The 47,818-nt window shown below is 61.4% G+C and carries 39 protein-coding genes; 31 read left to right on the top strand and 8 right to left on the bottom strand.

Features of this window, described 5'->3' with window-relative positions:
* Positions 1 to 121: 121 nt before the first annotated feature.
* Positions 122 to 1,969, bottom strand: a complete 1,848-nt coding sequence (locus tag O7B34_RS30330) for a PAS domain-containing sensor histidine kinase (RefSeq protein WP_337149441.1) — start codon at positions 1,967 to 1,969, stop codon at positions 122 to 124.
* Between the two features lie 115 nt (positions 1,970 to 2,084).
* Entirely contained in the window at positions 2,085 to 2,753 is a 669-nt protein-coding gene (locus O7B34_RS30325) for a response regulator transcription factor (RefSeq protein ID WP_337149439.1), read from the bottom strand.
* Between the two features lie 680 nt (positions 2,754 to 3,433).
* Between O7B34_RS30325 and O7B34_RS30320 the strand changes: the two genes are divergently transcribed.
* Positions 3,434 to 4,600 carry a patatin-like phospholipase family protein gene (locus O7B34_RS30320; RefSeq protein ID WP_442921020.1) on the top strand — a complete coding sequence of 389 codons (1,167 nt, stop codon included), beginning with the start codon at positions 3,434 to 3,436 and terminating at the stop codon, positions 4,598 to 4,600.
* Between the two features lie 71 nt (positions 4,601 to 4,671).
* Here O7B34_RS30320 and O7B34_RS30315 read toward each other — a convergent pair whose 3' ends face one another.
* Complete coding sequence (locus O7B34_RS30315) at positions 4,672 to 5,289, bottom strand: TetR/AcrR family transcriptional regulator (protein WP_337149437.1); 618 nt, start codon at positions 5,287 to 5,289, stop codon at positions 4,672 to 4,674.
* Positions 5,290 to 5,678: 389 nt separating this feature from the next.
* Here O7B34_RS30315 and O7B34_RS30310 point away from each other — a divergent pair, with 389 nt between their 5' ends.
* From O7B34_RS30310 to O7B34_RS30290, 5 genes are all read left to right on the top strand, one after another.
* The gene (locus O7B34_RS30310) at positions 5,679 to 6,020 is read left to right on the top strand and encodes an SPW repeat protein (protein WP_140813313.1); all 342 of its coding nucleotides are present in this window, start codon (positions 5,679 to 5,681) and stop codon (positions 6,018 to 6,020) included.
* Positions 6,021 to 6,085: 65 nt separating this feature from the next.
* Positions 6,086 to 7,120 (top strand): HlyD family secretion protein, encoded by a 1,035-nt coding sequence (locus tag O7B34_RS30305; protein WP_337149436.1) that lies wholly within the window; start codon positions 6,086 to 6,088, stop codon positions 7,118 to 7,120.
* Positions 7,117 to 8,850: a DHA2 family efflux MFS transporter permease subunit gene (locus O7B34_RS30300; protein WP_337149434.1), complete on the top strand. Its 1,734-nt coding sequence runs from the start codon at positions 7,117 to 7,119 to the stop codon at positions 8,848 to 8,850. Before O7B34_RS30305 ends, O7B34_RS30300 begins: the two co-directional genes overlap by 4 nt.
* 204 nt (positions 8,851 to 9,054) lie before the next feature.
* Positions 9,055 to 9,807, top strand: coding sequence for a sensor histidine kinase (locus tag O7B34_RS30295; RefSeq protein ID WP_337149433.1), 753 nt, complete (start codon positions 9,055 to 9,057; stop codon positions 9,805 to 9,807).
* A gap of 142 nt (positions 9,808 to 9,949) precedes the next feature.
* Positions 9,950 to 10,384, top strand: a complete 435-nt coding sequence (locus O7B34_RS30290; protein ID WP_337149432.1) for a DUF1810 domain-containing protein — start codon at positions 9,950 to 9,952, stop codon at positions 10,382 to 10,384.
* Between the two features lie 126 nt (positions 10,385 to 10,510).
* On the opposite strand, the gene O7B34_RS30285 is transcribed toward O7B34_RS30290, so the two are convergent.
* On the bottom strand, positions 10,511 to 11,764 hold the full coding sequence (locus O7B34_RS30285) for a cytochrome b (RefSeq protein ID WP_337149431.1): 1,254 nt from the start codon (positions 11,762 to 11,764) through the stop codon (positions 10,511 to 10,513).
* A gap of 648 nt (positions 11,765 to 12,412) precedes the next feature.
* Here O7B34_RS30285 and O7B34_RS30280 point away from each other — a divergent pair.
* The 7 genes from O7B34_RS30280 (at position 12,413) to O7B34_RS30250 (ending at position 23,320) form a co-directional block, all read left to right on the top strand.
* A complete protein-coding gene (locus O7B34_RS30280; RefSeq protein ID WP_337149430.1) occupies positions 12,413 to 16,441 on the top strand; it encodes a PAS domain-containing protein in 4,029 nt (1,342 codons plus the stop codon).
* A 166-nt stretch (positions 16,442 to 16,607) separates the two neighbouring features.
* On the top strand, positions 16,608 to 19,415 hold the full coding sequence (locus O7B34_RS30275) for a PAS domain-containing protein (protein ID WP_337149429.1): 2,808 nt from the start codon (positions 16,608 to 16,610) through the stop codon (positions 19,413 to 19,415).
* Positions 19,412 to 20,053 (top strand): response regulator transcription factor, encoded by a 642-nt coding sequence (locus O7B34_RS30270; RefSeq protein ID WP_337149427.1) that lies wholly within the window; start codon positions 19,412 to 19,414, stop codon positions 20,051 to 20,053. Before O7B34_RS30275 ends, O7B34_RS30270 begins: the two co-directional genes overlap by 4 nt.
* 3 nt (positions 20,054 to 20,056) lie before the next feature.
* Positions 20,057 to 20,446 carry a response regulator gene (locus tag O7B34_RS30265; protein ID WP_140813301.1) on the top strand — a complete coding sequence of 130 codons (390 nt, stop codon included), beginning with the start codon at positions 20,057 to 20,059 and terminating at the stop codon, positions 20,444 to 20,446.
* Positions 20,436 to 21,128 (top strand): response regulator transcription factor, encoded by a 693-nt coding sequence (locus O7B34_RS30260; protein ID WP_337149425.1) that lies wholly within the window; start codon positions 20,436 to 20,438, stop codon positions 21,126 to 21,128. Before O7B34_RS30265 ends, O7B34_RS30260 begins: the two co-directional genes overlap by 11 nt.
* Before the next feature lie 357 nt (positions 21,129 to 21,485).
* Entirely contained in the window at positions 21,486 to 22,001 is a 516-nt protein-coding gene (locus O7B34_RS30255) for a Dps family protein (RefSeq protein ID WP_337149443.1), read from the top strand.
* A 338-nt stretch (positions 22,002 to 22,339) separates the two neighbouring features.
* The gene (locus O7B34_RS30250) at positions 22,340 to 23,320 is read left to right on the top strand and encodes an alpha/beta fold hydrolase (protein ID WP_337149442.1); all 981 of its coding nucleotides are present in this window, start codon (positions 22,340 to 22,342) and stop codon (positions 23,318 to 23,320) included.
* A 349-nt stretch (positions 23,321 to 23,669) separates the two neighbouring features.
* Here O7B34_RS30250 and O7B34_RS30245 read toward each other — a convergent pair whose 3' ends face one another.
* Both O7B34_RS30245 and O7B34_RS30240 read right to left on the bottom strand, forming a co-directional pair.
* On the bottom strand, positions 23,670 to 23,942 hold the full coding sequence (locus O7B34_RS30245; RefSeq protein WP_337149424.1) for a hypothetical protein: 273 nt from the start codon (positions 23,940 to 23,942) through the stop codon (positions 23,670 to 23,672).
* Positions 23,943 to 24,144: 202 nt separating this feature from the next.
* Positions 24,145 to 24,372, bottom strand: a complete 228-nt coding sequence (locus O7B34_RS30240) for a hypothetical protein (protein WP_337149423.1) — start codon at positions 24,370 to 24,372, stop codon at positions 24,145 to 24,147.
* A gap of 465 nt (positions 24,373 to 24,837) precedes the next feature.
* Here O7B34_RS30240 and O7B34_RS30235 point away from each other — a divergent pair, with 465 nt between their 5' ends.
* From O7B34_RS30235 to O7B34_RS30200, 8 genes are all read left to right on the top strand, one after another.
* On the top strand, positions 24,838 to 25,755 hold the full coding sequence (locus O7B34_RS30235) for an MBL fold metallo-hydrolase (protein ID WP_337143198.1): 918 nt from the start codon (positions 24,838 to 24,840) through the stop codon (positions 25,753 to 25,755).
* A 456-nt stretch (positions 25,756 to 26,211) separates the two neighbouring features.
* Positions 26,212 to 26,997 (top strand): alpha/beta fold hydrolase, encoded by a 786-nt coding sequence (locus tag O7B34_RS30230; RefSeq protein ID WP_337149421.1) that lies wholly within the window; start codon positions 26,212 to 26,214, stop codon positions 26,995 to 26,997.
* A 70-nt stretch (positions 26,998 to 27,067) separates the two neighbouring features.
* Entirely contained in the window at positions 27,068 to 27,826 is a 759-nt protein-coding gene (locus tag O7B34_RS30225; protein ID WP_337143200.1) for an SDR family oxidoreductase, read from the top strand.
* Positions 27,827 to 27,909: 83 nt separating this feature from the next.
* Positions 27,910 to 28,314, top strand: coding sequence for a cupin domain-containing protein (locus tag O7B34_RS30220; RefSeq protein ID WP_442921019.1), 405 nt, complete (start codon positions 27,910 to 27,912; stop codon positions 28,312 to 28,314).
* A 102-nt stretch (positions 28,315 to 28,416) separates the two neighbouring features.
* On the top strand, positions 28,417 to 28,854 hold the full coding sequence (locus O7B34_RS30215; protein WP_337149420.1) for a CBS domain-containing protein: 438 nt from the start codon (positions 28,417 to 28,419) through the stop codon (positions 28,852 to 28,854).
* Between the two features lie 92 nt (positions 28,855 to 28,946).
* A complete protein-coding gene (locus O7B34_RS30210; RefSeq protein WP_337149419.1) occupies positions 28,947 to 30,011 on the top strand; it encodes an alpha/beta fold hydrolase in 1,065 nt (354 codons plus the stop codon).
* 272 nt (positions 30,012 to 30,283) lie between these two features.
* Positions 30,284 to 31,048, top strand: a complete 765-nt coding sequence (locus tag O7B34_RS30205; protein WP_337149418.1) for a DeoR/GlpR family DNA-binding transcription regulator — start codon at positions 30,284 to 30,286, stop codon at positions 31,046 to 31,048.
* Between the two features lie 82 nt (positions 31,049 to 31,130).
* On the top strand, positions 31,131 to 33,608 hold the full coding sequence (locus O7B34_RS30200) for a GcvT family protein (RefSeq protein WP_337149417.1): 2,478 nt from the start codon (positions 31,131 to 31,133) through the stop codon (positions 33,606 to 33,608).
* Here O7B34_RS30200 and O7B34_RS30195 read toward each other — a convergent pair.
* Complete coding sequence (locus O7B34_RS30195) at positions 33,605 to 34,474, bottom strand: LysR substrate-binding domain-containing protein (RefSeq protein ID WP_337149416.1); 870 nt, start codon at positions 34,472 to 34,474, stop codon at positions 33,605 to 33,607. The two genes, O7B34_RS30200 and O7B34_RS30195, sit on opposite strands and share 4 nt — an antisense overlap.
* Before the next feature lie 151 nt (positions 34,475 to 34,625).
* On the opposite strand from O7B34_RS30195, the gene O7B34_RS30190 reads away from it, so the two are divergent.
* The 10 genes from O7B34_RS30190 (at position 34,626) to O7B34_RS30145 (ending at position 47,102) form a co-directional block, all read left to right on the top strand.
* The gene (locus O7B34_RS30190; RefSeq protein ID WP_337149415.1) at positions 34,626 to 36,326 is read left to right on the top strand and encodes a Na/Pi cotransporter family protein; all 1,701 of its coding nucleotides are present in this window, start codon (positions 34,626 to 34,628) and stop codon (positions 36,324 to 36,326) included.
* A 140-nt stretch (positions 36,327 to 36,466) separates the two neighbouring features.
* Complete coding sequence (locus tag O7B34_RS30185) at positions 36,467 to 37,666, top strand: 2-aminoethylphosphonate--pyruvate transaminase (protein WP_337149413.1); 1,200 nt, start codon at positions 36,467 to 36,469, stop codon at positions 37,664 to 37,666.
* Between the two features lie 23 nt (positions 37,667 to 37,689).
* On the top strand, positions 37,690 to 38,949 hold the full coding sequence (gene phnA, locus O7B34_RS30180) for a phosphonoacetate hydrolase (protein WP_337149412.1): 1,260 nt from the start codon (positions 37,690 to 37,692) through the stop codon (positions 38,947 to 38,949).
* Positions 38,950 to 39,085: 136 nt separating this feature from the next.
* On the top strand, positions 39,086 to 40,543 hold the full coding sequence (phnY, locus tag O7B34_RS30175; protein WP_337149411.1) for a phosphonoacetaldehyde dehydrogenase: 1,458 nt from the start codon (positions 39,086 to 39,088) through the stop codon (positions 40,541 to 40,543).
* Between the two features lie 73 nt (positions 40,544 to 40,616).
* Positions 40,617 to 41,975, top strand: a complete 1,359-nt coding sequence (gene pbfA, locus O7B34_RS30170) for a (R)-1-hydroxy-2-aminoethylphosphonate ammonia-lyase (protein WP_337149410.1) — start codon at positions 40,617 to 40,619, stop codon at positions 41,973 to 41,975.
* A gap of 2 nt (positions 41,976 to 41,977) precedes the next feature.
* Entirely contained in the window at positions 41,978 to 42,988 is a 1,011-nt protein-coding gene (locus O7B34_RS30165) for an NAD(P)-dependent oxidoreductase (RefSeq protein ID WP_337149409.1), read from the top strand.
* Positions 42,989 to 43,242: 254 nt separating this feature from the next.
* Positions 43,243 to 44,274, top strand: coding sequence for a 2-aminoethylphosphonate ABC transporter substrate-binding protein (locus tag O7B34_RS30160; protein WP_337149408.1), 1,032 nt, complete (start codon positions 43,243 to 43,245; stop codon positions 44,272 to 44,274).
* Positions 44,275 to 44,306: 32 nt separating this feature from the next.
* Positions 44,307 to 45,452 (top strand): ABC transporter ATP-binding protein, encoded by a 1,146-nt coding sequence (locus O7B34_RS30155; RefSeq protein ID WP_337149407.1) that lies wholly within the window; start codon positions 44,307 to 44,309, stop codon positions 45,450 to 45,452.
* Positions 45,445 to 46,302 (top strand): 2-aminoethylphosphonate ABC transporter permease subunit, encoded by an 858-nt coding sequence (locus O7B34_RS30150; protein WP_337149406.1) that lies wholly within the window; start codon positions 45,445 to 45,447, stop codon positions 46,300 to 46,302. The genes O7B34_RS30155 and O7B34_RS30150 overlap by 8 nt, the downstream gene beginning before the upstream one ends.
* A gap of 2 nt (positions 46,303 to 46,304) precedes the next feature.
* On the top strand, positions 46,305 to 47,102 hold the full coding sequence (locus O7B34_RS30145; RefSeq protein ID WP_337149405.1) for an ABC transporter permease subunit: 798 nt from the start codon (positions 46,305 to 46,307) through the stop codon (positions 47,100 to 47,102).
* 427 nt (positions 47,103 to 47,529) lie between these two features.
* Here O7B34_RS30145 and O7B34_RS30140 read toward each other — a convergent pair.
* Positions 47,530 to 47,818 (bottom strand): hypothetical protein (locus O7B34_RS30140; RefSeq protein WP_337149404.1); only part of this gene is annotated, 289 nt, incomplete at its 5' end.

Below are 47,818 nucleotides of genomic sequence, written 5' to 3'. Positions count from 1 at the left end.
TCGCGAAGATCATTGGAAAGAGGTCGAGTCATCAGATGCTGGCCTCCATTCCAGCCAGCATCTTGAATCACAAAACCGACTGATCCGGAATCCCTTCGATTCCATCAACTCGTGAACCGCTCTAGCCGGGTCCCGGTTCGGCAGTCGAGATCTTGGTTGCCTTGGCGGAGCCCTTTGGCAGGGCGAAGGTTATCGACGCACCGCCAGTTGCGATGTTGTCGGCCCAAAGCCGGCCGCCATGAGACTCGATGATCGAGCGGCAGATCGCCAGGCCCATTCCCAATCCCTCTTGCTTGGTGGTGTAAAACGCCTCAAAAATCCTTTCCGGATCGCTCAGTCCGCGCCCTTGGTCGCACACCTCTACCTCGACCATCTCGTCGCCACGGCACCGCGAGACGATTCGCAGCCTTCTCGAGTGGGCGTTGATGTCGTGCATAGCTTCGATGCCGTTGCGTACAAGGTTCAGCACGACCTGCTCCATTTGCACATGATCGGCGGTAACTGCTGGCAGGCGAGGGTCAAGTTCAATATCAAGTTTGACACTACTCGACTGAAGCTTGTCGGCAAGCAGGTCACACACTTCAATGACCACCGCATTCAGGTCTATCGGCTCGGGCTCAGCTGTCGTCCTCGCGAACAATGCCCGGATACGGCTGATCACCTGAGCGGCAGCATCGGCATTTCGGATGATCTTTTGAGCGACCCGAATGGCATTATCGAAGCTTGGCGGGTCCGCACCGAGCCATCTCTGGAAGGCGCCGGCGTTCGCCACCACAGCCTGCAGCGGCTGGTTGAGCTCATGTGCGATGGAAACCGATAGTTCGGACAAACTGGCTGCCCGCAGCGCACGCGAAAGTCTCTCGTCCGCCAGGCGCAGCGCCTCCTGCGCGCGGATTTCGTCATCGATGTCCAAGTTTACGCCGTACCAACGCACGATAGTGCCATCGTCATCGCGCAGCGGTTCGAAGCGCGAATCTATCCAGCGATACTCGCCATCTTTGCGGCAAATCCGACCTTTGTGCTGGAGCGGCTCACCGCGCGCAAAGGACGTCTTGAACGCAGCCTTCATGGCTGCCCGGTCGTCCGGATGGAACAACTCTACGTGTTTAGCGAATTGAGGCTTGCCGCTTGGTTCCTTCTCCGTTGGGTCTACTCCGGCCCAGTCGACGAAACGCTTGTTGAAATAATATGGCAGACCCGCCGGCGTCAGAAGCCAGATCATGGTCGGGACTGTATCGACAAGAAGTCGAAGTTCTCTCTCGCTCTGGCGCAATGCGGCTTCGGCTTTCCTCTGATCGTCGATATCCTCGATTTGACCGTTCCAGCCAATTATCCTTCCACGATCATCTCGCGAAGCGACGCCAATATCGCGAAACCACCGGTATGTGCCGTCGAACCGCCGGACGCGCCGTTCGTCGTTCAGCGGTTCACCGGTCGACATGCTGTGGCGCCACCTGGCTATGCTCGCCTCGAAGTCGTCCGGATGGATAAACTGTGCCCACGAATAGTCATCTGCATCCATCATCCTTCGCATTTCGTCGGCCGTAACACCCACGTATGCGAGGGCAGCAGGATTGAAGAACCGAAGGCGGCCGTTTGGATGGGCTGCCCATCCGAGACCCGGGATGTTGGCAATATCGGGCTTAGTGCCCTGGTAGCTTTGATCGTAGAAGCTCATGGTCCTGAAAATCTTGATCACGAGCCACAGCGCGAACGCCGCCACGACAAACACCACCCACCGGGCCACCCCGCCTGTGGCCCTGGATTCCGGCAAAAACAGGATCGCGGATGAAAGCAGACCAGCCGCGGCAACGGCCACCAGTCCCGCCTTCCAGCCGATGCAGATGCATATGATCGCAACCGCAACCAGCAGACCGGAGGGCTCATCGATAGATATTGCCAGCAATACGCTCGTAGCGCCGATCACCAATGCCACGGCGCGGCGTTGTTTTGACGACGTCAGCTCCATTCTTGAGACCCTCTCGAGACCGCCTCTGCGTCCGTCTCCCGGTCGCGGCCGTTATCCAAGCAGCTAAAGGAGCCCTGCACTTGATTGCCCAACTGTCCTCTCCGGCAGCCGGGGCTCAGCGGATATCAGTTGGAAGCGACTGCCAAACGTTGAAGAGATGAGAGACGGACCTTGCGTTCATCTTCTTCATCATGTTGCTCCGATGGAGCTTTACAGTGATTTCGCTGATACCAAGGTGCGATGCGATCTGCTTGTTCATCGCGCCGGAGACCACGAATCTCAGCACTTCCCGCTCGCGGGGCGTAAGTGTCTGATAGAGGGCCGCGTTCTTGCGTGATATGGCCGACGCCGCTCTTCGCGCGACGTCGGTGGCTATGGCTGTAGACACCGCGTCCAGGAACGTCTGGTCCCGCACCGGCTTGGTCAGGAAATCCACTGCCCCTGCCTTTATCGCCTTGACGCTCATGGCGATGTCGCCATGACCCGTCAAGAAGACGATCGGTGTCCTTATGCCTTTGCTTGCGAGCAGATGCTGGAGGTCGAGGCCGCTCAGACCCGGCATTCGCACATCGAGAACAAGGCAGCCCGGGCGATCCGGCAGCGTCGCGTCCAGCACTTCCTGGCCTGAGGAAAACGATATCGTGTCGATGCCAACCGAATTCAGCAACTCCTCCAACGCGTCGCGGACCGTTGCGTCATCGTCGATCAGAACTACTACGGGACTGTCTGCGATACCTGAAGTTGCCACGCCATTACTCTCGCCTCGGGGAGATCTGCTGGACACGAATTGGCGTCACGTGATCAGTGTCAACTGCGTTTCCGTCACACGTCAATTAGGACCTCCGCCTCACGCGCTGCCGCCGGAATTCGTTCGGCGACCGATAGCCAACGATGCCCCGCCAATCGTAGTCTCTAGGTCTGGCGTAGCTGTATAGCGGCAGGCAACGCAACACGACAAAGGGTGATCGGATCTGGCGATTTGAATGGCTGACCTAGACCTCGGTATAGGTATGTGGACCGCTGGTTCCGGCCCTTGTGTCGTTCGCCTTCGGCGCAGGGCATCACCATGGGTGATCGGCTGCTTCGCCAGACGCCGCTGTGCCCCACCCGCGCCAGTGCTGCGGAGCCATTATCACGAGGGGAAAAACTGCGGTGGTCTGCCGATATCCAACAGGCGACCTATACTAGGGTATTGCCTGCCTTCATCCTTGAACCAATCGACTACAACCACGCCTTCACATAGCCTGCTTCAGCGGCTCCTCATCGACGTCGTGTCGGTCAAAATGAGGAGCATGCAATCCGCATGATGGGTCGGGCTGACGGGTAATACCGCGCTGCCAGCATTACGCATGCCTATGGAGATCAAGGCTCATCGCCGGAAGCGACCCGTTCGACCGGTGCCCGAGACCATCGGATTAACCGAAGTTGCGGTGTTCACGATGCCAAGCACGTTGGAGATCCGCTTTGCGGCCTTTGAAAATATTGGTGCTCATTGGGCTGGCAGCACTGGTTGCGACCTTCGCCCGGTTCCAGGGTTGCGCGCCTGGGATCACCGCGACGGACAGATCCAATGACGCCGCGGAAGCAGACAAGGCTTCGATCACCGGCTATGGCGAGATCCGAATGTATCGCGACGCTCTGATCGGGTCAGGAGATGTTCGCGACTGGACGCCGGAGACCGAGCCGAATGGCCTCGACGTCCTTATGATCTCCGGCGGCGGTGCGGGAGGCGCCTTCAGTGTCGGCGTACTTTCGGCATGGAGCGCGGCCGGTACCCGCCCGCAATTCGATGTGGTCACCGGCGTAAGCACGGGTGCCTTGATCGCACCGTTCGCGTTCCTCGGATCTGCTTATGACGAAACTCTGGTGCATCTCACTACGAGCGGTGTCGCGGAGGACCTTATCGCAACCAAATTTCCCGTTGGCTTGATTGGATCGAGCTTGCTGAGATCAGCGCCGTTGAGGTGGATGGTCGAGCGCTTCATCACTCCGGCGGTCCTGCAACAGATTGCAGCACAACATCGCGAGGGCCGTCGCCTTTTTGTCCTCACAACCAACCTCGACACCCAGCGTGCCGTCTTGTGGAACATAGGCGCCATCGCCAACAGCGGCCGCGCGGCCGCGCTCAAGCTTGTCCAGGATGTTCTGATAGCATCAGCGAGCATTCCGGGTGTTTATCCGGCGGTCATGATCGAGACCGAGTCGGGAGGTCGCCGCTTCCAGGAAATGCATTCTGATGGGGGATCGTCCTCGCAATTCTTGATACTTCCACAGGCAATCCTGAGAAGCACAAACCATCTCGTGCCGAACAAGCAGCAGGACGTCGATTTCTACGTGATCGTCAACAACGCGCTCATACCGGAATTCGCAACCACGCCGAACAGAACGCTGTCTGTCATGGCAAGAGCATACTCCATCCTCCTCAAGTCCCAGACGCAGAGCGAACTGACGATCCTTTATGACTACACCAGACAGACAGGGGCACGTTTCCACCTGGCGACGATTGACGTTCAGGTTCCCTATTCGATGCTCAATCCTTTCAACACCAGTTATATGCAGACTGTCTATGACCTTGGATATACCGGAACAGTCGCCGGAAATCTGTGGAAAGATCGCCCTGTCTTTCGCTGAAGGCGAATGCTTCGGCGGGTTGCGATCAGCACCCCTGCGCGAGCCCGGCCGCTCAGCAAGTCCACTTTGTCTTAACCCGGTCGAATACCGTTCAAAAAGACCTCAACGGCGGAACTGACCGCTGCCTTCGCTTCTTCGCGCGACGGCGGCGGGCGTAGGCCGAGAATGACCTGCAGATGGAGGTTGCCCCGCATCATGGCTACAAAATGGCCTGCCAAGCCCAGGCAATCGCCGCCCTGAATTTCTCCGCGCTCCTTTGCGACTTCGAGGACCTCGGCGAGCCGGGACGTGGCCCGGCCGGGTCCCTGTTCGTAGAACGACTTCACGAGATCAGGAAAGCGATTGGCCTCGGCCCCGGCAATTCTGTATATGCCGAGCAAGGTGGGCGACATGTAAGCGTCCAGAAGCTGTTGGCCAAATGCCGTCAGCGTCTCCCGCAAGTCATGGCCTGCAATCTCTTCAATTGCCAAGGTCGAAAGCACCTTGTCTGCGCTTTCCACTATGATGGCCGAGAACAGCCCTTCCTTATTGCCGAACTCATTGTAGATGTTGCGTTTCGATCCGCCCACGCGTTCGATGATCGCGTCGATGCTTGTCGCCGCGTAGCCTTGTTCGAAAAAGACCTCGGCAGCCGCCTGAAGAAGGGCCTCTCGACGGGTTTTGGTTCCCCCCGACTTCGCTGCAACCACAGGCCTTTCCCCCAATCACAATGCGCTTCCTGATTGGTAACGAGTGTTACCACAGACGTCAACGGTAGTATGCCAGGGGCCGTGGTGCTGGTGTGCCTGGCGTCGCGCATACCGCGGGCCTGGCCGGCGAATCCTGTCCGCACTGTCTCGCAACGGCAAGGTGGCTGACACATGCGACGTAAGAAGGGCTGATCTCCTAAGCCGAAGCTCGCTGCGACCTGAGCGCTTCGCTACCTTTCACCATCATCACGCCCAGCCGCCTGACACCTTAGCATCGCCCGACATACGCCTGCGTAGAATAGGCGAGCGCACCGGACTGTCTCATCCTCCCGTTTCCGTTCACCGCAGCCTTGGTGGAAAGGTGGTACGGACCGAAAAAGGAGATGAAGATGAAAAGTGAAGTACCAAGCAAGGGGTTGGAGTGGACCAACCTCATTCTGGGCGCTGGCTTGGCCTGCGCTGCGTTCCTGTTTGCCGGGCTGCCTGCCGCGGCGTGGAACGCCGGGATCGTTGGCACGCTGATCGTATGCTGCTCCGCTGTCGCGCTCTACCGCTACGGGGCTTGGGCCGAATGGTCCAATCTCACCCTGGGTTCATGGGCGGTGATTGCGCCATTCCTGCTCGGCTTCGGATCGGCACAGGCAGCAATGTGGACCCACGTCCTGATTGGACTCTGCGTCGCGACGGTCGCCATCATCCAGCTCCGGAACAGCCGCACGGCATCGGCATAGCCTCTTGACTTGGTAACAGTCATTACCGTAAATGCGGATGGTAACGTGCATTACCGGAGGACGCCGTGGCACAGCGCAACAAAAGAAAGATCGTCGGTTTGCTGCTGTGCCTCGGCGCCTTTGTGGTCGTGGCTGCGGGGTGGGCTTGGGCCAGTTCGGACGGCAGCGTGTCGACCGACAACGCCTATGTCCGCGGAGACGTGACCTCCATCGCTCCAAAAGTTGCGGGCTACGTCACTGCGGTGGAGATTAAGGACAACCAGACCGTCCAGGCCGGAGACGTCCTGTTCCGGATTGACGATCGGGACTACCGCGCACGCCTCGCGCAAGCTGCGGCCAATGTCGAAGCTGCCCAGGCTCGTCTCAGCAATGTTGCAGCAGAGGTCCAGCTTCAGCATGCCCTCATCCGACAGGCCGAAGCCCAGATGCGTTCGGCCGAGGCCGAGTTGAACCTCGCGATAAAGGCGTCCGACCGCCGCCGCGAACTTATTCGCAGCAACGCCGTGAGCCGGGCCCAGGTCGATGAAACTGATGCCGCGCGCTTGAGAGCCGAAGCTGGCCATGCAGCGGCATCGGCAACGGTAGAGGCACAGCAGCAACGTGTCGCCGTTCTTGCCACTCAGCGCGAAGCGGCCGTTGCCGCCGTCGCACAGGCACGGGCCGCATGCGATCTCGCCCAAATCGATCTCGACAGCACCGTGGTGCGCGCTCCAGTCAGCGGCGTCATCGGCAACCGTCAGGTGCGCATTGGCCGGCTTGTCGCGCCTGGCGTCTCCTTGCTGGATCTCGTACCGGTCAACGACGTGTGGGTCGTGGCGAATTTCAAAGAAACCCAGGTCGAATACATCCGGCCCGGCCAGCACGTCCGCATTGCCATCGACGGCTATCCAAAAGAGAGGTTTGAAGGGGTGGTGGACAGCTTTTCGCCGGGCAGTGGATCTGCGTTCAGCTTGCTTCCCGCGGACAATGCGACCGGGAACTTCGTTCGCGTCGTCCAGCGCATTCCGGTCAAGATCCGGTTTGTCGGCAATCCATCGCCCGGCCGCCTCGTCCCGGGCCTGTCGGCGCGGGTCGAGATCAATGGAGCGAGCGGCTCGTGACCACGGCGCTCGTCGCCACGCAGGGCCGTGATCGATCTGCGGCGGGAGGCTTTCTCGTCGCGGGCATAGTGCTCGCCTCCCTGACGGAGGCGATTGCCAGCACGGTCCTGTCGCTCGGGCGCGGCGATATCATCGGCGACACCTATGCAACTCCCGATGAGTTCGCTTGGCTGGACATCGGATACACCGCTCCGAAGCTAGTCGGGTTCATGGCCGCTGCCTGCCTGATGAACCGTGTCAACCCGCGCAGTCTGGTCATCGGCTCAACCCTGGTCATGGGCGTAGCCTGCGCCATTGCCGCCACCACAGACCGATTGGATCTGCTTGTCTTGCTCCGCGTGATGCAAGGCTTCTCCGGAGGCATCCTGCTTGTTGGGGGCCAGGCGGTCATTTTTCTCGCCTATCCGCGATCCCACCAACCAATCCTTCAAGCCCTGTTCGCAATGGGGTCGGTCGTTGCCCCCGCCACCATCGCTCCAGCCCTTCAAGGGTGGTTGCTCGATAGCCAGTCCTGGACATCGATATTCTTCAGCATCGTTCCGGTGGCGTTGGCGGCGGCCGGGCTTCTGCTGATCGCGGACAGCCCGATGCACGCTAAGACCACGCACCATCGGTTTGATTGGTTCGGCTTCGCCCTGATCTCCGTCACACTTTTCTGCTTCACCTATGTCTTCAGCCAAGGCAGCCGATGGGACTGGTTCGAGGAGCCTCGGATCCTGTGGGTGACACTGATCGGCACGGCCACCTTGCTGGCATTTCTCGGCCAACAGGTGATGGCCGAAGGCCAAGGCCTGCTGGATTTCAGCTTGTTCAAATCGGAGGATTTTTCGTTCGCCTTCATCGTCAGTTTCGTCGCCGGCGCCGCTTTGTTCGGGAGCGCCTTCCTGATCCCTTCGTTTGCCGTGTCCGTCCTTGCGTTCACGCCAACCGATGCCGGCCTGCTGCTGTTGCCGAGCGGCGTGCTTTTCATCAGCGCGCTCCTCATCGCTGCTTTCCTCATGCAGGCCCACCGGGTTCCTCCGATCGCCACGGTACCCTTCGGAATCCTGATGATCATGGTTGCGATGTGGATGCTGTCCGGTTCGACCATCGAGAGCGGAGCGGACGACATGATGCCAGCCATCCTGTTGCGCGGTCTGGGCCTCGGCTTCCTGTTCCTGTCGATCACCCTCATCGCTTTCGGCAGACTCGACGACCAAAACCTGGCATCCGGCATAGGCCTCTTCAACACGGGTCGTCAGCTCGGCGGTCTTATGGGAGTCGCCGGGCTTCAGACATTGATCGACCACAACGTCGCGGCCAATGTCGCGGTACTTGGCGCCAATGTCACCGCGGGCATCCCTGCAGTCAGCGAGCGTCTGTCGACGACGACCGCCTTGTTGGCGGCAAGAGGGATGGATCCCGTGGCGGCTGGCCGGGCAGCGACGAGCCTGCTGGGGAGAGCCGTCGCCGGTCAGTCCACCGTGATCGCCTTCGACACCGCGTTCAATGCCGTAGCGCTGCTGTTTGTGATCGCCGCGCCCGTTCTGGTCGCGATCAAGATCGGCCTCACCCGATTCACAAGACTGCGCGCGGCGCAATTATCCTTGAAGCCAACCAGCTTCCCGAGGCTGGACGCGCCTGCGTCCGACATGATTCCGAGCCAGCCGTCCTTGGTCGCCTCGAAAGTCCGCATCGATGAGAATCAGCGGCAGGCGTCTGCGACGGAAGACGCGCGGTTGCCAGTCTGACACACGTCCGGGATTGTCCCGGCTTGGCCGCTCCATCGCGCGCCGTCGGTGCTGGGAGGGCAACCCAGCGAAACCGCAGCAAGACATATACTGCGGTATGGATCGCCCTCATCCCCAACCCAATCGACCCGCGAACGCTCCTCAATATAGGCTCCCCTTGCGAGCCTGCACCGCCAAGTGTCGGCCAAAAAAGGAGTGCATGAAATGTCGCGCGCGGAAACAGAAGCAAGCACTGCCGGCGACTATGTCTTTGACCGGATTGCCGATGTTTCGCAGGCCGACCCGCCCATAGAGCAGCCGACAGCCGGCATTGTTCATGATCTAGGCAACCTTATCCAGGTCGCTTCATCCGCGTTGAATAGGGTTGCTCGCGACCCGAGCGTCTCGACGGCTCCCGCTCTCAAGCCCGTAATCGCCAGCGCCATGACCGCTCTGCAGCGGGCTGGTGCGCTCGTCCGGGAGACGGTAGGCGGTGCCGCGGCGAATTACCGCTCGCTCGAGCATGCAAGCGTAAGCGCCTGCCTGACCGAGGTCGAAAACCTTCTTCGAAGCGCATGGGATACCAGCTTTCGTCTCGATGTTCGCGCCGGAACCGATCTCGCCACAGCGAAATGCGATCCCCTCGGTTTGCAGAACGCGGTTTTGAATCTCGTATTCAACGCGCGCGACGCGATGCCGAGCGGCGGTCTAATTTCGATAAGCGCCGCTACGATCGTCCACGGCTGCGCCACCATCGTCGAGTTCCGGGTCGAAGACTGCGGTATCGGAATGACGCGGGAGACCGTGCTCCGGGCGTTCGATCCCTTTTTCACGACCAAGGGCAAGGGCCTGGGCGGAATCGGCTTGCCGATGGTGAAGCATTTTGCCGAGCGGTACGGCGGAAGCGTCGACATCGAGAGCGTCTTCGGGGCGGGTACGGCGGTGATATTGCGGCTGCCCGCGATGCAGGCTCGGTAGGACTTGCGGCAAACCAAGAGGAGAGTTCGATGACCCGCATCCTCGCACCATGGGTATGTCTCTCGTCTGGGCAGGGAGGTCCAGCCATTCTCGCCAGGGCACAGTCGAAATTGTTCCGCGTGGAAAATTGGCGTAAACTGAAATGAGCGACGAATATAATTTGCAGAGGTTCATCCGTGCACAGAACCGGGTGTACGGCGATGCGATCCGTATTCTACGTCGGGGAATGATGTGCACTCCCTTCATGGAGTTCATATTTCCGAGGCTGGCATCCTATCGAAGCGACGCGGCGCCCGAGCCTTACGCCATCACGTCCCTCGAGGAAGCCAGCGCCTACCTCTCATCTCCGCTGCTGGAAAGTCGTTATCGGGAATGCGCTGGCACATTGCAGCGGCTCTCGAACAAAAGCGCTTACGCCGTCTTCGGCGATGTCGACGCGCGGAAACTGCACGCTTCGCTGACGCTGTTTTCCGAAGCAAGCAACGACGAGTCCCTGCTCGATACGATGTTCGACGTCTGGTTCGATGGTTTACTCGACGAGAAGACCGTGAATGAACTTAACGCCATGTCGCGATAGTTCAACTTGCGCAACCACCTGCCTATCGAAGAGGAATGGCGGCAGGCGATTGTGACCGCAAGCCGACGGGCGTGCTGAGTTCGCGCCGATCTGCCTTTGCCCGCTCGATCCGCTCGGCCGAGGAGGCTATTTGGCGCTTTTCTCCAGGACGGCTTCGGTTATCGAGTTCGGCAGCGGGCGCGGCGTCTCGATCAAGCCAAGCACCGGCATGACGACGAGAAAGAATGCGAAATAGTACACGGCGGAGACCTGCATCAGCGGGATGTAGATGCCCTCGGCGGGCTTCGAGCCCAGCCAGCCAAGAAAGATCGCGTTGGCCGCGAACAGCCAGAAGAACCGCCTATACCAGGGACGGTAGACCGCCGAGCGAACCTTCGATGTGTCGAGCCAGGGCACAAGGAACAGCACGGCGATAGCGCCGAACATGGCGAGCACGCCACCCAGCTTCGAGTCTATCGGCCCGATGTTGAAGGTTACGGCGCGCAGGATCGCGTAGAACGGCAGGAAGTACCATTCGGGCACGATATGAGCCGGCGTCTTCAGCGGGTCGGCCATGGTGTAGTTGTCGGGGTGCCCGAGATAGTTCGGCATGTAGAAGACGAAATACGTAAAGAGGATCAGGAACACCACGGCCCCGAGCGCGTCTTTCATCGTGGCGTGGGGCGTGAAGTCCACGACATCAGTTTCCGACTTCACGTCGATGCCTGCCGGATTGTTTTGGCCGACGACGTGAAGCGCCCAGATGTGCAAAATCACGACGCCCGCCAGCATGAACGGCAGCAGGTAGTGCAGCGCAAAGAAGCGGTTGAGCGTTGGATTGTCGACGGCAAAACCGCCGAGCAGCAATTGCTGGACCCAGTCGCCGATCAGCGGGATGGCGCTGAAGAAGCCGGTGATGACGGTGGCGCCCCAGAACGACATCTGGCCCCAGGGCAGCACATAGCCGATGAAGGCGGTTGCCATCATCAACAGAAGGTTGGTGCAGCCGAGTATCCAGAGCAGCTCGCGAGGCGCCTTGTAGGAGCCGTAGTAGAGGCCGCGGGAGATATGGATGTAGACCGCGATAAAGAAGAACGAGGCGCCGTTTGAATGCAGGTAGCGCAACAGCCAGCCGGAATTCACGTCGCGCATGATCTTCTCGACCGAATTGAAGGCCAGTGTCGTGTCGGCCGCATAGTGCATCGCCAGCACGACACCGGTCACGATCTGCGCCGCCAGCATCATCGAGAGGATGCCGCCAAAGGAATAGGCGTAGTTCAGGTTGCGCGGGACGGGATAGACGATGAACTGATCATGCACCATGCGCGGCAGCGGCAGGCGGGCGTCGAGCCAGCGTCCGATCCTAGTCTTGGGTACATAGGTTGAATGTCCGCCACTCATCAAATCGCCCTGGTTATCGAATTCTCGGTACCGAAATCGGCGCGCTCCTTAGCCGGCTGCCTTCATTGCAGATGAGCGGGTTCACTCGCCCTGGCGGCACTCCGATCCGGTTGCGCGCGCAGGTTCGCCGAGCCGTCGCGCGAGTAAACCCGTCAGCGCCGCTGCCGCGACTTGCCGGCGGCGGCGCCGTGTCGTCACACCACAATCCCGGGAGAATCCGCAGCGCGTTCGACAGGTCGCATCCCGGCGTCATTCGGGTTACGGCAGCGCCGACCATGCCAGCCTTCCGCAGCGCGGGCCATTGTGCCGAGGACGCGTGCGTCCGATACGTTGGTCTATGGTTTCCTGCGTGAAGGAGTTAGGCGGGCTGCCGCGGACATCATGTATCCTGGCCGACGGCAAGTGGCGCCGTAATTCGTTGATGCGCCATGCGCGGAGCGGCTGTCTTCCGGCTTTTCCGCAGAGGCGCGTGGCGCCCCCTTGCCCCGCGCAATGCATGGATTTCCATGAGGTGCGCTGGCGCATGGCGGAATCTAGAATGGGAGGGGACTGTGTTCGCCAGCCCAAATCTCGGGTGGGATTTTAGCCGGCCAGATGTTCAGAAGTAGTGCTATACCGAGCGCCGACGGTCCCGAGCTGGAGCAGCCGATGATGTACGTCTGGTCGCACCGCCCACAATTCTTCCACCTGGGGTTTTTTATTGCCGCCTACGTCTTGGGCTGCGGATTTGCCCAGTCGCTCGCAATCGTACCTGGAACAGGCATTTCCATCTGGCCGCCGAGCGGGCTTTTCATCGCTACTCTTGTCTTCACCTCCAGGCATAGCTGGCCATGGTGGGTGCTGGCTGGCTGTTTGTCTGAGCTGTCCAGCAATCTCTTGTGGTTCCACAGTCCGGTGCCTGCGGCTTTCCTGATTTATGCCGGCAACGCTCTTGAAGCCGTGGCCGGCGCGTGGCTCGTGAACCGGACCTTAAGGCGACCGGTTCGGCTGGAAACCTTGCAGGAAGTTCTCGCATTCGTCGCGCTAGGCGCCGGAGTTGCGCCAGTCATAAGCGCGACGGTTGGGAGCGCGACGCTTGCGTGGTTTGGTATGCAGTCGCAAACCTTCGTGGCGGCCTGGCCTCTCTGGTGGATCGGAGACGCCACCGGGGTCCTAATCGTGGCGCCACTGGCGCTGGTCGTGTTCCAGAACTGGCGCGGCAAGGCCCAGCTATCGGCCGCGCGGTGGATCGAAGCTTGCGTCCTGGGAGTGATCTTTCTAGGTGTCGCCGCCCTTTCCTTGAGCGGTTACCTGCCCTTCGCCTACATCATCATGCCGCCTCTTCTGTGGGCGGCGGTGCGCTTTGAGTTTAAAGGGGCCGCCGTCACCTTGACCCTCCTCGCACTGATTACGGCGGTGTTCACAATATCCGGTACCAGCCAATTTGCCGGTGATGTCGAGTCCCTGAAGCATAATCAGATCATGCTGCAGCTTTTTCTGGCCGTCTCGGCATTTTCGGCGCTCATCGTGGCCGCCATATCCCGGCAGCATCAGCTAGCGTTGCTCACATTGCGTCAAAGCGTGGAGGCATTACGCGGCCGCGAACGGGAGCTCTCGCAACTCGTCGACATGGTCCCGAGCCATGTCTGGCGTCTGACGCCGGACGGCGAGCCGACTTTCTTCAACAAGCGCATGATGGATTATCTCGGTTTCGACGTGGCGGGCACAGACAGGCAAGGCATGAGCCGACTGGAGGCGGTCATGGAGACCGTCCATCCGGACGACGTAGCGGAGTTTAGGAACGCCCTATACCGCTGCCTCGTCACCGGTGAGCGGTTTTCCATGAGGCATCGCCTGCGCCGCGCCGACGGCGTCTATCGCTGGATGTCGAGCCGGGCGGAGCCGATGCGCGATGAGGGCGGACGCATCGTCCAGTGGTACGGCCTCTGCCACGACATCGACGATCAGATGCACGCCGAAGAGGCGCTGCGGCGGAGCGAGCGTCAGCTTCAGGAAATGATCGACGCTGTGCCGGTCCGCGTCTGGAGTGCAACCCCTGCGGGTGGGCCAGTCTACTTCAACAAGCGATACCAGGACCATTTTCGCTCCGTCATCCCGAACTTCGAAGAGCTCGAGGAGCCGAGCATCGAAGAATTGCTGCACGAGCTGATTCATCCCGAAGATGCTCTCGAGGTGCAGCGAACGTTGCGGAATTCTTTCGAAACCGGCGGCGGCTCCGCGATGCGGTTTCGTTGGCTTGAGAAAGATCGCGCTTATCGCTGGGCGGAGTGCAGGGTGGAGCCCCGGCGGGATCAAGATGGATCGATTGTGCAATGGTACGGGGTCTCTCTCGATATCGACGATGAGGTGCGCGCGCAGCAGGCATTGCGCGACCGGGAGCGGGAACTCTCGCAGCTCGTGGACATGGTCCCGGTCCAGATCAGGCGTCTGACGCCCGAAGGCGAGCCGACCTTCTTCAATAAGCGCTTGCTCGACTTTTTTGGTCTGGACGACGTAGCGGGTTTGGACAGGCCGGGCATGAGCCGGCTGGCTGCTGTCATAGGGAGCCTCGTCCATCCCGATGATGCAGCCAACCTGCTGGAGACCGCCCGCCACTCCTTCGCCAGCGGCGAGCCCTTCTCCTTGAGGTATCGTATGCGTCGTGCGGACGGCGCGTATCGCTGGGTTGATAGCCGCGGCGAACCGCTGCGAGATCAAGGCGAAGCGATTGTGCAATGGTACGTAATTTCCATCGACATCGACGATGAGATGCGTGCGCAGGAAACGTTGCGCGATCGGGAGCGGGAACTCTCGCAACTCGTGGATATGGTTCCGAGCCTGCTCTGGCGGTTGAGCCCGGAGGGCGAGCCGGCGTTCTTCAACAAGCGCCTGATAAAATTTCTCGGCCGGGACATAGCCGATGCAGACAAGCCGGGCATAAGCCGGCTGTCGGCCTTCATGGAGACCGCCATCCATCCCGATGATGCGGACGGCCTCAGGGAAGCGCTAAACCATTCCTTAGCCACTGGCGAGCGCTTCTCCAGGAAATATCGCCTGCGGCGTGGTGATGGCGTCTACCGCTGGGTGGAAGGCAGCGCGGAGCCACTGCGGGATGAGAGCGCACGCATCGTCCAGTGGTACGGCCTCTCGCACGACGTCGACGATCAGCTGCACGTCGAACAGGCGCTGCGACGCAGCGAGCGGCAGCTTCAGCAGCTCATAGACACAGTGCCAATGCAGATCTGGTGTGTAACGCCAGGCGGCGAGCCAGCATACATCAACAAAACCATGGCGGACTATATCGGTTTGAAACTGGAAGATTTCGATGCTCAGGCAGGATTGCCGAGCGCCATTGAAACCATCGTCCATCCGGATGACAGGGCCCTTTTGCTGGGAGCCCTAACTCATTCCTTCAGCACGGGTGAACCATTCGAGCTGAAGTTTCGTAACCGTCGATGGGATGGTTCATATCGCTGGACAGAGGGACGCGCGGATCCGCTTCACGATGAGAATGGTCGCATAATCCGATGGTACGGCGCCAACGTGGACATCCACGATTTTGTGACTTCGCAGGAAGCGCTGCGAGAAAGGGAACGCTCGCTCTGGCAGCTTGTCGAAACGCTGCCGGTGATGATCGATTGCGCCGGGCCGGATGGCGAGCCGATGTATCGTAGCCAGCAGCTCCGCGAATTCCTTGGGTACAACCTTGAAGAATTGGACAGTGCGGGAAAGTCCCGGTTGGCCGGCACACTCGACGCCGGGGTTCATCCCGACGACCTCGCGGGGGTCAAGGAGCAGTACGCCCGTTCGTTGTCCACCGGCGAGCCGTATGCGCGGAAGCACCGTCTGCGGCGCTTCGATGGCGTATATCTCTGGGTCGACACGCGCGCCGCGCCGATGCGCAACGCCGAGGGCGCCATTGTGCAGTGGAATGTCATCTGCCTGGACATTGACGGCGAGGTTCGGACGCAGGAAGAGCTGCGTCTGGCGCAAGAGCGTCTTGCACGGGCGAGCCAGGCGGCAAGCCTTGCGGAGCTCTCGGCATCCATCGCGCATGAGGTGAACCAGCCACTGGCGGCGATCGTGGCCAACTCACACGCCTGCTACCGTTGGCTGGCCGCCGAGCCTCCTAACCTCGTTCGCGCGAAGACCACGGCCGAGCGCATTATCCGTGACGCAAACTCCGCGGCAGATGTTGTCAGCCGCATCCGCGCTCTGTTCAGACCAGCCCTCGAAATGAGAACCAGCACGCCGATCGCCAGCGTCATTGCCGAAGCGCGTGACCTGATGGCCGAGGAAGCTATGCGGCGCCGTGTCCGTATGGACATCGATGTCGAGAGCGAGCTTCCACTTGTCGCGCTCGATCGTGTCCAGATCCAACAGGTTTTGGTCAATCTCATCCGCAACGGCATGGAGGCGATGGACTCTACCGCGGGCGACAGGATTCTTGGGGTACGCGTGCGCCGAATGGGAGAGGTGGTCCAGACGGAGATCAGCGATCGCGGCCTGGGCGTCGAATTTCCAGACAGAATATTCGAGCCATTCCTCACGACAAAAGAGCAGGGCATGGGCATGGGGTTGGCGATCTGCCGGTCGATCATAGAGTCTCACGGCGGGCGATTGTGGATGGAGAGGAACGAGCCGCATGGAGCGACGTTCATCTTCACATTGCCCGTCGAAGCGAAAGCGGCGCCATGACGATGGTGCATTCCGGTTCCCCATAGCTGCAACATCTCCGATGCATGGATTTCCATAAGGTGCGGCTCTGGCGTGATGGCACTAGGGTAGGTGCGAGTTCGCCGGCCAGGTTCAGATGTTGAGAACAAGTCCCCAGGCTTTCTTTGTCCGGCAGGAGAAGCCGATCGTGACGGCAGTGCTTCCCCAACAACGCCTGGCCCTTGCGATCGGAGTATCCGTCATCGGCATGGGCGCTTCCTGGCTAGCCGCGACGCCATTTGGCCTATTGGCCCCGGTTGCCGTACTCAACCTCTATGCACGTGGTCGCAAGGTTCAGCTCCTTTATGCGACATTGGGGATCGCGCTCGCCGGCTTGGTCTGGGCCGCCTGGTTCGACGTTGGCGGTATGCGCGATCTCGCATTGCCATGGGCAGCGTTCTTTGGCGTAGCGCTCTGCGTCGCGGCGGTCGTTGCCACAAGTGTCTCGGCGTCACTCGATGCCGACGCAGGTTGGGCAGCGCAGGTTGTCGAGAGGGTAGTCGGCAATGCATGGGCGACCGATGCCGCCGGCAGGTGGAAGCGCGTTATTCATCCAGACGATTATGACGACGCCGTCGCCGCATGGCGCCGCTGCCTGCAAACAGGTGAGCATTACAATGTCGAACACCGCATGTTACGCGCGAGCGGTGCTTACGGTTGGGGTCGAATCTCGGGGCAACCACTGCGTGACAGCCAGGGTCATGTGCTTGCATGGTACGGTACAATCATTGACGGCGATGTACCGCTCGTCAGCGATCGATTTGCGGACGTCGGCAGTGCCGCGCTCAAGGAAAAAACCGCGCCCGACGCACCGCATTCGCTGAGCCTTATTCATCCGAATGACCGGACTGCGACGGCTCATGCGGCCGCTCGCGCCTTCTGGACGGGCGTCCCCCAGGTCACGAAACATCGGCAACGTCAGGCCGACGGCTACTATCGTTGGATCGAGACCCGATCAGAGCCGGGGTACAGTGTAAGTGTCGACATCGACGATCTGGTGACGGACAGGGAGCCGCTGACTACGACAGGATCAGACCCGTTAGGTGAAAACGAAGCCGAGCCAATCCGGTCGGCGAAGGTCATCGAGAGCATATTCGGCAACGGATGGGCATTCGATGCGGCTGGCCGATGGATCTATCTACATCCGTTTGCCCAGAATTCCCTCGGGGTGACGCCGGAGGATTTGAATGCTTCCTTGAAGGAGGGTCATACCGCCTGGAAACGGCTGCTTCATCCGGACGACTATGACCAGGTCGCAGCCGCATGGCGTCACTGTCTGAAGACCGGCGATCACTTCAATGTCGAGTTTCGCTTTAGGCGCGCGACGGGCGTCTATGTCTGGGCTCGAACCGCCGCACGCCCAACGCGCGACAGCCAGGGTCAAATCACAGGATGGTTTGGCATCGCGCTTGACAACGACGTTTATAAGAAAACCGTGGCGGCGTTGCGCGGTCGGGAGCGTGAGCTCTCGCAGTTCGTGGACATGGTCCCGGTCCAGATAAGGCGTCTGACGCCCGAAGGCGAGCCAACCTTCTTCAACAAGCGCTTGCTTGACTTCTTCGGGTTGAACGACCTGGCGCAACTGGATAAGCCGGATATGAGCCGGCTGGCGGCAGTCGTACAGTCTCTCATTCATCCCGAAGATGCAGCCCGCCTGCTGGAGGCAGTCCGCCACTCCCTCGTTACCGGCGAGCCCTACTCCTTGAAGTATCGTATGCGTCGCGCGGACGGCGCGTATCGCTGGGTTGATGGCCGCGCCGAGCCGGTGCGGGACCAAGGCGGAGCGATTGTACAATGGTTCGTAATTTCCATCGACATCGACGATGAGATGCGTGCCCAGGAAGCGCTGCGCGAGAGGGAGCGTTTTCTCTGGCAGCTCGTTGAAACGCTGCCGGTGATGATCGATTGCGCCGCGCCGGATGGCGAGCCGATGTATCGCAGCCAGCAGCTCCGCGAATTCCTCGGATACAACCTTGAAGAATTGTATGGTGCGGGAAAGTCCCGGTTGGCCGGCACACTCGACGCCGGCGTTCATCCTGACGACCTCGCGGCAGTCAAGGAGCAGTACGCCCATTCGTTGTCCACCGGCGAGCCATACTCGGGGAGGCACCGTCTGCGGCGCTTCGATGGGGAATATCTCTGGGTCGACATGCGCGCGGCGCCGATGCGGAATGCCGAGGGCGCCATTGTGAGGTGGAATGTCATCTGCCTGGACATTGACGGCGAGGTTCGGGCGCAGGAGGAACTGCGTCTGGCGCGAGAAAGACTTGCACGCGCGAGCCAGGCGGCAAGCCTTGCGGAGCTCTCGGCATCCATCGCGCATGAGGTGAACCAGCCACTGGCGGCGATCGTGGCCAACTCACACGCCTGCTATCGCTGGCTGGCCGCCGAGCCTCCGAACCTCGAGCGTGCCGAGATCACGGCCGAGCGTATCATTCGTGACGCAAACTCCGCCGCCGATGTCGTGAGCCGCATCCGCGCTCTGTTCAAGCAATCCATGGACAGCAGGATCTCTACGGCGCTCAGCGGCCTCATTGCGGAGGCGCACAATCTCATGGCCGAGGAAGCGGCGCGGCGGCGTGTCCGCATCGACATCAATGTCGACACCGAGCTTCCACTTGTCGCGCTGGATCGTGTCCAGATCCAGCAAGTTCTGGTCAATCTCATTGGCAACGGCATGGATGCAATGGACTCTGCTGCAGGTGACAGGATTCTTGGGGTGCGTGTGCGCCGAATAGGTGATGTGGTCCAGACGGAGATCAGCGATCGCGGCCTGGGCGTCGAATTTCCGGACAGGATATTCGAGCCGTTCTTCACGACGAAAGAGCAGGGCATGAGGATGGGGTTGGCGATCTGCCGGTCGATCATAGAGTCTCACGGGGGGCGATTGTGGATGGAGAGGAACGAGCCGCATGGAGCGACGTTCATCTTCACGTTGCCTATAAAGGCGCCATGACGATGGAAGATCATATTGTCTTCATCGTGGATGACGATGAACGTATCCGGGAGGCGCTCGGCGAACTGCTGGCCTCGCACGGTTTGCGCGCCATCGCGTTTGGATCGGCGGGCGACTATGTCGGCGCGAACAAGCCGGACGCCCCGTCGTGCCTCATCCTCGATGTCGAATTGCCGGATATTAACGGCCTCGATCTGCAGAGGCAGATCGCGGAGGGCGATCATCCGCCGATCGTTTTCATAACCGGACATGGCGACATTCCATCCTCGGTGCGTGCGATCAAGCACGGCGCCGTGGATTTTCTTACCAAGCCTTTCAGTGATGCGGATCTTATGGCCGCAATCCACGCGGCGATCGCCCAGGATCGGGAAAAGCGAGCAGACCGCGCGGAACTTGGTGTGTTGCGGCAACGCTATCTTGACCTGACGCCGCGCGAGCGTGAGGTGCTGCCACTGGTGGTGAGCGGTCTTCTCAACAAGCAGGCCGCCGCCGAACTCGGGATCAGCGAGGTCACATTACAAATCCATAGAAGGAATGTGATGCAGAAGATGGCGGCGGCATCGCTCGCCGACCTCGTGCGTATCGCGGAGCGACTGGAGATACCGATCACTCACTCGCGCCGAGCGGGAGGGAGTTGAGCCGTGACAAAGCGAAGACCTGTCGTGGCGGTTGTAGATGACGATCCAAGGCTGCTTGAGTCGCTCGAGGACCTTCTGGAGTCGGCGGGCTATGTGGCCCGCAGCTTCCCGTCGGCGGGATCGCTGCTCATCGACGGGCTGTTGGGCGTGGACGTGCTCATCACCGACATTGGGATGCCTGGCACGGACGGCTTTGAGCTTCGTGATCTGGTGAAGAAGGCGCGTCCGGGACTGCCGGTGTTCCTGATCACCGGCCGTCACGAGATAGCGGATCAGTACCGCGCCAAGGGCATTAGCGGGTTTTTCCGCAAGCCTTTTGACGGCCAGGTTCTGCTTGCTGCCGTCACCGAAGCTTTACGCAACCAAGAAACCGAGGACAAACATGAGAGTTGACCAGCCGCTCTTGCGGAAATCGGCGCCGTTGTCAAAGCAACGAAAGAGTGAAGCGGAGCAGCCGCTCGTCATCATTGTCGATGACGATGCGTCTGTTCGAGAGGCGCTGTTCGAATTGATCCTGTCGGCGGGTTTCCTGCCGGTCTGCTTCACCTCGACCCGCGAACTGCTCGACGCCGGGATACTGGACAGCCCCGGCTGCCTGATCCTCGACGTGCGCATGCCAGGGACGAGCGGCCTCGATCTGCAGCATCACCTTGCGAAAAACGGAAACCCAAAGCCCATCATCTTCCTGACCGGGCATGGCGACATTCCGATGACTGTCCAGGCGATGAAGGCTGGCGCCGTGGACTTTCTCACCAAGCCGGTGCGGGATCAAACGCTGCTTGACGCTGTGATAACGGGCATTGCGATGGATGCCGAGCGGCGGGCGCAGGCGGTCGTCGTCAAGCGCAACATCGAGCGCGTCGAGACGCTGACGCCACGCGAGCGCGAGGTTCTGTGCGAAGTGGCGCGCGGACGCCTCAACAAGCAGATTGCCTTCGACCTCGGCATCAGTGAAGTGACGGTCAAGCTGCACCGCGGCAATGTCATGCGCAAGATGGAGGCCGCTTCCATCGGCGAGCTGATCCGGGCATGGGAGACACTGCCCGCGCCGATGCGCGAGGCCGGCGCGACCTAGACGCTAGCATAGGCCGCTCCATGCCTCCCGTCCAATAGGATTGCCCAGCGCCGCAGACCATTCTTCGTCAAGAGTTTCTAGCCGTCGCCGTATTTTCAGCGGAGCCTGCAATGCGCCGGTTCGCGACCTTCGCCGGGTCCAGCACAAATCTCAGGGGGTAGGTTAGCCGGCAAGGTGAACCGAGCGTGAGATAACGACCCTGCCGACCCAAGATCTGCCTCGCCGAGAAATTTGAACGAGGTGGTCTCGCAATACCCATTGCCGCCAACGCCCCAGCCGACTCTAGCTGACAGGCCGAGCTCAATGTCAATTCGCGAAGCCCTCTTTCGGCTTCGTCTCAACAAAGGAGTAAGGACCATGGAAGACAATGCCAAATCCCGCATGAGTGCCGACCTGCACACCCGGTCAGGCCTTTCCAACGAAGCGGTGCGCGACATTTCGGCTGCAGCGACGGTTCTGCTGGCCGATTTATTCGCCCTCTATCTGAAAACCAAGAATTTCCACTGGCACATGTCGGGACCGCATTTTCGCGACTACCACTTATTGCTCGACGATCAGGCAGACGAGATTCTGGCCGTGACCGATCCACTGGCTGAACGGGTACGCAAACTCGGCGGCACCACCATTCGCTCGATCGGCGACATTTCCCGCCGCCAACGACTGGCGGACAACGATGCCGATTTCGTCCAATCGCACGAGGCGCTGGCGGAATTGCGCGAGGACAATGGCACGCTGGCCGCCCGAATGCGCGTCCTGCATGGCCTTTGCGACGAACACGGCGACGTGGCCACAGCGAGCCTCCTGGAAAATTGGATCGACGAGTCCGAGCAGCGGATTTGGTTCCTGTTTGAGACGCTTCGCAGATCGAACTAATATTCGTCGGTTGTGACGGGTCGGGGGCCTGTGTCTCTGGTGCCCGCCCCGGAACGTGCACATGTCTGCCCGACGAGTCGAAGCACTCTAATCGCCAGGCCTTCTCCTCAGCCACGACCCATGCCTCGGCGTGCCTATCCTGCACCTTGGCATCGTATCGCAGATCCTTCCGTAGAATAGGCTAGCGGCCCGGATCGGTGCATCCTCCTTGCAAGCCATCACGACCGTCGAGTTTCGACCGCTCCTTCGCCCGTCCCTCCCCGAACTGCGATCGCGCAGGTCGATCGATGGTCGTGATGGTGAGCCGAATGTTCAAGCCACACACCAAGGACGGTGCGATGAACCAGGATGGATTTTTCTCCGTTGGCGCATCCCGCCGCGATGTTCTGTTGGCCGGCTTGAGCGTAGTTGCCGCCGCCGGATTGCCGCTCGCTGCTTCGGCCGCGAACCGAGTGCAAAACCTTCCCACCTCTAAATCAAGCAAAGGATCCAAGACGATGAGCACAATCACGACCAAGGACGGCACGGAAATCTACTACAAGGACTGGGGCAGGGGTCCGCCTGTAACCTTCTCGCATGGCTGGCCGCTGAATTCCGATGCATGGGACGGCCAGATGCTCTTCCTGGCGCGGAACGGCTTCCGCGTGGTGGCGCACGACCGCCGCGGCCATGGCCGGTCCAGCCAAGCCTCGTCTGGCAACGACATGAACGGCTATGCCGACGATCTGGCGGCAGTGATCGAGGCGCTTGATCTTCGCGACGCGACGCTTGTCGGCCATTCCACCGGAGGAGGTGAGGTCGCTCGCTATATCGGGCGGCACGGAACGAAGCGGGTTGCCAAAGCCGTTCTTATCGCGGCGGTTCCGCCGATCATGCTGAAGACGCCAGCCAATCCGGAAGGCCTGCCCCAGGAAGTGTTTGACGGTATGCGGAGCGCCCTCGTCGGGGACCGCTCGCAATTCTACCGCGACCTGGCGCCCATGTTTTATGGCGCAAACAGGCCGGGCGCCAAGGTCTCGCAAGGGACGCTCGATCAGTTCTGGCTGTGGAGCATGCAGGCCGGTCTTTTGAACGCTTACGAATGCATCAAGGCTTTCTCCGAGACCGATTTCACTGAAGATCTCAAGAAGTTCGACGTGCCGACCCTGATCCTGCACGGCGAGGACGACCAGATCGTTCCCGTCAAGGACTCGGCAGTCAAGTCGGCGCGGCTGATCAAGGGTGCCAAGGATATCTATTACCCCGGGGCGCCGCACGGCATCACAGCCACGCTCCAGGACCAAGTCAACGCTGACCTGCTCGCCTTCATCAGGGGATGATGCCGGCTGGCCGCGCGTCATCCGCAATTCCTTGGAGCTCTCGATGACCATCTCTGGCAATCTGTCGCGCGCGTTGAACCTTATCTCAGGCGGCCCAAGAGGCCAAACGTTGTGCGCTCGCATAGCCGAGCGGTGGCCCGAATGCTGGTTCTGCCGGCTCATGTCTCGGACGGTGGAACGGAACCACTGCGCCATCGAACTCCAGCGCTGGCGCCGGCACGGGACGCACACTGAGGGACAAATGATGCACGGACGGCCACTCGGACCACAGCCGCCAAGGCATGAAACCCCTTGCGGACAGACGGGCTGTGCTTACGCGCAGCTCGCCCGCGACTTGGCGAACTGGTCACTATTTGAGGGAGGGACAACGCCGGAGGTTGTTGAGACCTCTGCCCACATTTCGGTCGCCGCGGAGACGGTAGCAGGCGACAGACACCACGTCTCGTCGTCGGCCGTCGCCGGCGAGCGCCTGCAAGGCCAAAGCGTTCTGGAAGACAAGCCTGCCGAGCGCCGGGAATCTGTCGATCATAGATAGTTGTTTTGCCAGCGACATCTGGGCGATCTTGGAAACCGACCGCTGGCCGATACCGTCACCGATGGTAAAACAGGCCTCCGGCAGCAATTTCGTGATGATCCCGAAATGGTGGAAATCGGCAGGTCACGATATCGATCGAGCGCGATCGATATCGTCTCCGAGATGCGACAGGCAGCTGACCGCGGCCCGGATAGGAAATCCGGATTCACATATCCAGGACGTATCGCTGGTGCGGCGGAAGAAGGACCGAGGTCACGCCTCGGCCCTTCAATTTTCTGATTGTCGGGCGTCAGTGGCCCCAAATGCCTTGGCCGGGTTCGCGGGTGGGAGCCGCCGGCTTGAGCACGGTTTGCGGCATGCGGGCACCATTGCCAGTCTTCTTGGTCGAGAAGACATGCATGTAGTCAGTGACAGTTGCAGACTGCTGATCCCCACTCGGTTCATAGTGGTCGCTTCCGGCAAATGTCGCTCCTGCTGAAACAACAAGAGCAGTGCAAATAAGGGTGATGATTTTCATTGGGTGACTTCTGTCTTGAGTTTTCGATCGTTAGTACTCCATTAGGATAAGCGCAGTACGTTTGCTAAACGACCAGACGAGCTGACTGTCTAGGCAGCACAAAAGGATCGGGGTATGTAGGCCAAAGTTTAGGAGATGACGTTGTTTGCGAGAGCAGGATTTTCGGCCGCGCCGGACTTGCTCGTTCGGACCAGCGTGCCAACCAAGACATGCCTGAAAACGCTATGTCGGGGGCGCGCCGACTGCATCATAGCCGTTTGCGGGAGATCACCGATGCTCTCAACGGGTCCGGCATAGACCTTCGCATGGCGAAACCGACGCTTCCGCTCGATGGCCGCGCGGGCCGATGCGGTGCAACTTCCTCCACCGACGCCAGTGGGTCGATGGAGGCGCGTGCCAACCCATGGGACCAGCGGCGGAGGTGGCCGATATGGCCGTGGATAAGGCGATCAGCAGGAGACAAACATGAGCTTGGACAACACCTCACACCCCGGTAGACCGGGGTCCGACGAGTTGGTTCCGTCGCGTTACGCGCTGCGGGTCGGCGAGATTGAAGTAATGGTGGTCAGCGATGGAGTGCTACCGATACCGGCCCCGGTTATGGCATACAATGTCGACCCGGCCGTCCGGGCGGCCTGGCTGGAGGACATGTTCCTGCCGCCGGAAATGCTCGAGTGGCCGCTGAATGTGATCGTGGTGCGTAGCGGCGGCCGGACCATACTCGTCGATGCTGGGCTGGGGATGGACCCGGACTTGCACTTGCCGCAGGCCGGGCGGTTGGGCCAGCGGTTGGAGGCCGCCGGCATCGATCTCGCATCGGTGACCGACGTGGTGCTTACCCACATGCACATGGACCACATTGGCGGGCTGCTCGTCGAGGGGGTGAAGGACCAGCTGCGTCCGGATCTGCGGATCCACGTGGCAGCCGCGGAGCTCAAGTTCTGGGAGTCGCCCGATTTCTCTCGGGTCTCAATGCCGCAAGGTTTCCCGGACGCACTTCGGCGGACGGCCAAGCGGTTCGTGAACGAGTACCATAACCAGTTGCGCCCGTTCGAGGATGAGTACGAGGTGGCGCCGGGGGTGGTCGTCCGTCGCACCGGCGGCCACACCCCCGGACACAGCGTGGTCCGCCTCGCGTCCGGCGGCGACCGGCTGACGTTCGCCGGCGACGCTGTGTTCCAGGTCGGGTTCGACCGCCCCGACTGGCACAACGGCTTCGAACACGATCCCGAAGAGGCGGCCCGCGTCCGCGTCAGCCTCTTGCGGGAGTTGGCGGCGACCCGCGAGCCCCTGGTGGCCACTCACCTGTCGTTCCCATCCGTCTGCCACGTCGCGGTCGAGGGCGACGCCTTTCGTTGCGTACCGGCCGTCTGGGATTACTGACCGCCTGTCGGGTTGATGCACGTCGCGCAAAAGTGACCCCGGTTTCGCAGACATGCATCAAACAAAAACTTAGAGCGCGTCGCATGAATCCGTTTCGACGCGACGCGCTCCAAAACCGCCGCTCCGATATCGTCGAGCATCATGGCGACGGTCCGCTTGAAGTGTGAACTCTCTTCGCCAGAGGCCTTCGGCGCCAAGGCCGTGAAGAGTTAGCGCGGACATCCGCTGGCCAGCGGCAGCGATTCCTGATCCGGCTTCTGCCGGCCTTCCACACCAGCGAGAGATATCCCATTGCGAAGCACGGGAAATCGGGCCTCGTCCCGCGGATCCCGTCCCCTGATGGCCTACCCTGTACCTTGGCATCGGATGACAGACCCTTCCGTAGAATAGCCGCGCGGGCCGCGTCGTCGCATTTTCCTCCTCACTGGTCACGACAGGCCACAAAGGAGAAAGCAAATGCCAAATATCACTGGAATCCTGGCGCTCACCGCAGCGCTTGCCGTATCGGGCAGCGCGATGGCCCAGACCGCGGGTTCTCAGTCCAAGCCGACGATCGTGCTGGTGCATGGCGCCTTCGCCGAGTCTTCAAGCTGGGATGCAGTCATCTCAAAACTCAGCGCCGACGGTTATACAGCGATAGCCGCAGCCAATCCGCTCCGCAGCGTCGCCAGCGATGCCGCAGCGGTCTCAGCCATCGTCCGGTCGGTCTCCGGGCCGGTCGTGCTGGTGGGCCATTCCTATGGCGGGCCTGTCATCACCGAGGCGGCCAATGGCAATGCCAATGTGAAGGCCTTGGTCTATGTGGCGGGATTCGCGCCGGATACCGGCGAATCGAGCCTCACGCTTTCCAGCAAGTTTCCCGGCAGCACCTTGGGGAGCGCAATTGTCCCAGTCGCATTGCCCGACGGCGGACAGGATCTCTTCATCCAGCCGGCCAAGTTCCGCGCCCAGTTCGCCGCCGACGTCCCGGAAGAGCAGACTTTGCTCATGGCGGCCACTCAACGCCCCGTTACGCAGGCAGCTCTGGCTGAGGTTTCGGGCGTCGCTTCGTGGAAGGTTCTGCCGTCCTACATGATCTACGGCTCGGATGACCGCAATATCCCGCCAGCCGTCATGAGCTTCATGGCAAAGCGCGCGCACGCCGTGAAGACTGTCGTCATCGAGGGTGCATCCCACGCTGTGATGGTCTCGCATCCCGGCGAGGTCACCTCGCTGATCGAGGATGCGGCATCGGCACAGTGAGCAGCTGGCCGGAACGCCATCCGTTCTATCGAAACAATCCATTCCGACACGCAAGACCTGGAGACCAGACATGAAAATCGTCGTCATCGGCGGAACCGGGCTGATCGGTTCAAAGACTGTGGAGCGCCTGCGAAACAAAGGACACGACGTGCTTGCGGCTTCACCGAACTCGGGAGTCAACACCGTCACGGGCGAAGGCCTGGCCGTTGCGCTTGCGGGCGCGCAGGTCGTCGTCGATCTCGCGAACTCGCCGTCGTTCGAGGAAAAGGTTGCCATCGAGTTCTTCGAGACGGCCGGGCGAAACCTCTTTGCAGCCGAAACGGCAGCTGGCGTGCGCCATCACGTTGCGCTGTCGGTCGTCGGCACCGACCGCCTGCAGGGCATGGGTTACTTCCGCGGCAAGATGGCTCAGGAGAGGCTCATCAAAGAGTCGGGAATTCCCTACACGATCATTCACGCGACGCAGTTCTTCGAATTCACGGCCGCTCTCGCAAACACAGGCGCGGTTGGGGATACCATCACTATGTCCCCGGCGTATTTCCAACCGATGGCGGCCGATGATGTCGCCGACGCGATGGCGGACGCCGCGCTTGCCGCGCCACTGAACGGCATGATCGAAATTGCCGGTCCGGAGCGCGTGCGTCTCAGCGAACTGGTCGGGCGGTTCCTGAAGGCAACCAAGGACCCTCGCAAACTGGTCGTGGATCCTCACGCGCTCTACTACGGCGCAGTGGAAATTGACGATCGAACGCTCGTCCCCGGCGAGAATGCTCGCATCGGCTCGATACACTTCGACGATTGGCTCAGCCGGTCCGCGCAACAGCAATAAGCAGTCAGAAGAAGGGAACGCCGAGCTCATCTCAAGCAGATCGGCTGTCTCTCCCACTCATTCTTGCAAACTGGAGATAAGACATGCTCAAGACGTTCGTCTGCGCGGCGGCATTCACCACCGCTTTTGTTCCCGCAGCCATGGCCCATGATGATGCAAGCGTGAAGCTTGTCTACGACCATGTTCTTCCAAATGTGCCTGGCAAGAGCATGAAAGCCGTGCTTGTCGAGTACGAGCCGGGCGGTACATCGCCGGCCCACACCCATCCGAATTCGGCGTTCATTTACGCGACAGTCCTGGAGGGGGCGATCCGAAGCCAGGTCAACGACGGACCCGTAACGACATATCGCGCCGGCGAAAGTTTCTCTGAATTTCCGGGCGACCATCATTCCGTCAGCGAAAACGCGAGCAAGACGGAACGCGCTCGCCTGCTTGCGATCTTCGTCGTCGATACCAGCGAGAAGGAATTGACGATTTACGGGAAATGAAAGCGGGACGCTTCCGGCGGATTTCCGGCCAAACTCCACAACCATGCCTAAACTGAAAGCTATCCTTCGGCTGCGGCCGCAAGCCGCTCTTAGGAGGACGTCATGCGCATCGACAGCCTGCATCCGGTGACATCGGCCCGCCTCAGGGTGATCGGCGTGGACGCTACGGCGCGGAATGCAGCGCTGTCACTTTCCAATCCGGCCATAGGCCTGGTCATCGTTTGCCATGGCGGTGGGGAGGCGGCAGGGGTGTTGAGCAAGTCCGACCTCGTGCGTCACCTGGCGAATTCAGGATCGGCAGGAGCCCCCGTATCGACATTGATGAGCCGGGGTCTCGTCTCCTGCGGTCCCGAAGACGACGTTCATTCGGTCTGGCGGATCATGGTCGCGCAACGGCTTCAGAACATTCCGGTTCTCGGCGCCGACTCGAAACCGCTTGGCATTCTCGATATCCGCGATGCGATGAAGGCGCTCTTCGAACAGGAGGAACTCCAAGAGCAGCTGCTCGCCAGCTACATTGGTGGTATCGGCTATCAATAGCGCAAGGGCAGGGCGCCGGTCTCGCAGCGGCCCTCTTTGGGTCGATGCTGAGGTTCCTCCTTGCTGGTCACCGCAATCACAAAGGCATCATCATGGATACGAGCAAGTCTCCCGAGACAATCGACCATAGTCGCCGCCGCATTGTTGGTGCCGCGGCAATGACGTTCGCCGCCACCGAGTTTGGCTTGAATGTGCCGGGAAGCATGGCGGCCACTTGGACGAGCCAGGCACCAGCGTCCACGACGCAGGCGGCACACAAATCATTCGGCCCGCTCAGGCAGGTCAATGCCGGGGCGCTGAACGTCGGATATGCGGAGCTGGGGCCCGCCGACGGCGCACCCGTCGTCCTGCTCCATGGTTGGCCATACGATATTCACACCTACGTCGACGTCTCGTCCATGCTCGCCTCAGGAGGGTATCGCGTGATTGTGCCTTACGTGCGCGGCTATGGCACGACACGTTTCCTGTCGGACGAGACGATGCGCAACGGCCAGCAGTCGGCGCTTGCGGTCGATGCGATCGCCCTGATGGATGCGCTGGGAATCGAGAGAGCCACGATCGCCGGCTGCGATTGGGGTGCCCGGACGGCGAACGTTCTTGCTGCGCTCTGGCCCGAACGTTGCAAGGCGATGGTCTCGGTGAGCGGCTATCTCATTGGCAATCAGCAAGTCGGCACGCTGCCGTTGCCACCCAAGGCGGAGCTGCAGTGGTGGTACCAATACTACTTCGCCACGGACCGCGGTCGTGCCGGCTATGAGAAATACAGGCGCGATTTCGCCAAACTCATCTGGCAGCTCGCTTCGCCGAAGTGGAATTTCGATGATGCCACCTTCGAGCGCAGCGCAGCGGCCTTCGACAATCCGGACCATGTCAGCATCGTGATGCACAACTACCGCTGGCGGCTCGGGCTTGCTGAAGGCGAGCCGAAATACGATGATCTGGAAAACCGGCTCGCCCAAGCCCCGGTCATTGCCGTGCCTACCATCACCCTGGAAGGCGACGCCAATGGCGCGCCACATCCGGACGCCAGTTCCTACGCCAAGAAATTCTCCGGCAGATATTCGCACAGGGTCATCAGCGGCGGGATCGGACATAATCTGCCGCAGGAAGCTCCGCGAGCATTTGCCGATGCAGTCATCGAAATCGGCGGCTACTGATTGCCGACCTACACCTCCGAGGGTAGGCTTTCCGGGTCTCCGTGAATCCAGGAGTGGGCTGTACGGGTATGTCGGCATCCCGACGCAATTTGGCACCGGTGCTTCACGCAGCAGCAAGCCGTTGACCAACAGCTGGACCTCCCTGGTGCATCAGGCGTCGGTGCGCAAGGCGGAGGGGCGAAGAGCGCGGTTGCCTCGGCTCTCGGCCACTGCCACATATTACAACATCAAGGTCACGTGAGGGTCCAGTGTCTCCCGAGAGCAGTCAGCAGATGCGCGTGCTCGCCACGCGGCGACATGATGAGATCCTGAAGCGCCTCAGCGCCCAAGGTTCCGTTAGCATTGCCGAACTTGCCGGGTTCTTCGATGTCTCGCGCGAAACCATCCGCCGCGACCTGAAGCTGCTGTCGGATAAGGGACAGCTCGGCATCGTGCATGGCGGCGCCGCCCGTTTCGAGCCGAGTGAGCCGGCAATGAACTTGCGCAGCCGAGAAAATGCCCGGGGCAAGGCCGCGATCGGCAGGGCGGCCGCAGGGCTCATACACAACGGCATGGTGGTTTTCCTCGATTCCGGCACCACGACGCTGGCCGTCGCGCAAGCCATGAGCGACCTGCGCGATCTCACCATCTGTACGGCCAGCCTGCCGATTGCGCTTCACCTGTGCCACATTCCAGGCATGCGCGTGCATATGCTGGGTGGCGAAATCGATCCCGGCGAGGAAGCGGCCGCCAGCATCGACATGCCCGAGGCAATGGCGCGCTTTCGCGTCGACATCGCCTTCCTCGGCGGTGGCGCACTCTCGCCCGACGGCGAAGTGACCGATTTCACCCGCGCCGGCGCCGAACAGCGCGGACGGATGATCGCGCTCGCAGCCAAAACCTACTTCGTTCTCGACAGCAGCAAGTTCGCAAAACTGACGCCGCTCAGGATCCCGAATTTCCAGCGCGCCGCCGGCTTGATCGTCGATGCGAAGCCGCAGGCTGATATCGCTGAAGCGGTGGTGCGCAAAGGACCTGAACTGATGGTTGCATCTTGATGTGATATTTTGTGGCATTTTGTGTTGATATTTGGGATTCGCCTGCTATGATCCAGCCGGTGTCAAAACGGCAGGATGTCCCATGGCAAACGAATTCCCCACGCAAGCGCGCGTCGTCATTGTCGGCGGCGGCATCACCGGCTGTTCGGTCGCCTATCATCTCACCAAGCTCGGCTGGACCGATGTGGTGTTGCTCGAGCAAGGCCAGCTCAGCGGCGGCACCACCTGGCATGCCGCCGGCCTTGTCGGGCAGTTGCGCAGCCATGCCAACATGACCAGCCTGATCCGATATTCCACCCAGCTCTACAGTGAACTGGAGTCCGAGACCGGTCTTGCCACCGGCTGGAAGAATTGCGGCTCGCTGTCGGTGGCGCGCACATCAGACCGTATGACAGTGCTGAAGCGTACGGCCGCCTCGGCGCGCGCTCAAGGGGTGCAGATCGATGTTATTTCGCCGAAAGAGGCGGCCGATCTGTGGCCGGTGATGGCGACGGACGATCTGGTCGGCGCCGTCTGGCTGCCGGGAGACGGCAAGGCCAATCCGACGGACTTGACACAGTCGCTCGCCAAGGGCGCGCGCAACGGCGGTGCGAAAGTTTTCGAGCGGGTGAAGGTCACCGGGATCACGGTAAAAAACGGCGTTGCCTGCGGCGTTGAGACGGACCGTGGCGACATCGCCGCAGAGATCGTCGTCAACTGCGCCGGCCAATGGGCGCGCAAGGTCGGGTTGATGTGTGGCGTATCGGTGCCGCTGCATTCGGCCGAGCATATGTACATCGTCACCGGCAGGATCGAGGGCGTGCATCCGGATCTGCCTGTCATGCGTGACCCCGATGGTTTCATCTACTTCAAGGAAGAGGTCGGCGGCCTGGTGATGGGCGGCTTCGAGCCGCATGCCAAGCCGTGGGGCATGAACGGCATCCCGGAAAATTTCGAGTTCGCGCTGCTGCCCGACGATTGGGACCAGTTCGAGACACTGATGGAAAACGCGCTTGTCCGCGTGCCGCAATTGGCGCAGGCCGAGGTGAAGAAATTCTACAACGGCCCGGAAAGCTTCACGCCCGACAACAATTTTCTCCTCGGCGAGACGCCGGAGCTGAAAAATTTCTATGTCGGCGCCGGCTTCAACTCGATGGGCATCGCCAGCGCCGGCGGCGCGGGTAGGGCGCTGGCCGAATGGATCGTCAACAGCGCACCGACCATGGATTTGTGGCCGGTCGATATCAGGCGCTTCGCCTCCTTCAACAACAATCCGCGCTGGCTGCATGACCGCGTCAAGGAGACGCTCGGCCTGCACTATGCCATGCCCTGGCCGAACCGCGAACTCGACACCGCGCGGCCCTTCCGCCGCTCGCCGCTCTATGACCGGCTTGCCGCCAAGGGCGCCTGCTTCGGCTCCAAAATGGGCTGGGAGCGCGCCAACTGGTTTGCCGCTCCAGGAGAGAAAGCCGAGAACGACTACGCCTTAGGCTGCCAGAACTGGCATGGGGCGGTCAGACGCGAGATGAAGGCGACGCGTGAAGCGGTCGCCATTTTCGACCAGACTTCCTTCGCCAAGCTTCTCGTCCAGGGCCGCGATGCCTGCGCCGTGCTCAACCGCATCTGCGCCGGCAATGTCGACGTACCGGTCGGTGCGTCCGTTTACACAGGCGTGCTCAATGCCCGTGGCGGCTATGAAAGCGATCTCACCGTGATGCGGCTGGGCGCGGAAAAATTCCTCATCGTCACCGGTTCCGCACAAGCGGTGCACGATGCCGACTGGATCGTGAAGAACACCCCCGCCGGCGCCCATGCCATCCTGACCGACGTCACCTCGTCCTACGCGGTGCTGGCGTTGATGGGGCCGCGATCGCGCGATCTGCTGGGCAAACTGTCCTCGGCTGATCTTTCCAACGCCGGCTTCCCTTTCGCCACCATCCGCGAGATCGATATCGGCTATGCCACCACTTATGCCAATCGAATGACCTATGTCGGGGAACTCGGCTGGGAACTGATCGTGCCGACCGAATTCGCCGTCGGCGCCTATGAGGCGCTGCATGAGGCCGGTCACGAATTCGGCTTGACCGATGCCGGGTACTACGCGCTCGATGCCTTGCGCATCGAAAAGGGTTTTCGCGCCTGGGGCCGTGAATTGACGCCTGATATCAACCCCTGGCAGGCCGGACTTGGCTTCGCTGTCGCGATGGACAAGCCTGATGGCTTCATCGGCCACGAAGCGCTGGTCGAGGTAAAGCCGTCAGCGGCACCGGTTAGGCGCATCGTGCTGTTCACGCTCGATGATGCCGAACCAATGCTTTGGGGCGGTGAACTGATCCTGCGCGACGGCAAACCGGTCGGCGAGGTCCGCTCGGCGGCATACGGCCACACCCTTGGCCGTTCGGTGGCGCTCGGCTTGATCGAGAACGAGACCGGCGTCGACGCAGCGTTTCTCACCGGCGGCCGGTTCGAGATCGACCTCGCTGGTGATCGCCATGCCGCGACACCGCATTTGCGCAGCCCCTACGATCCGAAGTCGGAGCGGGTGAAGGCCGATGTGGTGGAGATAAGGGTCGCAGCTTAATCCACCGACATCGAGCGCGCCATGTCGAGAAAGGCGCGCACGAGTTTGCCGCCGCTGCGTTCTCGCAAGCAGATCAGCGCCTCATCCATCAGCGTCTCAGGCGCGTCAATGGCGATCGGGACGAGCCGCGAATCCTGGCCGAATTCAGCCGCCGAGACGAAGCCGATGCCGGCGCCCGAGGCGACGATCTCGCGGACGGCTTCGCGGCCTTCGGCCTCGATCACGGGCCTCAGTTCAATCTTTGAAGCGGTTGCGAGGTCTTCGAGCTTCTGACGCGTCTTCGACCCGCGCTCGCGCATGACCAGTGATTCCTGCGCGAGCTGCTTGAGGGTCAGCGACTTGCTCGCGGCCAGCGGATGGTCGACGGAGGCGAAGGCGATGATCGGCGTCGAGTTCAGTTTCAAGACCTCGAAATCGCGCCCGGTCGGCACCTCGCCCAGCACGCCGATGTCGGCGTCGTAGCTGTAGAGGCTGCTGATCACCGTCTCGGTGTTGCCGGCGCGCACCGAAACCTGGACGCCCGGATAGCGGGCCCGGAAGCTGCCCAGGATGTGCAACAGATGATGCGCCGCATCGGCGACGATGCGCAGCGTGCCGGAGCGCAGCGCGCGCGACTCCGTCAGCAACTCGAGCGCCTGCTGCTCGGTGTCGAACATGCGGTGGGTTATTTCGAGCAGCTTCTGGCCCGAATGGGTCAGCGTCACCTGCTTCTTGTTGCGGTTGAACAGCAGCACATCATACTCTTCCTCGAGCTTGCGGACCTGGTCGGATATCGCCGGCTGGGTCAGGAACAGCGCTTCGGCAGCCCGCGAAAAGCCACCTGAGATTGCCACCTGGTGAAAGGCCCGCAGCTGAACATAGCGCATTTCCCGTGCCTCCGAGATGCCAAGGTAGACGGCAGCTTACCATAAGGTGCGTTAACTGAAAGATCGAAACGAACGATTTGACTTATGTTTAGCCGACCCTCAGCCTGAATGAGGTCGACGTCTTGCCGGCCATGGATACCGGAGGCGCGCCATGCAATTTTCAATCATCCTGCTGCATCTGGCGGGTGCCGTCATGCTCCTGCTCTGGGCTGTGCGCATGGTGCGTACAGGCGTCGAGCGGGCCTGCGGTCCGGCGTTGCGCGATGCCTTGAGACAGGCGCGCAAAGCCCGGATCAGGTCAGCGGGCGCCGGCACCGTGCTCGCCGTGCTGCTGCAGAGTTCCACCGCCGTCGCCATGCTGGCTGCCGGATTTGCCGCGAGCGGCATGATCTCGGTGTCGGCCGGGCTGGCGATCCTGCTTGGCGCCGACCTTGGTTCGGCACTGGTCGTGCAGGTGCTGTCCTTCGACCTCAGTTGGTTGGTGCCGGCGTTGATCCTGGTCGGCGGCGCGATGGCCCTGAAGTTCGAGGCGCGCGGTATCAAGCAAGGCGGGCGCATCCTGATGGGTGTGGCGTTTGTTCTGCTGTCGCTGCACATGATCGGGGAGGCGACCGCGCCGATGCGGCAGAGCGCATTGCTGCCCCTGGTGATCTCCTATTTGCATGCCGATTACTTCACCGCCTTTGCCGCCGCTGCCCTGTTCACATGGCTGATCCATTCCAGCGTAGCGGCGATCCTGTTGTTCGTGACGCTGGCCGCGCAAAGCGTTTTGCCGGTCGAGGTCGGTCTGTTCTTCATCCTCGGTGCCAATTGCGGTGGCGCGCTGATTGCGGTGTGGCTGACGCGCGGCGAAGCTGTCGAGGCGCGCCGCGTCCCGCTCGGCAATCTGATCTTCCGTGGCGCGGCGGCACTCGCCGCTCTGTTTGTGCTTCAGGTCGTGACGTTTCCGACGCATTCGTTCGGCGCAACCGAGGGCCGGCAACTGGTCAATCTGCACCTCGCCTTCAATCTGGCACTGGTCGTCTGTTGCTTGCCCTTCACCGGCACAATGGAAAAGTTGGTCACGCTGTTGATTGCCGACAGGCCGGCGGCGAAGGAGGGCAGGGATCTCATGTTGCGCCGATCCAGTGCGCTTGACCGCACCGTCATGCGCACGCCAGGTCTGGCGCTGGCAAGCGCGACCCGCGAGTTGCTGCGCATGGGCGAGGTCGTCGAGGTGATGCTTCGTCCCGTGATGGATTTCTTCGATGCCGGCACCACAGACCAGATCCGCAAGGCGCAGAAGCTCGATGACGACGTCAACCGCGCGCACACCGAGATCAAGCTCTACATTGCCGAAGTCAATCGCGGCAGCATGACCGCGGCCGAGGCGCAGCGCGGCATCGAACTCACCGATTTCGCCATCAATCTCGAACGCGCCGGCGATATCGTCGCCAAGAACCTGCTCGTGCTTACCCGGGAGCTGCGCGACAAGAACCTGCGCTTTTCACGCGCCGGCTGGAGCGAACTGGCCGGGTTTCACAACCGTGTCATGGCCAATATGCAGCTTGCGCTCAACGTGCTTGTATCGAGCGATCTTGTTTCGGCGCGCCAACTCGTTGTCGAGAAGGAACGAATGCGCAAGCTGGAACGCTTGAGCCATGACCGTCACCTCAAGCGTCTGCAATCGGGAATGACGCAAAGCATCGATACCAGCGACATCCATCTGGAGGCGGTCAGGGCGCTGAAGGAAATCAACTCGCTGATGGCCTCGGTCGCCTATCCCTTGCTGACGCAAAGCGGCGATCTGCTTGAGAGCCGGTTGGCGAGAGGCGGTGAGGCCGCTGACTCAATAGCTCCCGCGCTGGCCTGACGGGCGGCATTCGCCGCTCGCGAGCTGCAATTTTGACCATCGTAATAATCGATATATCGATACAAAATAACGATTTTACAAATATGTCATTCAGGCCAAGAATAAGGCCACATCGAAAAGCAGATCGAGCGGAGGACAATATGCTCGCCGAGACGAAATTTGCCGCGGAGCCGCTGGCCAGCCCAGCGCTGGGTGAGCCGTATCTACTGACCCCGGGACCGCTCACCACGGCTTATTCGGTCAAACAGGCTATGCTGCGCGACTGGGGGTCCTGGGACGGCGACTTCCGCGCCATGACATCGGACATGCGCCGCCGCTTGTTGGCGCTGACCGGCGATGCCCATGGCGAGTTCGATTGCGTGCCGATGCAAGGCAGCGGTTCCTTTTGCGTCGAAGCGATGCTGGGTTCGTTCGTGCCCAGGGACGGCAAGGTTCTGGTTCTGGCCAACGGCGCCTATGGCCTGCGCGCCGCGCAGACCATGCAGTATCTCGGCCGAGCCTACACGCTGATCGACAAGGGCGACTACCTGCCACCGCGCGGCGACGAGGTGGCGGCGGCACTTGAGGCCGACCGCGCCATCACGCATGTGATCGCCATCCATTGCGAGACAAGTTCCGGCATCCTCAATCCCGTCGCCGAGATTGCTGAAGCCGTATACGCCAAGGGCCGCAAGCTGCTGGTTGATTCCATGAGCGCCTTCGGTGCCATCCCACTCGACGTTAACGAGATCCGTTACGAGGCGATGGTCTCGTCCGCCAACAAATGCATCGAGGGCGTGCCGGGCTTCGGCTTCATCATCGCCCGCAAGAGCGAGCTCGAGGCCGCCAAGGGCCGCAGCCACTCGCTGTCGCTCGACGTCCACGCGCAGTGGGCGCACATGAACAAGACAGGCCAGTGGCGCTACACGCCGCCGACGCATGTCGTCGCCGCCTTCCTTGAAGCGTTGCGCCAGCACGAGGGCGAGGGCGGCGTTGCCGGCCGTGGCGCCCGCTACACCAGGAACCGCGACGTCATGGTGGCCGGCATGCGTGAGCTCGGTTTTGAGACATTGCTGAAAGACCGCTGGCTGTCACCGATCATTGTCACCTTCTTCAACCCGGCCCACGCCAACTTCGCCTTCGATCGGTTCTACGACCTGATGAAGGACAAGGGCTTCATCATTTATCCAGGCAAGCTGACCGCCGTCGATAGCTTCCGCGTCGGCTGCATCGGCCAGATGGACGAACATGTCATGCGCCGCGTCGTCGAGGCGGCGGCTTTCTCGTTGAATGAAATGGGCGTCGACACCGCCGCTCCACCCGCCGCGGCAATCGCCGAGCGCGCCAAACTCGCCGCCTGAAGCGGCAGATTTCGAGGATTTCGATGAACCAGATGTCTCCCATCAATGTCGCTGTCAATGGCCGCACCTACGCCTGGCCGCGCGTGCCGGCCATCGCCATCTGCCTTGACGGCTGCGAGCCGGCCTATCTCGACGAGGCTATTCATGCCGGGCTAATGCAGGCCCTGGTCAGGATCAAGGAGAAGGGCACGGTGCGCTTTGCACACTCGGTCATCCCGAGCTTCACCAACCCCAACAATCTGTCGATCGCCACCGGCCGCCCGCCATCAGTGCACGGCATCTGCGGCAACTATCTTTACGAGCGCGAGACCGGCAAGGAAGTGATGATGAACGACCCGCGCTTCCTGCGTGCGCCGACCATTTTCCAGGCCTTCCACGATGCCGGCGCCAAGGTGGCGGTGGTCACCGCCAAAGACAAGCTGCGTGCGCTGCTCGGCAAGGGGCTTGCTTTCGATGAAGGCCGGGCGCTGTGTTTCTCGGCCGAAAAGTCGGACACCACCACCAAGGCCGAGCACGGCATCGACAATGCGTCGAAGCATTTCGGGCTGCCGGTGCCGGAGGTTTATTCGGCCGAACTGTCGGAATTCGTCTTCGCCGCTGGCGTCCAGCTGCTGAAGGAGTTCCGCCCCGACATCATGTACCTGACGACCACCGACTATGTGCAGCACAAATACGCGCCCGGCGTGCCGCAGGCCAACGCCTTCTACGAGATGTTCGACAAGTACCTGACCGAGCTTGATGCGCTGGGCGCTGCGATCGTCGTTACCGCCGACCACGGCATGAAGCCGAAGCACAAGACGGACGGTTCGCCCGACGTTGTTTATGTCCAGGACCTGCTCGATGAGTGGCTGGGCAAGGACGCCGCGCGCGTCATCCTGCCGATCACCGATCCCTATGTCGTGCATCACGGCGCGCTCGGCTCGTTTGCCACCGCCTATCTGCCTGATGGTGCCGATCAGGCCGGCATCATGGCGCGGCTGGCCAAGGTCGACGGTATCATGCTGGTCGTCGACAGCCCGACGGCCTGCGAGCGCTTCGAACTGCCGGCCGACCGGATCGGCGACATCGTGCTGATCTCGACCGAAAACAAGACGATCGGCACCAGTGAACACCGCCATGATCTGGCGGCGCTCAACGAACCGCTGCGCTCGCATGGCGGCCTGACTGAGCAGGAAGTGCCTTTCATCGTTAATCGCGTGCTGCCGAACCTGCCGAACGAACCGATCTTGCGCAACTTCGATGCCTTCTACTACGCCACCATGGCGGCGGCGCTGGCGGGCTGAGTGCCACCGCCGACCTCCACTCCGCCTCGCTTCGCTCGGCACCTCTCCCCCGTCGATCGGGGGAGTGGCCCGAAGCGCCGGAGTGGGGGTCGATCCTCCGCCGCGCCGCGTCCAAGAATCTGCTGGAGCAGAGCACATGACCAAGCTTGACCCTGCCATCAAAGTTCGCCACGAGCCGATGCGCATCGCCGGCAAGGAAGTCGATGCCGACGGCGTCGTCGAGGTGCGCTACCCCTGGAACGACACCGTAATCGGCACAGTGCCGGCTGGCCGCGCCGAGCATGCGCGCCAGGCGTTCGAGATCGCTGCCGGCTATAAGTCCAAACTGACCCGCTACGAGCGCCAGCAGATCCTGTTGCGTACAGCTGAAGCGCTGGCGTCGCGCCGGGAAGAAATATCCGATCTCATCACGCTGGAACTCGGCATCTCCAAGACCGACTCGCTCTATGAAGTCGGCCGCGCCTATGACGTCTTCACGCTGTCGGCACAAATGTGCATCCAGGATGACGGCCAGATCTTCTCCTGCGATCTCACCCCGCATGGCAAGGCGCGCAAGATCTTCACCACCCGTGAGCCGCTGAAGGCGATCTCGGCAATCACGCCCTTCAACCATCCGCTCAACATGGTCTCGCACAAGGTGGCGCCGGCGATTGCCACCAACAATTGCGTGGTGGTGAAGCCGACCGAGCTGACGCCGATGACGGCGCTGCTGTTGGCCGATATCCTCTACGAAGCCGGCCTGCCGCCGGAAATGCTGTCGGTGGTGACCGGCTGGCCGGCCGACATTGGCAACGAGATGATCACCAACCAGAATATCGACCTGATCACCTTCACCGGTGGTGTGCCGGTAGGCAAGATGATCGCCCGCACGGCCGGCTACAAGCGTCAGGTGCTCGAACTCGGCGGCAACGATCCGCTGATCATCCTCAACGACCTCTCCGACGAGGATCTGGCCAAGGCAGCCGATCTCGCCGTTGCGGGTGCCACGAAAAACTCCGGCCAGCGCTGCACCGCGGTCAAGCGCATCCTCGTCCAGGAAAGCGTCGCCGATCGCTTTGTGCCGCTGGTGCTTGAGCGGGCGAAGAAGATCCGTTTCGGCGACCCGATGGATCGTTCGACCGACCTCGGCACTGTCGTGCATGAGAAGGCGGCGGCGCTGTTCGAGGCACGTGTCCATATGGCCGCCGAGCAGGGCGCCGACATTCTCTACAATCCGGGCCGGCAAGGCGCGCTGCTACCGCCGATCGTCGTCGATCGCGTGCCGCACAAATCCGAACTGGTGATGGAAGAAACCTTCGGACCGATCATTCCGATCGTGCGCGCGCCGGACGATGACGAGGCGCTGATCGCACTCTCCAACTCGACCGCCTTCGGCCTGTCGTCGGGCGTCTGCACCAATTCCTTCCCCCGCATGCAGAAATACATCGCCGGTCTACAGGTCGGCACGGTCAACATCTGGGAAGTGCCGGGCTACCGCATCGAAATGTCGCCCTTCGGTGGCATCAAGGACAGCGGCAATGGCTACAAGGAAGGCGTCATCGAAGCGATGAAGAGCTACACCAATGTGAAGACGTTCTCGCTGCCCTGGTCCTGACCCGGACCATAGCAACCGGCAGACCAACCGAGGGGGCGTTTCACGCTCCCTCATTCGCGTTTCGGAGACCATGATGGCCACGATATCTGAGCTTGTGCATACCGAGGGCGATTCCAACACCACAGCAGCGCGCGGCCGCTGGGACGCAAGCCAGGACGATCCGCGGATCCGTGGCCTGCTCGATCGCGATGCTGCCGCCTTCATGCATCAGAGCCTGTCCAGCCCCTGCCTGTCGACGATCGCCAAGGCTGAAGGCATCTGGATCGAGGACACCGCCGGCCGCCGCTTCATGGATTTCCACGGCAACAGCGTGCATCACCTTGGTTACGGGCATCCAAGGTTGGTCGCCGCGATCAAGAAGCAGCTCGACGAGCTCTGCTTCGCGCCGCGCCGCTTCACCTGCGAGCCCGCTGTCGAACTGGCCGAAAAGCTGGCAGCACTTGCGCCCGGTGATCTCGGCAAGGTGCTGTTCACCACTGGTGGCTCGGACGCCATTGAGGTGGCGCTGAAGATCGCGCGCGCCGCGACTGGCCGCTTCAAGACAGTATCGTTCTGGGATGCCTTTCACGGCGCCGGCTTCGGGGCGGCGAGTGTCGGCGGCGAGGCGACCTTCCGCTCCCACATCGCCGGACCCATGATGACCGGCACCGAGCACGTCGCGCCCTGGGACGGCTATCGGTGCCCGTACGGCCACGATTCGCTGGAAGCATCCGGGCTCGCCTGCGCCAACATGCTCGCTTACGTGCTCGGCCGCGAACAGGACGTGGCGGCGGTCGTCGCCGAGCCGATGCGGGCGACACCCAACCCGCCGCCGCCCGGCTTCTGGAAGCGGGTACGCGAGGCCTGCGACCGGCACGGCACACTGCTGATCTTCGATGAAATCCCTACCGGCCTGGGCAAGACCGGAAAGTTCTTTGCCCACGAGCATGATGGCGTGACGCCCGACATCGTCGTTCTCGGCAAGTCTCTCGGCGGCGGCATCCTGCCGATCGCCGCCGTCATCGCGCGCCGCGACCTTGACGTCACCGGCGGCTTTGCCATCGGTCACTACACCCATGAAAAGAACCCGGTCACGACGCGCGAGGCGCTGACGACGATCGACATCATCCTGGAGGAAGGACTGGTCGATCGTTCGGCCGAGCTTGGCCAACATATGCTGGGACGCATGCAAGACCTGATGACACGCTCGCCCCATGTCGGTGACGTCAGGGGCAGGGGGCTCATGGTCGGTGTCGAACTGGTCGAGGACCGCGTTATGCGCCAGCCCGCGCGCGATCTCGCCGAGAGGGTCTTCTATACCTGCCTGGAGCGGGGCCTGAGCTTCAAGGTCAGCCAGGGCAATGTGCTGACGCTGTCGCCGCCGCTGGTCATTTCGAAGACTGATCTCGACCGCGCTCTCGATAGTGTCGAGCGCGCTGTGCTGGCCGCCTGATCGTGAAAGTCATCCGCACCGATCGGGAACTTGAGTGTCCAGGGATCGACGCCGGCCTGCGGGCAAGAGGTGTCGAGCTGGTGACGCTGCCCGACGGCATTCCCGAAGCTGACCTGATGCAAGCTGTCACCGACGCCGATCTTCTGCTGATGTGCTACACGCCGATTACCGCGCGGGTGATCGAGGCGGCTTCCAGATTGAAGGGCATCGTCAAATATGGTGTCGGCGTCGACGCCATCGACATCCCTGCCGCGATGCGGCGCGGCATCCCTGTCGTCAACGTACCGGAATATGCCGAGGAAACCGTCGCCGAAGGCGCCTTCGCCCTGATGATCGCGCTGGCCAAGCGGCTGCCGGCGATTACGTCCGCAATGTCGCGCGACGGCTGGATCTGGCCCGAGCAGCTCTGGCTGGGGCGAGACATTTCCGGCGCCACGCTGGGGCTCGTCGGCTGCGGCAAGATCGGCCGCAGCATGGCGCGCATGGCCGGGCAGGGATTTCGCGCCCGGGTTCTTGGTTTTGATCCCGGTGTCGATGCCGCAACCATGCATGCCGCCGGCGTCGAGAAGGCCGATGATCTCCGCGCCATGCTGCGGGCCTGCGACTTCATTTCCCTCCATTGTGTGCTGAATGACAAGACACGCGGACTGATCGGCAAAGCAGAGCTCGCCTGCCTGAAGCCTTCCGCCATCATCATCAACGTCTCGCGCGGCGCGCTTATCGATGAGCGGGCGCTTGTCGAGGCGGTCGTTGCCGGACGCATCGGTGGCGTGGGGCTCGACGTCTATTCGGCGGAGCCGCTCTCCAAGTCGGGCCATCCGATGCGCGCGCTTTTCGATCGCGACAACGTGATCCTCTTTCCGCATCTCACCTTCTTCACGCATGAGGCGATGCGCAGGCTCGAGGACGACACGCTGGCGCGCTGTTTCGAGATCCTCGAGGGCCGGCCAGTGATCATCCGCTCGCATGATCCGCGTTTGCGGGCACAGACATTGGGCGTCTTGTTCGGCTGATAACGGATATGTTTCCAATCAGATCGTCCACCCCGCGCAGCCGCGACCGCACCCACGACAATGATGCGACACTTCCAAGACAAATATCAGAGGAAGTTTGGCTCTCATAAAATAAATAGATTTTACTTATCGATCGCTAGTCCCCAGAGTTGACCCAACGACGACATCCACCGGCGCTACAAGACCGGAAGGTCCCGACGCGCGATCGTCCTAGTGCATCGCAGAATGTGCCATCAATCACAGGGGAACTGATCATGAAATCGCGCAATGCAACCATCGTTACGGCCTTCGCCGCGTCGCTATTGGCGTCCTCGGCTCTTGTTGGACCGGCATTCGCCGACGGCGTTGTCACCATCTATTCCGCCGACGGCCTGCATGACGGCAATGGCAGCTGGTACGAGACCGAATTCGCCGCCTTCACCAAGGCCACCGGCATCACCGTGCAGTATATCGAGGCAGGCTCGGGCGGTGTCGTCGAGCGTGTCGCCAAGGAGAAGTCGAACCCGCAGGCCGACGTGCTGGTGACCTTGCCGCCCTTCGTCCAGCGCGCGGCCGCCGATGGCTTGCTGCAGGACTACATGCCGCAAGCGGCCGACCAGATCGACGGCGGCACCGGCAAGTACCGGCCGCTGGTCAACAACTACATGAATTTCATCTACAACAGCGCCGTGCTTTCGGAAGCGCCGAAAAGCTACAACGATCTGCTCGATCCGAAGTTCAAGGGCAAGATCCAGTATTCCACGCCCGGCCAGGCCGGTGACGGCACCGCCGTCATGCTGCAGATCATCCATGCCTTCGGTGGCGAGGACAAAGGCTTCGAGTTCATGAAGAAGCTGCAGGACAACAATGTCGGCCCGTCCGCTTCGACCGGCAAGCTGACCGCGCTGGTCAACAAGGGCGAACTGCACGTCGCCAACGGCGATTTGCAGATGAACATGTCGCAGATGGCCGACAACCCGAATATCAAGGTGTTCTGGCCCGCCGGTCCTGACGGTGTGCGCTCCACTTTCGCATTGCCCTATGAAATCGGCCTGGTCACTGGCGCTCCCAATGCCGACAATGGGAGGAAGCTGATCGATTTCCTGCTCGCCAAGGAAGCCCAGTCCACCATAAGCTCGGTAGCGCTCGGTATGCCCGCCCGCAAGGACGTGAAGCCGGATGACGCCAACTTCGCCAAAGCGCAGGAGGCGATGAAGGGTGTGACCGTTTGGGCTCCGAACTGGGACGAAGCGCTGAGCAAGCTTCCCGACTATGTCAAGAAATGGAACGAGGCGACCGGAAGCTGACACCCGAGGGCAAAAATCCGGAGGACCAAGCCATGTCGGCCGTCGCCTTTACTGGTACCAGTGTCATGGACATCGACGCCGCGAAAGTTCGCGGCGCCGGTTCCAACGTCCACTTCGACAAGGTCAGCGTCGCCTATGGCGCACATGTCGTCCTGCATCCGCTGACCTTGGATATTGCGCCGGGTGAAATCCTGGCGATGATCGGGCCTTCGGGTTCCGGCAAGACCACCGCCCTGCGCGCCGTGGCCGGGTTCGTGCGCCCGGCAAGCGGCCGCATCCGCATCGGCGCGACCGATGTGACGGATCTGCCACCCTACGAGCGCGGTCTCGGCATGGTGGTGCAGAACTACGCGCTGTTTCCGCATATGCGGGTCGAGGACAACGTTGCCTTCGGCCTCAGGGCACAAGGCGCCGACAAGGCGTTGATTGGCGAACGGGTGAAAGAAGCGCTCGCCACCGTCGGCATGGCGACTTTTGCCCGGCGTTATCCCCGCGAGCTTTCGGGCGGCCAGCAGCAGCGCGTCGCGATTGCGCGTGCTTTGGCCGTGCGGCCACGCGTGCTGCTGCTCGATGAGCCGCTTTCGGCGCTCGACGCGCAGATCCGCCGCAACATGGTCGAGGAGATTGCCCGCCTGCACCGCAGCCTGCCTGGCCTGACGATCCTCTACGTCACCCATGACCAGACCGAAGCGCTGACGCTTGCCGACAAGATCGCCATTATGCGCGACGGCAGGGTCTGTTCGCATGGACCGACGACCGAACTCTACCGTCGCCCGCCAAACCGTTTCACCGCTGAGTTCCTCGGCCGCGCCAACCTGCTGCCGGTGACGGTCGCCGAGCCTGCCGGGTCGAAGGGCTTTGCCACGGCAAGGCATGGTGATGCGGTGCTGACAGGTGTCGGCCGCGATGAGAAGGCCGGCGACAGGAGCCTGCTCTGCATCAGGCCGCAGCATCTCAGCCTGACCGCCGACAGCGGGCATACCAACCGCATCGTCGGTACGTTGAGGGAAGTGCACTGGCAGGGCGAACTCACCCATCTCGTGCTCGATGTCGACGGCACGCCGGTGCGAGTCTCGGCAACGAAACTGCCTGTCGCCTTGCCTGAACCCGGCGCCAAGGTGCCATTGTTCTTCGCGCCCGCCGACACCTCGCTCCTTCCGGAAGACGCCGGTGGCTGAGGCGGTCGCACTTTGCGCGCCGGCGATCAGGAGAGAACCCGGCAAGTTCTGGATCGCGCCGCCAGCGGCCCTGCTGGCGCTGCTGTTCTTCTATCCCCTGGCGCTCATCGCCCGACAGGCCTTCCTCGACGACAGCGGCGTCGCCAATGCCGCCGAGATCATCCGCGTCCTGCATTCGCGCTTCTTCCTCAACGCGCTGATCAACACCGTGACGATCTCGGTCACGGCGACGGCCGGATGCCTGATTGTCGGCCTCGTGCTGGCGTTGATCCTTGCCTTCGTGCCATTCCCCGGCAGCGGCTTCATCGCCCGGCTGATCGATACCTTCATCGCTCTTCCGACCTTCCTGGTGACGCTTGCCTTCACCTTCCTCTACGGTTCCGCCGGCATGCTCAACACTGGGCTGATGGAGGCCTTCTCGCTGCCGCTGCCGCCGGTCGATTTCCTTTATTCGGCCTGGGGCGTGGTGCTCGCCGAAGTCACCGTCTATACGCCCTTCATCCTGCGGCCGCTGCTAGCCGCCTTTTCGCTGGTCGATCGCGGCCAGATCGAAGCGGCAAGCGTGCTTGGCGCGCGCCCGTTTCGCATCGTTCGCCAGGTCATCTTGCCGGCCGCGATTCCGGCGCTCATCGCCGGCGGAAGCCTCTGCCTGTTGTTGACCGTCAACGAATTTGGTATCGTGCTGTTCATCGGCGCCAAGGGCGTCATCACTCTGCCGCTGCTAATCTATGGCAAGGCAATCCAGGAATCGGCCTACCAGGTTGCCTGCATCATCGCCGTGGTCAACATCGCGCTGTCGCTCGGCTTGTTCGGCCTCTACCGTTTCGCCGCCGGTCGGTTGGGAGTCTAGCCATGCTGGTCTGGTCGCGCCCTGGTCGCATCGTGTTATGGCTGCTTTTCGCGCTGCTGTTCGGCGTGCTGTTCCTGGCGCCGCTCGCGGTGATCCTGCTGTCAAGCCTTGCCGACCAATGGAACGGCGTGCTGCCGAATGGCCTGACGACGGAGCACTACACCGATGTCATTTCCGGCTCCGCCGGTAGAGCGGTAAAGGCTAGTCTGGTCACCGGTTTCCTGGCCAGCGCACTGGCGCTGGTCAGCGGCACCTGGGCAGCATTGTCGCTGCGCCTCCAGGGTCATGCCTTGCGGCGATTGCTCGGCCTTTTGTTCTTCATCCCCAGCGCGGTGCCTTCGGTGTCCGTCGGTCTTGGCTTGCTGGTGGCGTTCAGCCATCCGCCGCTGCTGCTCAACGGCACGGTGGCAATCGTCATGATCGCGCATTTCGTGCTGATCTCGGCCTTTACCTTCGGCAATGTCTCGGCCGGCTTGGCACGGCTCTCGCTCGATTTCGAGCAGGTGGCGTCGAGCCTTGGAGCGCGGCCGGCATATCGGCTCTGGCATGTCACGCTGCCGTTGCTGGCGCCCTACCTGGTCGCGGCCTTCGGCTTGAGCTTCGCGCTGTCCATGGGCGAACTCGGCGCCACCGTCATGGTCTATCCGCCGGGCTGGGTGACGCTTCCGGTGTCGATCTTCAGTCTCACCGATCGCGGCGACATCTTCGCCGGTGCGGCACTCACCATGATCCTTGTGGCGGCAACGCTCGTCCTGCTGCTCGGGCTGGAGCGCATCACCGCGCGCGCGACCGGCGCGTGAGGCATGACCGCCAAAAAATCAATCGAGGTGCTTCGTAAAGTGGCGAAGCGCTTCAGTTAATCAGAGCGTCTCTTGCTCGGGTCGCCAGACCAGTACAAAAACAGGTATGGATTCGCTAATCATACATTAAGAAACTGTTTCCATGCGAAATCTACGCCATCCAAGCCCACCATGACCACTGGTTTTGCAACGAAGAAATGCACTATTTGAAGCAGTGACGGTACTTTTCGAGACAGTTTGGGCACTCGGTCGAACGCCGCAAAGTGCAAGAGATCGCCCGATTGGTCCCGATAGTTGGTGAAGCCGCAAAATATTTTTTGAGCGATTTTCGCTTTGAAATCAAAAGCATAACTTTTTGACGGACGATGCGGCGGCTTTCGGTGCCGCAAGCAAGAAAAAACTCATCTAGATCAATGGCCTAGCTGGATTAGAAACGATCGAGTGGGAATGAGGGAAACGGCAATAGCAAAGCTTCGGCGGCGATTTCGCTTGCCGGCCGTTCCACTCTTACTTCCGCTACGCTGGACATTTCTTTCTCTCTGTGCTTGCAGGTCCGATCTGCACCTAGGTCGCGGTTGATGTAAATCCGGGTTGTGTGCGTCAAGTTCTGCAAAATTGGGCGGCCATGGTGCTGGTCATGCGGCTTGGCGTAGAGCGAGTTTTTTGTGCTCGCGCAGATCGTCCATATTGATGTATCGGTTGGCCTCCATCCAGTT

The sequence above is a fragment of the Mesorhizobium sp. Cs1299R1N3 genome (assembly GCF_037179625.1).
GTDB classification, from domain to species: domain Bacteria; phylum Pseudomonadota; class Alphaproteobacteria; order Rhizobiales; family Rhizobiaceae; genus Mesorhizobium; species Mesorhizobium salmacidum.
The sequence above is the reverse complement of the archived record's forward strand: the minus strand, read 5'-3'. Positions and strand labels throughout refer to the sequence as shown.

Coding starts and splice junctions, on each gene's coding strand:
- O7B34_RS30310 (WP_140813313.1), top strand. CDS start 5,679: ATGAAAAGTGAAGTACCAAGCAAGGGGTTGGAGTGGACCAACCTCATT.
- phnY (WP_337149411.1), top strand. CDS start 39,086: ATGACCAAGCTTGACCCTGCCATCAAAGTTCGCCACGAGCCGATGCGC.
- O7B34_RS30160 (WP_337149408.1), top strand. CDS start 43,243: ATGAAATCGCGCAATGCAACCATCGTTACGGCCTTCGCCGCGTCGCTA.
- O7B34_RS30270 (WP_337149427.1), top strand. CDS start 19,412: ATGACGATGGAAGATCATATTGTCTTCATCGTGGATGACGATGAACGT.
- O7B34_RS30295 (WP_337149433.1), top strand. CDS start 9,055: ATGTCGCGCGCGGAAACAGAAGCAAGCACTGCCGGCGACTATGTCTTT.
- O7B34_RS30240 (WP_337149423.1), bottom strand. CDS start 24,372: ATGAAAATCATCACCCTTATTTGCACTGCTCTTGTTGTTTCAGCAGGA.
- O7B34_RS30215 (WP_337149420.1), top strand. CDS start 28,417: ATGCGCATCGACAGCCTGCATCCGGTGACATCGGCCCGCCTCAGGGTG.
- O7B34_RS30190 (WP_337149415.1), top strand. CDS start 34,626: ATGCAATTTTCAATCATCCTGCTGCATCTGGCGGGTGCCGTCATGCTC.
- O7B34_RS30285 (WP_337149431.1), bottom strand. CDS start 11,764: ATGAGTGGCGGACATTCAACCTATGTACCCAAGACTAGGATCGGACGC.
- O7B34_RS30280 (WP_337149430.1), top strand. CDS start 12,413: ATGATGTACGTCTGGTCGCACCGCCCACAATTCTTCCACCTGGGGTTT.
- phnA (WP_337149412.1), top strand. CDS start 37,690: ATGAACCAGATGTCTCCCATCAATGTCGCTGTCAATGGCCGCACCTAC.
- O7B34_RS30255 (WP_337149443.1), top strand. CDS start 21,486: ATGGAAGACAATGCCAAATCCCGCATGAGTGCCGACCTGCACACCCGG.
- O7B34_RS30330 (WP_337149441.1), bottom strand. CDS start 1,969: ATGGAGCTGACGTCGTCAAAACAACGCCGCGCCGTGGCATTGGTGATC.
- O7B34_RS30200 (WP_337149417.1), top strand. CDS start 31,131: ATGGCAAACGAATTCCCCACGCAAGCGCGCGTCGTCATTGTCGGCGGC.
- O7B34_RS30195 (WP_337149416.1), bottom strand. CDS start 34,474: ATGCGCTATGTTCAGCTGCGGGCCTTTCACCAGGTGGCAATCTCAGGT.
- O7B34_RS30235 (WP_337143198.1), top strand. CDS start 24,838: ATGAGCTTGGACAACACCTCACACCCCGGTAGACCGGGGTCCGACGAG.
- O7B34_RS30230 (WP_337149421.1), top strand. CDS start 26,212: ATGCCAAATATCACTGGAATCCTGGCGCTCACCGCAGCGCTTGCCGTA.
- O7B34_RS30205 (WP_337149418.1), top strand. CDS start 30,284: ATGCGCGTGCTCGCCACGCGGCGACATGATGAGATCCTGAAGCGCCTC.
- pbfA (WP_337149410.1), top strand. CDS start 40,617: ATGGCCACGATATCTGAGCTTGTGCATACCGAGGGCGATTCCAACACC.
- O7B34_RS30290 (WP_337149432.1), top strand. CDS start 9,950: ATGAGCGACGAATATAATTTGCAGAGGTTCATCCGTGCACAGAACCGG.
- O7B34_RS30250 (WP_337149442.1), top strand. CDS start 22,340: ATGAACCAGGATGGATTTTTCTCCGTTGGCGCATCCCGCCGCGATGTT.
- O7B34_RS30155 (WP_337149407.1), top strand. CDS start 44,307: ATGTCGGCCGTCGCCTTTACTGGTACCAGTGTCATGGACATCGACGCC.
- O7B34_RS30220 (WP_442921019.1), top strand. CDS start 27,910: ATGCTCAAGACGTTCGTCTGCGCGGCGGCATTCACCACCGCTTTTGTT.
- O7B34_RS30260 (WP_337149425.1), top strand. CDS start 20,436: ATGAGAGTTGACCAGCCGCTCTTGCGGAAATCGGCGCCGTTGTCAAAG.
- O7B34_RS30210 (WP_337149419.1), top strand. CDS start 28,947: ATGGATACGAGCAAGTCTCCCGAGACAATCGACCATAGTCGCCGCCGC.
- O7B34_RS30225 (WP_337143200.1), top strand. CDS start 27,068: ATGAAAATCGTCGTCATCGGCGGAACCGGGCTGATCGGTTCAAAGACT.
- O7B34_RS30185 (WP_337149413.1), top strand. CDS start 36,467: ATGCTCGCCGAGACGAAATTTGCCGCGGAGCCGCTGGCCAGCCCAGCG.
- O7B34_RS30145 (WP_337149405.1), top strand. CDS start 46,305: ATGCTGGTCTGGTCGCGCCCTGGTCGCATCGTGTTATGGCTGCTTTTC.